The organism is Paraburkholderia sp. D15 (genome assembly GCF_029910215.1).
Classification (GTDB): Bacteria; Pseudomonadota; Gammaproteobacteria; order Burkholderiales; family Burkholderiaceae; genus Paraburkholderia.
On record NZ_CP110395.1, the window covers coordinates 860020 to 917536 of the forward strand.

Genomic DNA, 57517 nt, shown 5'->3' on the forward strand with positions numbered 1-57517 from the left:
GTGCCGCTGTTCCGCCGCCAGTTGGCCGCCGGGGGGCCGTTGACGCTCACGCACAAGGACGTCACACGTTACTTCATGACCATTCCGGAGGCGGCGCAACTCGTCCTGCAAGCCGGCGCGATGGCGCGCGGCGGCGAGGTGTTCGTTCTGGACATGGGGCAGTCGGTCCGGATCATGGATCTGGCGAAACGGATGATCCAGTTGTCAGGGCTGTCGATTCGCGACCATCACCATCCGGACGGCGACATCGAAATCAGGATCACGGGGTTACGACCCGGCGAGAAGCTCTACGAGGAGCTGCTGATCGGCGACAACCCGGAGCCCACCGCGCATGCGCGGATCATGAAAGCGCATGAGGACTTTGTCGGGTGGTCGGATCTCGTGCCTGTCTTGCTGCGTATGCGAACGGCGGCGGAGCGCAACGATCAGGTGGCGATCAAGGAACTGCTCTGTCAACAGGTGCATGGCTATGCACCGCAGACCACCGGGTAACGTTGCCACGTGGCAGAAGGGGATCCGGCCGGCGCTGGATGGCCGGATCCGCCTTGTTGCATTGCATTGCGTCTTGCCGGTTCGATTCAGCCGGACCGCCCGTGCGGCGGCCCGGGTGCTGGCGTACTTCATACCGGCTTCGCGTCCGGCTCCCGCCCGCCGCTAGCCGGCTTTTAGCCAGCCTTTATCGGTCTTGAATCAGTTGCTAGCCGCGCCGGAACATGTCGCGCGCGGCGAACGCCACCCCGGCCAACAATCCAAGCACCGCACCCGCGGCGATCATCAGCAGCATGCCTGGCGTGCTGGGCCGCTTCGGCACATACGGCGGTTCGACCACCCGCGTGGGATACGTGAGCATGGGGCTGGTGGCCTGCTGCAGCAGCGCGGTCTGCTTGCGCAGATCGAGAATCTGCGTGTTGATCAGCGTCGCCATGTTGGTGACGAGCACGTCGCGCGAATTGTTGTTCGCCGCATCGCCACGCGCCGCCGACGAACGGATCGTGTCATACGTACGACTATAGTTTCCTTCGGCATCGGTCAGCGCGCTCGACTCGCGCGCGAGCTCGCTCTTCATGTTCGCCGCGGCGGGATCGAACGTTCGCCGGTGAATCGCCGATATCGCGTTGAACGCCGCCATCAGCGCGGCCGAAGCCTGCGCCTGCGAGTAAGCGGACACTTGCAGATTGATCAGGTCGGGACTTCGCGCGGCCGAAATCAGCATCGAGTTGAACACCAGGCTGGCGCTACGGTCGCCGCTGTCGGGTGCCGGCAAGCCCAGATTGTTCAGGATACCCATGCGAAAACCGGGTAGGTTGTAACGCGTGGTGGCGACCGACTGGCTCTCGACCTGCCGGCTCGTGATGCCGCCGTTTTCCGGTGTGGATATCTGGCCGATCTGGACCGTCATGCGGCCGACCCAGCGAGGTTGAGTGAAGTGCGAAACCACCGCACCTGCTAAAGCGCCGACGATACAAGTCAGGACGACGAGCTTTCCCGATTTCGCAATTCTGCGAACAACGAAAGCACTCGAGCGGGTCGACACGTTAGAAGTTTGATGCATATAGGCGGGGACGTCGCGAGACGTTTTTAATGGACATGTCGCGTTGGATTGTAACGCGATTCACACGTCTGACCAGCCTGTCCTGGCTGTGCTGGTTTTACCGGTTGCTTGCCGAAAAACCCTTGAAATTCGGTCGATTTGACGCGGTGACGCGATACGGATCGCGCGGTTTGACAATTGCCGGCGCGCGTTCCTCACGCAATGCTTACGGTCCGGACCACTCGACTGGCATGCCGCGATATGGGCGGGCATAATGCCTGTCTAAGGGTGTCGCCGTGCGGTGCGCAATGCATGCGCCGAACGTTGCGGGCCATGCTCGCGGGCACCGCTTTCAATCCACCGGTTCCTGACAAAAGAGGTGTGACGCCGATGTTTCGACACAAAACCTCATGGCAGTCGTTCGCCGTTTTTCTGTTTGATCTGTGCGCGGTCGTGGCCACCTGGGTCGCGGCTTATCTGGTCCGCTTCAATGTAGCAATCCCTGGCAATTACATGCATGGGGCGTTGGTCTCGCTGATCTGGGTGCTGCCGTCCTATGGTCTGCTGTTTCGCGTGTTCGGGCTGTATCGCGGCATGTGGGTATTCGCGAGCCTGCCTGACTTGATGCGTATCGCGAAGGCGGTCGCCGCCGGCGCGCTCGTCACCACCGTCGCTTCGGTGATGGTGCAGCCCACGCCCTCGGTGCCGCGCTCGGTGCTGATCGTCGCGCCGCTGCTGCTGTTCCTGGCAATGGGGGGCGCCCGCGCGCTCTACCGCGCGGCCAAGGAGTTTTACATTTACGGCGCGCTCATCACGCAGGGCAAGCCCGTGATCGTGCTGGGCGCCGGTAGCGCGGGCGCGAGCCTCGCCCGCGAACTGTCGCGTTCGCCCGAATGGCGGCTCGTCGGTCTGCTCGATGACGACGTCGCGAAACACGGCCGTGAAATCTATGGTTACAAAGTTCTCGGTCCGATCAGCGATTTGCCGCGTTGGGCGGAAAAGCTGAACGTGGAACACGCGATCATCGCGGTGCCGTCGGCTTCGGTCGAAACGCGTCGCCGTATCGCGACGATCTGCGTGCGCGCGGGCGCCCGTGCGATGGCACTGCCCGCGCTGGCCGCGTTGACGCAAGGGCAGGCGTTTCTTTCTCTGGTCCGCAAGGTCGATGTCGAGGATCTGCTTGGCCGCGAAGCCGTGAAGATCGACATGCCGCACGTGGAAGCGCTGCTGCATGGCCGCGTCGTGATGGTGACGGGCGCCGGCGGCTCGATCGGCTCCGAGCTGTGCCGGCAGATTCAGCGCTTCGCCCCCGCGCAACTGGTCGCGTACGACCTGTCCGAATTCGCGATGTACCGGCTGACCGAAGAATTGCGCGACCGCTTTCCAGACCTGTCGGTGATTCCGATCGTCGGGGATGCCAAGGATTCGCTGCTGCTCGATCAGGTGATGGCGCGCTACACGCCGCATATCGTCTTCCACGCAGCCGCCTACAAGCATGTGCCGTTGATGGAAGAGCTGAACGCGTGGCAGGCGGTGCGCAACAACGTGCTCGGCACGTATCGCGTGGCGCGCGCGGCGATTCGCCATAACGTCAAACACTTCGTGCTGGTGTCCACCGACAAGGCGGTGAACCCGACCAACGTGATGGGTGCGAGCAAGCGGCTCGCCGAAATGGCCTGTCAGGCGTTGCAGCAGACCAGCCAGCACACGCAGTTCGAAACCGTCCGTTTCGGCAACGTGCTGGGCAGCGCGGGGAGCGTGATTCCGAAGTTCGAGGAGCAGATTGCCCGAGGCGGCCCGATCACGGTCACCCACCCGGAGATCACACGCTTCTTCATGACGATTCCCGAAGCGTCGCAACTCGTGCTGCAGGCCTCCAGCATGGGGCGGGGCGGCGAGATTTTCATTCTGGACATGGGCGAGCCGGTGCGCATCACCGACCTCGCGCGCGATCTGATTCGTCTGCATGGCTATACCGAGGAACAGATCCGCATCGTTTTCAGCGGTTTGCGGCCGGGCGAGAAGCTTTACGAGGAACTGCTGGCCGACGACGAGACCACCACGCGCACGCCGCACCCCAAGCTGCGTATCGCACGTGCTCGCGAGGCGCCGGACAACCTGCTCGACGAGCTGCTGCCGTGGCTGATGCAGCGCCGCGTGCTCGCCGACGACGAAGTGCGCCGCGATCTACGCCGCTGGGTACCGGAGTATCAAACCACCATGAAGCCTGTGCTGCAAAGCATGCCGACGGCACGGCCGGCCGTTGTCGCAACGGAATCGCAACGGCCGCAGGTCAAGGGTGTTCAGCCGTGAGTGGGGACGCCCCTCGGTGCTCGCGAGGGGCTTGATGCGTGTGTAACGCAGGTTGTGCGATGCGTCTCGCCTCGTGTCGGATCGAGCGCCTGAGGTGTGTCAGGCGCCCGCGTCAATCGACCCTCAACGAACGGTGAAACGGTAATTTCCCGATCCGGCTTCGTAGACCGCGAAGCCGGGCTCGTTGCGGACAAACCGTGCGCCGTCGCCCTGCACCTTGCCACCTGTATTCGCCACCCAGATTTCCGCGCTCGTATTCACGGGCACACCCACATCGAGTTCGGACTTTCCGCCCGTGTCGTTCCAGCGCACCGTAATCGGGCCGTAGCCGGATTCGTAGCGGGCGTCGACCGCATGCACGTCGCCGCCCGCAACGGGCTTGACGACGAACCTCTGGAAGCCCGGCGCGGCCGCGCGGATACCGGCGACGTTCTGATACATCCATTCGCCGACCGAACCGTACGCGTAGTGGTTGAACGAGTTCATCGTCTTGCTCTGGAAACTGCCGTCCGGCCGGATACCGTCCCAACGTTCCCACATGGTCGTCGCGCCCTTGCCGATCTGATAGCCCCAGGACGGGAAGGTCGTCTGAAGCAGAAGGCGATAGGCGACGTCCGTATGACCAGTTTCCGATAGCGCGGGCAGCAGGCGAGGCGTGCCGAGAAAGCCGGTACTCAGGTGCCAGTTCTTGTTCTTGATCAGTTCGACCAGCCGGTCCGCGGCGGGCTTGCGCAAATCCGCCGGCACGAGGTCCATGCCCAGCGCGAGCACGTAGGCGGTTTGCGTGTCGGCCTTCAACCGCCCGTTCGGCAGCACGTAGGCACGGGCGAACGCGCGGCGGATGTTCTCGAAAAGTTCGTCGTAGCGGCGAGGATCTTTCTTCAGGACGCGCGCGGCCCTGGCGAGCGTGTGTGCGCTGTCGGCGAAGAAGGCGGTCGCGATCAGGTCCTTCGGCGTTTCGTCGTCGACGTTCAGCCAGTCGCCGTAGCCGGTGTCCGGGCGAAGGTAGTCCTTGCTGTCCTTCGCGAGGTACGCAACCCAGCGCTCCATCGCCGCGAAGTTGTCCTCCAGGATGCGCGGGTCGCCGTAACGCTGATACAGGGTCCACGGCACGGAGACGCCCGCATCGCCCCAGCCGGCGTTCGCGGTACCGATGCCCTGGATCGTCGGCGCGACGTCGGCGAACGCGCCCGCCGGCGATTGCGTGTCGCGCAGATCCGTCAGCCATTTACCGAGGAAGGACAGCGTGCGCATGTTGTAGGCCGCCGTGCCCGCGAACGCGCCGATGTCGCCGGTCCAGCCGAGACGCTCGTCGCGCGCGGGGGTGTCCATCGGCACCGACAGGAAGTCGCCGCGCTGGCTCCACAGAATGTTGTGCTGCAACTGGTTGAGCATCGGCACGTTGGTCGAGAACGACATGGTCGACGGCATATCGGTCGTCAGCACCCGGCCGACGATATCCGGCTGCGACGTCGCGCCGCTCACTTCGACATAGCGGAAACCATGGAACGTGAAGGCGGGCTCGTAGTTCTCGACGCCTTTGCCGCTCATGGTGTATTGATCCGTCGCCTTCGCGGTGCGGAGGTTGTCGGTGTACAGGGTGCCGTCCGGGTTCAGGACTTCGGCGTACCGCAGCGTGAGCACCTGGCCGGCGTTTCCCTGGGTGCTCATCCTCACCACGCCCACCATGTTCTGGCCCATGTCGTAGATGTACGTGCCGGCCTTGGTCTGCGTGACCTTCACCGGCTTGATCTCGCGCTCCACGCGAATCGGCGGGTCCGCCTGCGCCACCATTGCCGCTTTCGTCGCCGGGCCGACCAGCACCGGCTTCCAGTCCTTATCGTCGTAATTGGGCAGCTTCCAGCCCGGCGTTTCCAGCCTCGCGTCGTACTCGTCGCCCATGATCAGGTCGGTGCTGATCATCGGGCCGAGCGCGCTTTTCCAGCTGCCGTCCGTGGCGATCTGTTCGCTGCTGCCGTCGGTGTAGAGCAGTTCGAGCTGCGCGCGCAGATACGGCAACTGGCCGTACTGGTTCGGGCCGAGCGAACCGATGTTGCCGGCATACCAGCCCGGACCCAGATCGACGGCGATCGCATTGCGCCCGGTGCGGACCAGGTTGGTCACGTCGTAGGTCTGGTACTGGACGCGTTTGTCGTAGTCGGTCCAGCCTGGCGCGAGATAGTCGGCACCGGCGGGCTGGCCGTTGATTTCCGCCCGATACGTGCCGAGTGCCGTGATGTAGAGGCGCGCGCTCTTCACGGTTTTTTTCGCGTCGAATTCCCGGCGCAATTGAGAGGTCAGTCCGTCGCGTTCACGTGTCCCGCTGATTTCCCATTTGGTCTTGCGGTCGCCCTGGATTTCCTTCTTGTTGACATACGCTTTGCCGTACGCGTATTTGCAATCCGGGAACGTGTACCACCCTACCTTGCCGGAGACGTCGGACTGTTCGAAGTAGTACTTGCCCGCCGGTAGCGGCTTGTCGAGTTTCAACGTTGCCCAATGATTGTCGGGATGGTTCTCGATGCGCTGTCTGGCCAGCAGTTTGCCGCCCGGCCCATTTGCGTACAGCGAGAGGGTGAAGCTGGAATTCGTGGTCGTGAAGGTCGGCACTTCCGCGCTGACGGACACGATGGCGTGATCGGTGGTGAAGCTCTGTCCTTGCGCGTCGCCCGGCTTGAGTTGTGCCGTGATCGCGGGGATCTGCCATTTGATCAGGTCCGGTGGCAAGGGTACGCTGCCGTTACGGCCAATCCATTTAGCCTGCTGCCAGTCGGTATTTTTCAACAGGCCCATTTCCCACCAGGCGGGTTTGCTCCACGCGGACGGCTGACCTTGTGCGTCCCAGATACGGACCGACCAGAAATAGCGCGCGCGCGAGCGCAGCGGTGCACCTTTGTACGGCACGAATTGCGATTGATCCTCGGTGACCTTGCCGCTGTCCCAGAGGTCTGGTTTCTCGAGTTTCTCCGGGCTCGACGCCACGCGAATCTGATAAGCGGTCTGCTTCTGATCGCGCTGATCCGCGGCGATCACCCAGCTAAAGGTCGGCGTGGCGGCGTCGATGCCGAGCGGCGTCGGCGCGTTTGCGATCGACACGCTCTTGATGCTCGCGCTCTCGGCGGCGCTGGCGGATGTTGCCGTGTAACACCACAGCGTGACTGCGGAAGCGAGGGCTGAAACGAGTCGTTGATTTTTCATGTGGCTGGATTGTGATCCCGGCTTTCCGCCGGGGCGCCGAAGCAGCTTCGAAGAGGTCCGACATGGTAGCAGGAGATGCTTTGGACGGAAGCTGACCAAGCGTCCGGCGCGGGCCGGGTCGGTCGCCGCAGCCGCAGCCGCAGCCGCTTCAAGTGTTCGAAGCGCATTGAATGCGTTGCAGGACGGGAGACGGCGTTCGTCGTCTGCCGCCCGCCAACTTGCCGGCGGCAGGTGAAATTCACGCCGCCGCGAGCCGGCTCAAGTGCCGTTGCCGGTCTTGTCGGCGTAGGTCGCGAGTGCCGCGAGGATGGCGACCATGGTTGCGTAGAAAGCGACGGTGAGCTTGAGGTCGAAGGTTTCGACCGTCAGCCCGAAGATCCAGAAGCCAACCACGAAAGTCAGCCCCATCAGCGCGGCACGGCCGGCCGGCGCCGTCGGCGTATTCAGCCGTTTCCAGAAGATCACGCCGGGCACCACATAGATGGCGAGCAGCGCCAGGCCGCCGATCAGGCCGTAATCCGTCAGATACGCCAGCATCTGGTTGTGCGTCTCGCCTTCGCCCGTTTGCGCGGCGACAGGCGTCAACACGCCTGACGCCGAAAAGGACGGCATGCTGTCACGGAAACCGTGAGCGCCGAGGCCGAAGACAGGGTGAGCCTCGATGATCTTCACGGCGGCTTCGTACAGTTGAAGGCGAATGCCGAGCGACGTATCGCGTTGCCCCTGTTCGTAGTGCAATAAGTCTGACGATATATCGGTGACGCGGTCGCGCGCCGTATGCGAAAAGGTGAAAACGCCAACGACGATCGCCAGCATGGCGATCGGCAGCACCAGCTTCCAGCGCCGCGATTTGCCGCGGCCGCGCACGTACAGGATCAGCACGGCCACCACCGGCACCGCGATCCAGCCGCCGCGCGAACCGGTCAAGACCGACGCGGCGAGCCCGGCGACCAGCCCGGCGATCTTGATGACGCGTACCGGCAGATTGTCCTTGCGCCACCAGTTCAGCGACAGGATGGACAGCGCGCCGAGCACCAGCGCGATGTCGCCGTAGTGAATCGGATTCAGAAAGCGGCTGCTGAGCCGGTCGATGCCGGAAACTTTCGGTGCAACGAGCAGCACGGCGAGCGACACCACCGCGCCCAGCGCGAACGACAGATCGGCCCACGCGAGCGTGCGCGGCGAGGTGCGGCGCAACACCAGAAAAAGCGGCGCCGCGGCGAGAAAACGCGACGGCGAATCGAGGGTATTGGATATCACGCTGAGGTGCCGCAGTTCGCTGACCAGCGTGGCCGCGAGCGGGCACGCCATGGCGATGCAGATCCGCGTATCCGCGCTGTCCCAGCGTAACGGCGCGAAGCCGGTCCACATGCGCGGGCCGAACAGCAGCGCGAGCGAAATCACCGCCGCCGCAATGGACAGCGCGCTGGCGCCGCCATGCAGCAACAGGGTGGCCGCGGGATACGTGAGCAGGAAAAACGCTGGCAACAGGCTGCGGAGGCTGACGCTCAGGCGAGAAGGAGTAGCGGGCGTCGACATCTCTTGTTTGACTTGAGGCGGCCGTCAAGACGGCGAAATACACGATGCGGGCCGTCGCGGCGGCCCAATCTGCGGTATCTGCGAGGGCGCCATTGTACCTTTTTCACAAACCGCCGAACCGCTTGTGCGGGAGCGTCGAACAACTTCGCAACGCTTTCCAGCGGGCACGCTGACGGTGCGCTTTCGATCACCTCACACTTACCGTTTAGCCCGCCTCACCACCATCCACCGCGGCGACTTGAACCGCACAATACTCACATACAGCCACACGTAAGTCGCCGCGAACACCATCACAAAACAGAACAGGTGCAGCGTGTGCCGCCAGAACAGCGTGGCCGGCACGACCGCGATCAGACACAGCAGCCACAGATAAGGCGAGGTCAGCGAATTGCGCCGCGTCAGCTCGTGCGCGGTACGTGCGCCGACCGCCCAGCGCATCAGCCGCTTGTACACCAGCATGTGCAGATGCACGCCATCGGGCATGCCGGGCGACATGCCGCGGATGAATTTCTTGCGGTAGATCGAGAAGCAGGTCTCGAAGATCGGGTACATGAACAGCAGCACGGGGTACCACGCGGACACGTCGCGGTTGCGCATGACCAGCAGGATCGAGGTTTCCGCCAGCATGAAACCGACGAAGTACGCGCCGCCGTCGCCGAGAAAGATCAGCCCCGCCGGGAAATTCCAGATGAAGAAGCCAAGTACCGCGCCCATCATCATCAACGAGGTAGAGAGCACCACCGCGTCGTGCACCTGAAACGCCACGTAGGCGAGCGACGCGAACATCATGAACGCGACCATCGACGCCAGGCCGTTGAAGCCGTCGATGATATTCACCGCGTTGGCGAGCGCGGCGACCGCGAGCACCGTCACCGCGCAGGAAATCACCGCATACGACAGCAGGAAATCGAGCGGCGGCACGCTGATGCGCGTGACGGCGATATCCAGCAGGAAATACGCGAGCGCGGCGGCGCCCATCGTGCAGACGAGGCGCGCTAGCGGCGACACCTTCTTGGTCAGATCCTCGACGAGACCCGAGCCGAAGGCCGGCATGCCGCACGCGATCAAACCGAGAATGCCGCCCGACACCACCGGATACGCGTAGTGCAACTGCGCGGCGGACACGGTCAGCCCAAGCAGAATCCCCACGCCGCCGATGCGCGGCACCGGCCGCGCGTGAAATTTCTGCACGCCGGCCAGATCGGTATCGGTGGAGAATTTTTCATGCAGATGCGCATAGCGCACGATCAACAGCGTGATCAGCAGTGAGACGAGAAAGCCGAGCGCAAAACTAAGCATGAAAGTGGGCCTGAGCGAAGACGCGGAATTATACAAACGAAATACGACCGTCCCGCCAGGCGCGACGGTCGCGCAAACCGCGAGAAATCCCGGATAGTGAGACTTCAATCGCCCGCAAAGCCCCGCCAGTCATGGATTTCACCTATGCGGGGAGGTCTCGGCGCGGTCGTTAACCTGGATGCGGCGAAGTGTAAGTCATCGAGAAATAACACGGCGAACGCGGCGAACACCGCGTACAGGCACGCCGGCCTGCTTTGCCGCCGCTCGACAAGACGCTCCGGAGATCCAATGCTTAACAACATCACAATTCGTGGCGGCCTGACGCTGTTGATCAGCGTGTTCGTCGCCTTCCTGCTGACGGTGATCGCGGTCGGCTACGGTGCGCTCAAGCTCGCCAACGGCAGCCTCGACGAAACGCAGCGCAGCGCGATCGCGTTGTCGCATCTGAAGGCGAGCTCCGAGAAGCTGCTGCAGGTGCAACTCGCGGTGGGTTCGTATCAGACGCTCTTCAGCGTCGGCAAGCAGACCGACGAACTGCTGCCGGCCGCGCATAAGGTGCTGGTCGAATCGAACAACGATTTCCGCAACTACATGGCCGGCCCGTTCGCGAGCGCGGAGGAACAGCGGCTCGCGCAGACCGTCGAGCAGGCTCGCACCGCGCTGGTCGACAAGGCGATCGAACCGGAATTCAAGGCGCTCAACGATTTCGATTTCAATACCTTCCGCAATATCCAGGGCGAGACGGCGAACGGTTTCTACGCAACGTATTCGAAGGCGATCGACGCGCTCGAACGCGCGCAGACCGATAGCCAGCACGCGCAGGCGGCCACCGCCACGCAGCGCTTCCAGATGGCGACACTGCTGTTCGCCGCGATCGGCGTGATCGCGATCGCGATCAGCGTGGTGGCGCGCATCGCGCTGTCGGCGGCATTGATCAAGCCGGTCAACGCGACGGTCAAGCATTTCGAACGCATCGCCGCCGGCGATCTGTCGGGCGCGATCAAGGTGAAATCGCGCAACGAGATGGGTCAACTGCTGGCCGCGCTGACGAAGATGCGCGACGGCCTCGTGGCCACCGTCGGCCAGGTGCGCGGTAGCACGACGGCCATCACGCAGGGCGCGAACGAAATCGCGTCGGGCAACGCGGACCTGTCCTCGCGCACCGAACAGCAGGCGGCGGCGCTCCAGCAGACCGCGGCCAGCATGGAGCAACTGTCGGCCACGGTGAAGCAGAACGCCGACAACGCGAAGCAGGCGAACCGTCTCGCGCACGGCGCACTGGATACGGTGACGCGCGGCGGCTCGGTGGTGTCGCGCGTGACGGAAACGATGGACGGCATCAGCGCGTCGTCGCGCAAGGTCACGGAGATCATCGGCATGATCGAGGGGATCGCGTTCCAGACCAACATCCTCGCTTTGAACGCGGCGGTGGAGGCGGCGCGCGCGGGCGAGCAGGGCCGCGGTTTCGCGGTGGTGGCCTCGGAAGTGCGCAGCCTCGCGCAGCGCTCGGGCGCGGCGGCGAAGGAGATCAAGGAGTTGATCGGCGAATCGGCTGCCAAGGTGGAGGAGGGCGCGTCGCTCGTGTCGGACGCGCAGAAGACGATTCACGAAGCGATGAGCGCGGTGGAACGCGTGACCGGCGTGATGAGCGAGATCGAAGCGTCGGCGCTCGAACAGAGCGACGGCATCGAGCAGGTCAACAAGGCGGTGTCGCAGATCGACGAGGTGACGCAGCACAACGCGGCGCTGGTCGAGCAGGCGGCGGCCGCGGCGAAGTCGCTGGAAGAGCACGCGGTGGCGTTGCGCGATGCGGTCGCCGTGTTCCGGCTGGATGTGATGGCCGCTTAGTGCCTGAGTGTCCTGCTGCTCCGGCAGGACAGGCGAAAAAATAGCCACCGGAGCGGCCGCGTAGACGGCGATCCGGTGGCTATTTGCTTTTGATGGCGCGCTAGCGGAAACGTTTCCGCCGCCGTCGCTCCCCTCGCTTATCGCCCAGCTCCGGCAAACCCCTGCGGATTGCTCGACTGCCAGCGCCAGTGATCCGCGCACATCCGCTCGATACCGTATTCCGCGCGCCAGCCGATCAGCTTCTCGGCGGCCGCCGGATTTGCGAAGCACGACGCGACGTCGCCCGGACGGCGCGCCACGATCTCGTACGGCACCGGCCGCCCGGACGCCTTCTCGAACGCACGCACGACGTCCAGCACGCTGTAGCCCTGGCCCGTGCCGAGATTGACGACGAAGCTCGCGTCGCGCTGCACCAGCGCATCGAGCGCGGCCAGGTGGCCGCGCGCCAGATCGACCACGTGGATGTAATCGCGCACGCCGGTGCCGTCCGGCGTGTCGTAATCGCCGCCGAACACGCGCAGCTTCTCCAGCTTGCCGACCGCCACCTGCGCGACATACGGCATCAGATTGTTCGGAATGCCCGCCGGGTCTTCGCCGATCAGGCCGCTTTCATGCGCGCCGACCGGATTGAAATAGCGCAGCGTGGCGATGCGCCACGACGGATCGGCGATTTCCAGGTCGCGCAGAATCTGCTCGGCGATCAGCTTGGACTGTCCATACGGATTGGTGGCCGACAGCGGAAACGACTCGTCGATCGGCGAGCTCTTCGGCACGCCATACACGGTGGCCGACGAGCTGAACACGAACTGCTTGACGTTGCGCTCGCGCATCACGTTGAGCAGGGTCAGCAGACTGCCGACGTTGTTGCTGTAGTACTCGATCGGCTTGGCCACCGATTCGCCCACCGCCTTCAGCGCGGCGAAATGAATCGCGCCGCTGATGGGATGCGCGTCGAAAATACGGTTGAGCGCCGCCGCGTCGTTCACGTCGGCTTCGTGGAAGGTCACGGCCTTGCCGGCGATCTTCTCCACGCGCCGCAGCGACTCGCGGTTGCTGTTCACGAGATTGTCGATCACCACGACGTCGAATCCGCCGTTCAGCAATTCGACGCAGGTGTGCGAGCCGATGAAACCGGCGCCGCCCGTTACCAGAATCGTGCCCTTCGTGGTCATGCTGTTGCTCCGTTAAAGTAAAACACCCGTCATTTTTTGCACCAGGTCTTTGTACGTTTCGACGACCACGCGTTCGTCGAATTCTTGCGCGACTTTCTGCCGGCCGCGTTCCGCCATCGCTCGGCGTTCGGGTTCGCTCATATCGAGCATCTTCATGAGACTCGCCGCGAGACTGTCCGCATGGCGTACCTCGCACAGCAGGCCGTTGACGCCATCCTGCACGACCTCGCGGCAGCCCGGCACGTCGGTGGCGACGATCGGCCGGCCCATCGCCGAGGCTTCCATCAGCGTGCGCGGCACGCCTTCGCGATACGACGGTAAAACGATGCAGTCTGCATCAGCGATAAAAGGCCGCACGTCGTGCGCCTCGCCAAGATACTCGATGATGCCTTCCCGTTCCCACGCCGTCACGTCTTCGCGCGTGATCGCGCTCGGATTGTCGACGCCGACCGGACCGAGCAGTTGGAACCGCGCGCGCGGATAACGTTCACGCACGCGTCGCGCGGCCTCGACATATTCGCCGACGCCCTTGTCCCACAGCAGCCGCCCGATCAGCAGGAAACGGAAATCGGCGCGCTCGGACAGGGGCGCGAACGCGAACTGTTCGAGGTCGACGCCTTCGCCGTGCAGCAGCCGCGCGCGCTCGGGATGCACGAGCAGGTTCTGCTCGACGAACGCGGCTTGATCGTCGCGATTCAGAAACCAGACTTCGCGCGGGAAACGGAACGCGAAGCGGTAGAGCTTCTTGGCGACATCGGCGGCGCGGCTTTGCTGGATGAACACGTAGCCCAGACCGGTGGTCACCGCGACCGATTGCACGCCGGCCAGCTTCGCGGCGATCGAGCCGTAGATGTTCGGCTTGATCGTGTAGTGGAACACGACATGCGGACGAATCGTCCGGTATTGACGGAACAGCGCCCACAGCGTGCGCAGATCGTCGCGCGGGCTGGTGCCCTTGGCCGCCATCGGCAGCTCGATGCAGCGGCACCCCATCGCGGTCAGCAGCTCGAACGTGCGGTCGCGTGGCGCGAGCACCGTGACGTCGACGCCGCGTCCGACCAGCATGCGGATCAGCCCCTGCCGGTAGGTATAGATGGCCCAGGCGGTATTACAGACGAGCGTGATGCGCAACGCGGGCGTCGACTTCAGGGCAGGCTTCATGCGGAACAGGCTCGGCGGTGAATGGGAAGGGGATCGTGGGGAGGCGGATCAGCGGCCCGTGCGCGGGGCGAGCAGCAGACGCTTGATCCGTTGCAATGCACGGTAAGGCGTGACGAGGTGCAGCAGGTCTTTGGCGAGACCCAGCCAGTCGTACGGGTTGAGCGGATTGAAGTAGCGCAGCAGCAGGCGCAACGTCGAGATCACCTGCCGACGCCGTTTCGTCGCGCTGATACCGCCTTCGTTGACTTCGTAATAAAGACCCAGCTCCGGCAGGTTCGCGCAGTCGTAGCGCTGCATCAGCCGCACGAACAGATCGAGGTCTTCGGCCGAGCGATATTGCGCGCGATAGTTGCCGACCGCGCGCACGGCGTCGATACGCAGCATCATCGACGGATGCGACAGGCACAAACGGAAAAAACGCAGACGCCGGATCGCATTGGGTTCGGCTGGCGGCGTGAGCATATAAAGCGGCTCGCCGCTGCGCGACACCACCTGAGTCCACATGCCGAGACCGGCCACGCGCGGATGCAGTTCCATGAACACGCGCTGCTTCGCGAGCCGCTGCGGCACGCTGCGGTCGCCCGCGTCGATCCGGGCCGCGTAGCGAAAGCCGCGCTGCGCGAGCGTGTCGATGCCAGTCTGCAACGCGCGTTCGATACCGCCGTTTCGAGGCATGCGCAACACGTCGATCTGCATGTTGGCGATGGACGGCGCGACGATCGGCGGCGTACTGCCGTCGTCGACGATCAGCACGTGGACCGGCGCGTTCTCGCTGAACGAAGCGAGCGTCAGTTCGACGTCGGCCTGGCCGTTGAACGCGGGCATCAGCACCGCGACATCGTCGAGGGCCATCTGCGCGGCGGCGGATGAATTCGTCATGAGCGCAATTTGAAACGGATGTAATAAAGATTAACCGACGCGGCGGCCAGATAGCCGGTGGCGAGACCCACGAGCGCGCCATAGGCGCCGAGCCGCGGAATCGCCAGCAGGTTCACGACGAACGCGACCGCCAGCGCCAGCAGCCACTTGGCGAGCAACACGAATTTCGCCTGATACTTGAGCACGATCAGATTGCCGATCGCCTCGATGCCGGCGGGCACGGACAGCCACACGGCCCAGCGGAAAATCCCGATCGCGCCTTCGAAGTCCGGCCCGAACACGCGGCGGATGATGAACCCGGCCAGCAGGTCCAGCACGAGCGCGCCGCTCACCATCAGCACCGCGGTCATCGCGGTGAGCCGCCACATATTGCGACGCAGTTGCGCGGCGTCCTGCACGCGATAGACGAAAGCCGGCGCGATAGTCTGCGCGAGCATCAGCGCAAGCGTGATCCAGTTTTCGTTGAGCTGCTGCGCGGCGGAATAGCGGCCGAGGTCGGCGAACGAAATGGCCCGTTCGAGCATCAGCCGGTCCAGTTTCAGGAACAGGTACATACCGATCAGGCCGATCCAGAACACCGTGCCGGCGCTCGCGAAATGCCGGAACAGCGTGCGGTCCACCTGCCAGCCGAGCGTGCCGCCATGCCGGCGCATGAAATAAATCAGCAGTACCGCGCCGATCGCCGCCGATTCCAGCGCCCACAGCCAGCCGAAGCGCGCCGGGCCGGCCGCCGCGCGTACCAGCAGATAGACGAGCCCCGCCTTGATGATGGCCGTGCTCATGCTGGTCAGCAACTGCGGCTTGCTGTACGTCATGCTCTGCAGCCACGCGTTGATCACGCCGACGAACGGTTCGCGAAACAGCATGGTCACCGCGAGGCCCGCGAGCATCGCGCCGACCAGTGGGTCGAACGCGTGCAGCGCGATGCCGAGCCAGGTCAACAGCAAGGCCACGAGCGACACGGAAAAACGCAGCACGAACGCACTGCCGAGCACGGTGCCTAACTGCGCGGGCGGCCGGTTGACGATGGTCGGCACGAGGATCTCCGCGCCGCACACCCAGGTGATCGGCGAGAGCACCAGCAGCAGCGTGTTCGCGTATTGCCATTTGCCGAACGTGTCCGGCCCGAAGTAGCGCGCCAGCATGCCGCTGATCGCGATCGCCACGCCGATCTGCGTGAGCCGTTCGAGGCCTAGCCAGACGATATTCGTGAAGGCGCGCGTGACGTCGGGATTGGCGAAGCGCTTGAGCGTCAGCATGCGGGCGCCGCGCCACGAGCGGCACGCGCGCCGCTTATCCGCACATCTGCCCACCGGGCCGACTGTCTCGGCAACTTTACAAAAGGAGGGCGTCTAAGCATTAGAATGGCGTGATAAGGCAGGGCTGAAAAACGCAATTATAAGTTGGAACCGGACCGCTTCCGGCAAGGGTGCGGCGCGAGGATTTCACGCTATCGTTTTATCGATTTTTTACCGATAGCCGCGCGCTGTGCCAGTCAAAAATTCCATTGCACGCAAGTGAGCCAACATGATCTCCAAATCCATTTTCAAGGCGTATGACATTCGCGGTGTAATCGGCAAGACGCTCGACGCCGAAGCCGCGCGTTCCATCGGCCGCGCATTCGGCAGCGAAGTGCGGGCGCAAGGCGGCGATGCCGTGGTGGTCGCGCGTGACGGCCGCCTGTCCGGGCCCGAACTGATCGGCGCGTTGTCCGACGGTTTGCGCGAAGCGGGCGTCGACGTGGTGAACGTCGGCATGGTGCCCACGCCGGTCGGCTACTTCGCGGCGAGCGTACCGTTGCAACTCGACGGCGGCGAACGGCGCGTCGATTCGTGCATCGTCGTGACGGGCAGTCACAATCCGCCGGACTACAACGGCTTCAAGATGGTGCTGCGCGGCGCCGCCATCTACGGCGAGCAGATCCTCGCGCTGCATCAGCGCATCGTCGACGATAACTTCAGCCAGGGCAGCGGCACGTACACCGAGTACGACATCGCCGACGCGTACCTCGATCGCATCGCGAGCGACATCAAGCTCGCGCGTCCCATCAAGATCGTGGTCGACACCGGCAACGGCGTGGCCGGTGGCCTCGCGCCGAAGCTTTTCAGGAAGCTCGGCTGCGAACTGGTCGAACTGTTCACCGAGATCGACGGCAATTTCCCGAACCATCACCCGGACCCGGCGCACCCGGAAAACCTGCAGGACGTGATCCGCGCGCTGAAGGAAACGGACGCTGAAATCGGTTTCGCGTTCGACGGCGACGGCGATCGTCTCGGCGTCGTCACGAAAGACGGCCAGATCATCTATCCGGACCGTCAACTGATGCTGTTCGCCGAAGAGGTGCTGTCGCGCAACAAGGGCGCGCAGATCATCTACGACGTGAAGTGCACGCGCAACCTGGCGAAATGGGTGAAGGACAAGGGCGGCGAGCCGCTGATGTGGAAGACCGGCCACTCGCTGGTCAAGGCGAAGCTGCGTGAAACCGGCGCGCCGCTGGCGGGCGAAATGAGCGGCCACGTGTTCTTCAAGGACCGCTGGTACGGTTTCGACGACGGCCTGTACACCGGCGCGCGTCTGCTCGAAATCCTCACGCGCGTGGCCGATCCGAGCGCGCTGCTCAATTCGCTGCCGAATTCGCATTCCACGCCGGAGCTGCAACTGAAGCTGGAGGAAGGCGAGAACTTCGAACTGATCGCGCGTCTGCAGCAGAACGCGCAGTTCACCGGCGCGGACGACGTCGTGAAGATCGACGGTCTGCGGGTCGAGTATCCGGACGGCTTCGGTCTCGCGCGTTCGTCGAACACCACGCCGGTCGTGGTGATGCGTTTCGAAGCCGATAACGACGCGGCCCTCAAGCGCATCCAGGAAGACTTCCGCCGCGTGATTCTCGCGGAGAAAGCGGACGCGAAACTGCCGTTCTGACCGTCGTCGCGGCGGCCGCGAGCCGTCGCACGAAACGCGGCGCGGTTTAACCAACCGCGCCGCGTTTTTTCATGAAATCGATAAACGACGCGCTAGAATTGCCGTCCTTGCGAGAAAAGCGCGGCTTACCGCGTTTTTCTCTCCCTTCGGGGCCTATTCAACGCATCTTCGGGCCGGATAGCCGGTTTTCCCACTCTTGAGCGTGCAAAAGATATTGATCGTGAGGGTGTCGTCGCTGGGCGACGTCGTTCACAACATGCCGGTGATCGCCGATATCCGGCGCCGTCACCCCGACGCGCAGATCGACTGGCTCGTCGAGGAGAGCTTCGTCGGGCTCGTGCAACTCGTCACCGGCGTGCGGCGCGCGATTCCCGTATCGCTGCGGCGCTGGCGCAAGCGTCTGCTGTCGGCGGAAAACTGGCGCGAGATCGGCGCGTTCCGCCGCACGCTCGCCGCCGAGCACTACGACCTCGTGATCGACTGCCAGGGGCTCATCAAGACCGCGTGGGTCGCGAGCCTGGCGCGCGGGCCGCTGGTCGGCCTCGCGAATCGCACCGACGGCGCGGGCTTCGAATGGCCGGTGCGGTTCTTCTACGGCAAGCGCGTGCCGATCGAGCCGCGCACGCACGTGGTGGAACGCACGCGGCAACTGGTGGCCGCGGCGCTGAACGACCCGGCGCCGCAACCCACCGACGACATCGACTTCGGTCTCGACACGCAGCGCGCGGCGCTGGCGTTGTCGCAAGCCGATCTGAATCTGCCGGTGCCCTACGTGGTGTTCGTGCACGCAACCTCGCGCGCCGACAAGCAGTGGCCCGACGCCGCGTGGATCGAACTCGGCCAGTCGCTGGTGCGGCGCGGTGCGTCGATCGTCCTGCCGTGGGGCAGCGACGCGGAGCGCGCCACCAGCGAGCGCCTCGCCAAGGAATTCGGCGCGGCGGCGATCGTGCCGCCCAGGCTTTCGTTGCCGGCCGTGGTCGGCTTGATCGAAGGCGCGGCCGCGACCGTGGGGGTTGACACAGGTCTGGTTCACATCGCGGCCGCGCTGAAACGGCCAACGGTCGAGTTGTACAATTTCGCCACCGCGTGGCGCACCGGCGGCTACTGGTCGCCGAACGTCGTCAATCTCGGCACGGCCGGGCAGCCGCCCACGCTGCAACAGGTGAAGTCGGCGCTGGCCGGATTCGGTCTGCTCTAGTGCGTGCGGCACGCTTCGCCTTAAGCTCCATCCGTTTTCAAGGGCGACCATGAACGAAACCCAGATCATCGAAGTAGCGAACGCCGACTGGCACGGACGCAATCTGTCCGTGCCGCGCGAGACGCTGCTCGCCGGCGTCGAACGCGGCAAAGTCCTGTATTTCCCGAACCTGCGTTTCGCGATCGAAGGCGGCGAGCAGGCGCTGCTCGATCCCGCGTTCGCCGATCCGAGCCGCAAGAACATCAGTCTCGAACCGAACGGCGGCGCGCTGCACGGCGTGGCCGGCGACGCCGTCACGCAATCGGCGGTGCGTGCGCTGATCGCGCGTTATCAGGCCAATGCGCGCACGCTGGTCGACGGTCTGTTCCCCGAGTACACCGGCAAGCTGCGCGTGGCGCCCACCAGCCTGCGGCTGCATCAGGTGGAAACGCGCGAGACGTCGTGGCGCAAGGACGATAGCCGCCTGCACGTGGATGCTTTTCCGTCGCGGCCGAATTACGGCGAGCGCATTCTGCGCGTGTTCACCAACGTGAATCCGCACGGCACGCCGCGCGTGTGGCGCGTCGGCGAACCGTTCGAGGACATGGCCAAACGCTTTCTGCCGCGCATCAAGCCGCAGATGCCCGGTGCCGCGTGGTTGCTGAACCTGCTGCACGTGACGAAATCGCCGCGCAGCGAGTACGACCATCTGATGCTGAATCTGCACGACGGCATGAAGGCCGATCTCGACTATCAGAAGTCGAGCCCGCAGCAGACCATGCCGTTTCCGCCGGGCAGCGTGTGGGTGTGTTTCTCGGATCAGACCTCGCATGCGGTGATGTCCGGCCAGTTCATGCTGGAGCAGACTTTCTTCCTGCCGGTCAAGGCGATGGCGCAGCCCGAATGCGCACCGCTTGGCATTCTCGAACGCCTGAAGGGCAGGGCGCTGGTTTGAGCGCCGCGGTCCTGGGGGCGGTCGATTCCGTGATGTGTCTGGCGGTCCGTCTGGCTGTCCGTGTGGTTGTCCGTGTGGTTGTCCGTGTGGTTGTCCATCTGGTTGTCCATCTGCCGCGCGATCCGGCGGCAAGGTCCGGCGTGTCGGCGTGGGCGAGCGATAGCGCGGAGCGCCGATGCTGAGAGTCATCTACAACGCGCTGTGGTGGTTGATCGCGCCGATAGCCGTGCTGCGGCTGTTGATCCGTTCGCGCAGGGAGCGCGGCTACCGTGAGCATATCGGCGAGCGTTTCGGTTACGCGCGCGGGCGGTTGCCCGAGGACGACGCGCCGCTGATCTGGGTGCATGCGGTGTCGGTGGGCGAAACGCGCGCCGCGCAACCGCTGATCGACGCGCTGATGAAGGCGCGTCCCGACGCACGCATTCTGTTGACGCACATGACGCCGAGCGGCCGCGCGACCGGCGAGCAGATTTTCGGCGATCGCGTATTGCGTGCCTATCTGCCGTACGACATGCCGCATGCGGTGCGGCGCTTTCTGCGCGCGTGGCGTCCGTCGCTCGGTCTGGTGATGGAAACCGAGGTGTGGCCGACGCTGATCGACGAATGCCGTCGCGCGGATGTGCCGCTGGTGCTGACCAATGCGCGGATGTCGGCGCGCTCGTTCAGGCGCGCGGCCAAATTCGGCGGCGCGACCAAAGACGTGTTCGGCGGTTTTTCGCGGGTGTTGGCGCAGAGTCCGTCGGATGCCGAACGCCTGACCGCGCTCGGTGCGCGCAACGTCGCGGTGCTCGGCAATCTGAAGTTCGACATGAGCACGCCGCCGGCGCTCGCGGCGCGCGGCCACGCGTGGCGCGCGGCGATCGGCACGCGGCCGGTATGGGTCGCGGCGAGCACGCGCGAGGGCGAGGAAGAACTCGTGTTGCAGGCTTTCGCGTCGCTAGGTATCGACGATGCGCTGCTGATTCTGGTGCCGCGTCATCCGCAACGGTTCAACGAGGTGGCGGCGCTGGTCGAGCGGCAGGGGTTGCGGCTCGAACGGCGCTCGACCTGGGCGCCGGATGCGAAGGTGGCTTCCGCGGCGCTCGCTTCGGGCACCCGGATCGCCGCGTTGCCGTCGAACGTGAACGTGTTGCTCGGCGACTCGATGGGCGAACTCGGTGCCTACTATGCGGCGTCGGATCTGGCGTTCATCGGCGGGAGTCTGTTGCCGCTGGGTGGGCAGAATCTGATCGAAGCTTGCGCGGTCGGCGTGCCGGTGCTGATCGGGCCGCACGTGTTCAACTTCACGCAGGCCACCGCCGATGCGGTCGCGGCGGGCGCGGCGGTTCAGGTGCCGGACCCGGCCGGTCTGGCGACGGCGCTGCGCGAGCTGTTCGGCGACAAAGCGAGGCGTCTCGCGATGGGCGGCGCGGCATCGGCGTTCGCCGCACGCCATCGCGGCGCGACGGCGCGCACGGTGGATGTGCTGATGGCGCTGCTGCCGGAGTGAGGCGGCGGCCGCGTCGAAGTTTCACGGCGCGCCTGCGCTATCCCTTCATCACACCTTCAGCAAGCCCTTCTTCTCGATAAACGCCACCACCTCGCTCAGGCCATCGAGCGCTTTCAGGTTGCACATCACGAAGGGCCGCTCGCCGCGCATCTTCTTCGCATCCGACGCCATCACGTCGAGATTCGCGCCGACCATCGGCGCGAGGTCCGTCTTGTTGATCACCAGCAGGTCCGACTTCGTGATGCCGGGGCCGCCCTTGCGCGGAATCTTCTCGCCGCCCGCCACGTCGATCACGTAGATCGTCAGGTCCGAGAGTTCGGGGCTGAAGGTCGCGGCCAGGTTGTCGCCGCCCGATTCGATGAACACGATGTCCGCATCGGGAAAACGCGTGAGCATGCGGTCGACCGCTTCCAGATTGATCGACGCGTCCTCGCGAATCGCCGTATGCGGGCAGCCGCCGGTTTCGACGCCCATGATCCGTTCGGCCGGCAGCGCGCCCGCCACCGTCAGCAGACGCTGGTCTTCCTTCGTGTAGATGTCGTTGGTGATCGCGACGAGATCGTATTGATCGCGCATCGCCTTGCAGAGCATTTCGAGCAGCGTGGTCTTGCCCGAACCGACCGGGCCGCCGACGCCCACGCGCAGCGGCGGCAGTTTCTTCGTGCGTTGGGCGGGATGATGAGGTGCGTTCATGATGGATCGTCTTATGAGCGGAAGAGCCGCGAGTATTGCGATTCGTGGCGCGCCGACAGAATGCCGAGTTGCGGCGCGAAGGTATTGATCTGGTCCGGCGGCGTGGCGCGCGCGCGGGCGACGGCGGCATCGATCGGCTCGCGCAACGCGACGATGATGCGCTGGCCCGCGAGCTGTCCCAGCGGCACGGCCTTCAAGGCGGCGGCCGCCTGGTTTTCCACCCAGCTGAACGCATAGGCGGCGAGGGCGGCGTCGACGGCGGCGTCGTTGGCCCAGGCGGCGAACGCGAAGGCGGTGGGTTGCGCGAGCGGAGTGAGCGCGGCGAGCGTCGCGCGCCGCTGCGCGTCGCCCCATTCCAGCGACACGCACAATTGCCGCAGCGACCAGCCCATCTGTTCGGTTTCGCGGCGCAGTTCCGCCGACTCGCGGCTCGCGAGGAATTCGCGGTTGGCGTCGGCGAGACCGGTGGTGTCGTGAGTGCGCCAGCGTTCCATCTGATGCGCGAGGAACGGCAGTTCGCCGTGCGCGAGGACGTCCGTCAGACCGCTTGCGATCCAGTTGCGGGCGGAGTCGGCGTCGGTGATCAACTGCGCTTCGATCGCCGCTTCAAGGCCTTGCGAGTAGCTGAACGCGCCGATCGGCAAGGCCGGCGACGCGAGATGCAGCAGCGCGGTGAGTTCAGCGGTGCGCATGATGGTGGTGGTGGCCGTGGCCGCACGATTCGTCGTGGACGTGATCGTGGCCATGGCCGCCGTCATGCCCGTGATCGTGCCCATGATGCTCGCCGAACACCTGCTGCGCGAGCGCATAGTCTTCCGCGAACGTCTCGTCGTGCCCATGCTTATGACCGCCGCCGTACGCGCCGGACTCCGGCTGAAACGGCATCGACACCTCGTCGACCTTGGCGCCGATGCGCTTGAGCATGTCGGCCAGCACCGGATCGTATTCGAGCTTCAGATAATCCGCGCCGACTTCCACCGGCGTGTGCCGGTTGCCGAGGTGATAGGCGGCGCGCGTGAGCGTCAACGTATCGTTGGCCCGCACGACCAGCACCGCTTGCGGTGCGGCGATCACGCGGACGAGACCGCCGTCGTCGGCGACCAGCACGTCGCCGTCGCGCAGCACGGTGCCGCGCGGCAGCAGCAGCGCGACGTCCTCGCCGTTGTCGAGCGTGGCCGCGAGGCGGCTCTTGCGGCGCTCGTCGAACGCCAGGGTGAGCGTGGGCGCCCGCTTCACCAGCACGGGCGCGAGCTTCACATGCGGCGCGATCAGCTTGTCGAGAGTACGCATGGTCAGAAGAGGAAGTAGCGTTGCGCCATCGGCAGTACGGTGGCGGGCTCGCAGGTCAGCAACTGGCCGTCGGCGATCACCTGATAGGTTTCCGGATCGACGCTGATCGACGGACGCCACGCGTTATGGATCATGTCCGCCTTGGTCACGCTGCGACAGTGCTTCACCGCGACGATGCGTTTGGACAGGCCGTAGCGTTCGCCGACGTTCGCGTCGGCGGCGAGTTGCGACACGAAGGTCAGCGACGTGCGGCCCAGCGCACCGCCGCGCGTGCCGAACATCTCGCGATAGTGGACCGGCTGCGGCGTCGGGATCGACGCGTTCGGGTCGCCCATCTGCGCCATCGCGATCATGCCGCCCTTGAGAATCAGCGAAGGCTTGATGCCGAAGAACGCCGGTTCCCAGAACACCAGGTCGGCCCACTTGCCCGGCTCGATCGAACCGACTTCATGCGCGATGCCGTGCGTGATGGCCGGATTGATCGTGTACTTGGCGACGTAGCGCTTGGCGCGGAAGTTGTCGTGCCGCGCATTGTCCTCGGGCAGCGCGCCGCGCTGCACCTTCATCTTGTGCGCGGTCTGCCATGTGCGGATGATCACCTCGCCGACCCGGCCCATCGCCTGCGAATCCGACGACAGCATCGACAGCGCGCCGAGGTCGTGCAGGATGTCTTCGGCCGCGATGGTCTCGCGGCGAATCCGCGACTCGGCAAACGCGATGTCTTCCGCGATCGACGGGTCCAGGTGATGGCACACCATCAGCATGTCGAGATGCTCCTCGAGCGTGTTGACCGTGTACGGGCGCGTCGGATTGGTCGACGAGGGCAGCACATTCGCTTCGCCGCAGACCTTGATGATGTCCGGCGCGTGACCGCCGCCCGCGCCTTCCGTGTGATACGTGTGGATCGTGCGGCCCTTGAAGGCGGCCACCGTCGCTTCGACGAAACCCGCTTCGTTCAGCGTGTCCGTGTGGATCGCGACCTGGGTGTCGGTGTCGTCGGCGACAGAGAGGCAGTTGTCGATCGCGGCGGGCGTCGTGCCCCAGTCCTCGTGCAGCTTCAGGCCGATCGCGCCGGCGGCGATCTGTTCGAGCGCCGGTTGCGGCAGGCTCACGTTGCCCTTGCCGAGAAAGCCGAGATTCATCGGATAGCCGTCGGCCGCCTGCAGCATGCGTTCGAGGTGCCACGGACCCGGCGTGCAGGTGGTCGCGTTGGTGCCCGTCGCCGGACCCGTGCCGCCGCCGAGCATGGTGGTCACGCCGCTCGCGAGCGCTTCTTCGATCTGCTGCGGGCTGATGAAGTGGATGTGCGTGTCGATGCCGCCCGCCGTCACGATCAGGCCTTCGCCCGCGATCACTTCGGTCGATGCGCCGATCGCGATCGTCACGTTCGGCTGGATGTCGGGATTGCCCGCCTTGCCGATCGCCGCGATGCGGCCGTTCTTGATGCCGATGTCCGCCTTGACGATGCCCCAATGATCGAGAATCAGCGCGTTGGTGACGACGGTGTCGACCACCTCGGCGTGCACGCGCTGCGACTGGCCCATGCCGTCGCGAATCACCTTGCCGCCGCCGAATTTCACTTCCTCGCCATAGGTGGTGAAGTCGCGTTCGACTTCGATCAGCAACTCGGTGTCGGCGAGGCGCACGCGGTCGCCGGTGGTGGGGCCGAACATTTCAGCGTAGGCGCGGCGGCCAATGCGTAAGGTCATGGTGTGAGTCCGGAAAGGATCGAGGCCGTGAGGACGATGAAGACAGGCGCGCGCACGGGCGTCACAGCTTGCCCATCACCTTGCCGTTGAAGCCGTAGACGACGCGATCGCCGGCCAGCGCGACCAGTTCGACGGTGCGCTCCTGGCCGGGCTCGAAGCGCACGGCGGTGCCGGCCGCGATGTTCAGCCGGAAGCCGCGTGCCGCTTCGCGGTCGAAGGCGAGCGCTTCGTTGACTTCGTAAAAGTGGTAATGCGAGCCGATCTGCACCGGCCGGTCGCCGGTGTTCGATACGACGACCGTGACGGTCGCGCGGCCCGCGTTGAGCTCGTGTTCGCCGTCGTCGATGATGAGTTCGCCGGGGATCATGGGCAGCCTTGAAGAGTGGATGCTCGGCCGATCAGGGGATCGGATGATGGACGGTGACGAGCTTGGTGCCGTCGGGGAAGGTCGCTTCGACCTGGATGTCGGGGATCATTTCCGACACGCCTTCCATCACGTCGTCGCGGGTGAGCAGGGTGGTGCCGTAGTGCATGACCTCGGCGACGGTCTTGCCGTCGCGGGCCGCTTCCATCAGCGCCGCGGTGATGAACGCGACCGCTTCCGGGTAGTTCAGTTTGAGGCCGCGTGCGCGGCGCCGTTCGGCGAGCAGCGCGGCGGTGAAGATCAGCAGCTTGTCCTTCTCGCGAGGTGTCAGCTTCATCGAATGTGTGCGTAGGGTTGCGCGGGCGCGGCGGCGGCCCGGGGACTGCCGGCGACGCTGTTAGGCGCTGCGCGTCATGACCGCGATCGTGTGCGATGCACGGGATGAGGTCATGACGAGTGCAATGCCGGATAAGCCAGTCACGGTATCAAGCTGGGCTAACGATGCGCTTACAGGTCGGCGGGCAGCGGCGCGCCGAACCACTTCTTCGACATCGCGTTGAGGGTGCCGTCCTGGCGCGCCTGGCCGATGGCGGCATTGACCTTCTGAAGCAGACGCGGCTCGTTCTTGTTCATGCCGACGAAGCACGGCGAATTCTTGATGACGAATTTCGGTTCCGGGCGGCGCGGCGGATTTTTCGCGAGGATGGCGGCGGCGACGATGTTGCCGGCGGCGATCAACTGCACCTGGCCTGACAGGAACGCGGCGATGGTCGCGTTGTTGTCTTCGAAGCGTTTGATGGTGGCGTTCGGCGCCATTTGCGTGAGACCGATTTCCTCGAGTGCGCCACGCGTCGCGCCGACGGTTTTGCCGGTGAGGTCGGCGGGACTGGTGACCTTGATGTCGGCGGGGCCGAATACGCCCTGGTAGTACGGCGCGTAGGCGTTGGAGAAGTCGATGACTTTTTCGCGCTCGGGCGTTTTACCGAGCGACGAGATCACGAGATCGACCTTGCCGGTTTGCAGATAGGGGATACGGTTCGCGCTGTTGACCGGCACGAGTTCGAGTTTGACGTTCATCGATCTGGCGAGCAGCGCGGCGGTATCGATGTCGTAGCCTTGCGGCTTCATATCGGGGCCGACCGAGCCGAACGGCGGATAGTCTTCCGGCACCGCGACCTTGAGCACGCCGGCCTTGGCGATGTTATCGAGCGTATCGGCGTGAGCGACGGGCGCGTGAATGGCGAGAGCGGGCGCGAGCAGCAGCGCGGCGAGCCACGCGCGACGCGCGGGGCGGAGAGGCGAACGGTTCATGTCGATGAGCGTGGTGGCGATGGCTGGGCGGCTGCCGTCAGGGTGCGGCAGCATCGTGGGAGCGTGTTATGCAAGGTGCGTGCCATCGCGGCAGGGCGGGCGAAGCCCGGACGGCGCGGGATAAGTGCACCAAAATAAAGCGAATCAATGCTCAATGTTGGTGCTTTGTCTCGTTGCCGTTTTTCGACTATTGCGGCTGTGCCGGCTGCGGTTTCCGCTTCAGTATTTTGTTGGCGGCGAAAACTGATGCCGTGGCCAGGACGAGCGAGAAGATCAACATGAGAAGGCCGCCGAATGCCTCGATTGTGTCTGGCGCATCAATGCCGAAGTACGACGCAACGCGCACGAGTCCAATGGTTGCCCAAGGCGCGAACTGCATATCGAGCAACGCGTGAAGTATGACCCAACTCAAGAGCAGCACTGCGCCGACGTTTGCCAGGATTCGAATCACTTTCACGGTTGGCTTACCTCGATGCGTCCGTACGCCTTGATGCCGGCGCCGACAAAGAATGGTTGCTGATTATGGAGGATAGTCCGAAGTTTCTCGAAGTCTTCCTTGCGTGCCAACGTGATGCACCCTTTGCTGATTCCCATCGATCCTCTCGGGTGAAGCCTGAAGTTTCCACGTCGAACGCCGCTGACGAACGTTTCGTCATCGATGATGCCGTCGTCACGATAGAGCGCAAACCATTCCTTGGGATTGTGGCCAGGCATGTTGTCCCAGAACCAGCCAAGGCGGCCGCCAGACTGGCGGTCGATAATGAAATATGTTCCTGGCGGAAGAGGACCTATGTCGGCCCTTGCCACTTCGCCGGGGTCATTCACGGCTCTACCCAAGCCCGAGAATGCGGGCATGCCACCAATACCGGGGCAAACCAGCATGCTCATCGATCGATTGTTCAGAGTGAATGTGCATGTAATGGGCATAAAGCATCGATGTTTGAAAGACCGAATTGTTGCCCAAAAATACGAGCGGTTTTACTACCAAATCAAGCAGTTGAAAACTCACCGCCGACGCGATCCGCGTTGAAAGACCGGGAACTGTCATCACCTGCCGACGGAGAGCGGAATATCGGATTGACACGGGGGCGCGCGCAGCGCCGCCGGAAGAATGACTGCTGTGTCACGAACGCGGAGTGTGCGAGAACACGGATTCCAGATGCACCACTACCGCGTGGCGGACCACGGAGCCCGCTTATGAGCTAGCGGTGTGAGCCGCTTTCTTTTGCTTACTTTTCTTTGCGGCAGGCAAAGAAAAGTGAGTGCCGCCCCGCACAGGGGCAACGCTAATAAACCACCAGCACTACAAGAAAACCCACCCTCAAGTAGCCCAAATCCGCAACGGCGCAGCCCCCACCCCATGCACAACCGGCCGCAACTGCATCCAGCATTGAACGAACGCCTGCTGGAGCATCTCCATGGATCTAGCCACGGCCCGCACGATCAACACCCCATCGACAACACAGGAAGCCCCGCCTCTTAAAGCACCATCAAACCCGATACTCGCGGTCAGCGCCTCAGCCAGCCCTTGATCACAAGCCGCCCCCACCGCCCAAAGCGTCCCGAACACAGCAAATCCATCCAGCCCTTGCCCCGCCTCGCGCAGCGAATCCTCCGCCGCGAGATTCGCGCGCTCGAACCACAGCAATCCGCCGTCGGCGCCGACAATCCGCGACTCCGCCCGCAAATGCCCCGCCGACCATCGCTCACCCGCCGCCTGCCGTCCGAGCTGCATCGCATCCCACCCAATCGCGGAAGCGCCCTCGGCCATGGTCAACGAAAACGTCAGCGAAGCATTCGCATGATCGAAAACGATATTGTTCTGCGGCAACCAGTCGAGCTTCGCGCCGGCGCCGAGCCGCACATCGATTCGCTGTTGCGCCTCGCGCCCGTTGGACTTGTACCACTTGGTCGCCCCCGGCGTCGTCACAACCGCGTGCGCGCCGGCGCCCACATCGACATCGATATCGAGCCGATCCCCACCCGCAATACCACCCGGCGGATGCACGATCACCGCATGACAGATCGCCTGACCTTCGGGATACAACGGTCGTTGAATCCGCAACGGCCCAACGTGCCGACGATGCGCAAGCGTGGTCCGCTCGCCTTGCTTGACGAAGCCGAGTTCGAGCCGGGCTTGCCATTGCGAATGCGCGCTGTTTTGCGCGGCGGCGAGCGTAGTGTGATTTTCGTGAAGCGACATGCGAAATGGACGTGCGAGCGACAGGTTAGGGCGGAGCGTGCCCGCTAATATGACGCGTGACGGTGTATGGCCAAACGCCTGGTTCAACGCGCTTGACCCAACGCGAGTGCACCGCCCGGTCATGGAATCCGGCGAGAATAGCACGCCGCTTTCAGGCATCAATCAGGCATCGATCAGTCGCCAGATACCCAGCACGCCCGACATTAAACGGCGATCAACGCCCGCACCCCGTCCCGATCCATGTTCACCCCTTCACCGCCCGCGACGATCTCGCCGCGGCTCATCACCCAGTAACGATCGGCGATGTCTTTCGCGAAATCGTAGTACTGCTCGACCAGCAGCACCGTCATGCCCATCTCCTCGACCAGTTGCCGCAACGTCCGGCCGATGTCCTGAATGATCGACGGTTGAATCCCCTCGGTGGGTTCATCGAGAATCAGCAACTGCGGATCGCTCATCAGCGCACGGCCGATCGCGAGCTGCTGCTGCTGACCGCCCGACAGATCGCCGCCGCGTCGCGCGCGCATGTCCTTGAGCACCGGAAAGAGTTCATAGATGCGATCGGGGATTTTCTTCGGCGCTTTTTTACTCGCCGCGCCGACCAGCAGATTTTCCTCGACGGTCAAACGCGGAAAGATATCGCGCCCCTGCGGCACATAAGCGAGCCCCTTCTCGACGCGCGAGTAGGTCGGCAGTTTGGTGATCGGCGCGCCGCGCCACGCAATGGAGCCGCTCTTCGTATTCACGACGCCCATCAGGCAGCGCAGCAGCGTGGTCTTGCCCACGCCGTTGCGTCCTAGCAGCACGGTGAGTTTGCCGTCGGGCACGGTGAGCTTCACATCGCGCAGGATATGGCTACCGCCGTAATACTGATTGAGGTTTTCTACTTCGAGCATATCCGTTCGACCCTTTGTTATATCGACCGCCGCGTCCTGCCGTGCCGTGCCGCTCCGGTCAGCGGCCCAGGTAAGACTCGATCACCGTCTCGTCGCGCTTGACCTCGTCGAGCGTGCCGTGCGCGAGCACATGTCCCTCGGCCATCACGGTCACCTTGCCGGTCGCGCCCGACAATGCCGCGACGAATTCCATATCGTGCTCGACGACCATCATCGAGCAGGTGCCGCGTAGCCGGTTCAGCAGCTCCGCCAGTTGCATGGTTTCGTCGTCGGTCATGCCGGCGGCTGGTTCGTCGAGCAGCAGCAACGCGGGTTGCTGCATCAGCAGCATGCCGATTTCGAGCCGCTGCTTCTGTCCATGCGACAGCTCGCCCGCCAGGCGGCGCGCCTCGCTTTCGAGTCCGATCAACGCAAGCGTCTCTTCGATGCGCGCCTGTGCCTCGCGATCGAGCCGTGCGCGCAGCGACGCCCACCAGCCCTTGTCGGTCTTCATCGCCAGTTCGAGGTTTTCCCATACGGGATGCTGTTCGAACACCGTCGGCTTCTGGAACTTGCGGCCGATTCCCGCGCGCGCGATCGACGGTTCGTTCATCCGCGTCAGATCGATCGACTGGCCGAGAAAGACCTTGCCGGAATCGGGCCCGGTCTTGCCGGTGATCACGTCCATCATCGTCGTCTTGCCCGCGCCGTTCGGGCCGATGATGCAGCGCAGTTCGCCGGCATCGATCGACAGCGTCAGCGCATTCAGCGCGCGGAAACCGTCGAAACTCACGGTGACGTCTTCGAGATACAGGATCGTGCCGTGCGAGATGTCGATCTCGCCTGGCACGACCGCGTGCCCCATGTTCGCCACGCCGCTCAGCGAAGTTTCGGCGGGGGCTTCGGGAATCGCCAGATCGGGAACCATCGGGTTTTCATTCATGAGCGGTTCCTCCTGCGCGTCACCAGCTCGACCAGTCCCATGATGCCGTTGGGCAGCAGCAGCGGAACCAGCACGAAGATCAAGCCCAGAAAGAACAGCCAGTACTCGGGGAAATTCGCCGTGAAAAAACTCTTCGCGCCGTTCACCGCGAACGCGCCGACGATCGGTCCAATGAGCGTGCCGCGTCCGCCCACCGCGACCCAGATCGCCATTTCGATCGAGTTGCCCGGCGACATTTCGCCCGGGTTGATGATGCCCACCTGCGGCACGTACAGCGCGCCGGCAATGCCGCACAACACGGCCGACACGGTCCACACGAACAGCTTGTACGCGAGCGGGCTGTAGCCGAGGAACATCAGCCGGGTCTCGCCGTCGCGCACGGCGGTCACCACACGGCCGAGTTTCGAGGTGACGATCGCGCGCGCGCCGAGGAACGCGAGGATCAGCACCGCGAAGGTGATCATCAGCAGCGCGGTGCGCGTGCCCGGATGGGTGATCGGAAAACCGCCGATACGCTTGAAGTCGGTAAAGCCGTTGTTGCCGCCGAAGCCGGTTTCGTTGCGATAGAACAGCAGCATCGCGGCGAAGGTCATGGCCTGCGTGATGATCGACAGATACACGCCCTTCACGCGCGAGCGGAACGTGAAGAAGCCGAACACCCACGCGACGACCGCCGGCACCAGCACCACCAGCAGCAGCGCGTAGCCGAGATGCTGGGTGCCCTGCCAGTACCACGGCAGTTGATGCCAGTCGAGAAACACCATGAAGTCCGGCAGATCGCTGCCGTACTTGCCGTCGTGGCCGATCGCGCGCATCAGGTACATGCCGATCGCGTAGCCGCCGAGCGCGAAGAACAGCGCATGCCCGAGGCTCAGAATGCCGCAGTAGCCCCAGACGAGATCCAGCGCGAGCGCGGCGATCGCGTAGCACATGAACTTGCCGGTGATCGTCATCGCGTAGGCGGACAGATGGAACGCGCTCGTCTCCGGCACGACCAGCGTGGCGAACGGCACGCCGAGTCCGAACACGACGATCAGGGCGATGAGTGCGAGCCATGCGCGCCGCGACAGCAGCGCGGGACGCGGCGGCAAGCCGAGCGCGAAGCCGGACTGCGGGTCGCGTTCGCTGGTCGCGTGATTGCCGCTCGCACGCACGTGGGCGGTGGAAGTCGCTGTCGTCATCATGCCTCCGCGCTGCGGCCCTTGAGGGCGAACATGCCCTGCGGACGCTTCTGGATGAACAGCACGATCAGCACGAGCACCGCGATTTTCGCGAGCACCGCGCCCCAGAACGGCTCGATCGCCTTGCTGACGAGACCGAGGCCGAAGCCGCCGATCACCGTGCCGGCCAGTTGACCGACGCCGCCGAGCACCACCGCCATGAACGAATCGATGATGTAGCTCTGGCCGAGGTCCGGTCCGACATTGCCGATCTGCGACAGCGCACAGCCGCCCAGCCCCGCGATGCCCGCGCCGAACGCGAACGCGTACGAATCGACCCGCGCGGTCTTCACGCCGACGCACGCCGCCATGCGGCGGTTTTGCGTGACGGCGCGCACGAAAAGGCCGAGCCGCGTTTTGGTCAGCACGGCCCACGCGATGCCGACGACGATCAGCGAGAACGCCAGGATCGCCAGCCGGTTGTACGGCAGGATCAGATCGGGCAGCACGGTGACGCCGCCGCTCATCCACGACGGGTTGACGACCTGCACGTTCTGCGCGCCGAACAGCATGCGGGTCGCCTGAATCAGGATCAGGCTCACGCCGAAGGTGGTCAGCAGCGTCTCCAGCGGACGCCCGTATAGATGCTTCAGCACCAGCCGTTCGAGCACGATGCCGACCAGTCCCGCCGCCGCGAACGAGGCCGGCACCGCGAGCAGCGGATACCAGTCGAACGCGCCGGGCGCGAAGCGCTGAAACAGGTTCTGCACGACGTACGTGGCGTACGCGCCGATCATCAGGAATTCGCCGTGCGCCATGTTGATCACGCCGATCAGCCCGTACGTGATGGCGAGGCCCAGGGCGGCGAGCAGCAGCACGCTGCCGAGCGACAGGCCCGCGAACAGCGTGCCGGCAATCTGGCTGCGGCGCTGGATCGCGTCGAGCTGGTCGATGCCGCTTTGCGCGGCGGCGCGCACGCGGTCGTCGGGCTCGGCGAAGGTGCCGTCCGGCTTCTTCGCGACGAGCGGGCGCAGCAGTTCGTTCATGTCGAGTTCGTGCCGTGCCGCGACCAGTTGCACGGCCTGGAGGCGCCTCGCCGGATCGGCGTCGTGCAGGGCGGTCATCGCCCACAGCGTGTCGAGGCGTTTCTTCAGCGCCGGATCGGTTTCCTTCGCGCGGGCCGCGTCGACGAGCGGTTTGATCGACGGATCAGGATTCTGCAGCAAGGCCGCGATGGCGGCCTCGCGCGTCGCCCTGTCCGGCGAGTCGAGCTGCAGTCCCGAGAGCGCGCCCGCGACTTTCGAGCGCAGCAGATTGTTCAGCGTGACCGGTTGCGCGTCGCTGGTGGCGGCGACGGTTTTGCCGGTGACGGCATCGCGCGTGGTGTCGCCGTCCTGCAGCAGCACGACGCCCGCGTCGGTGGCGAGCGCGCTGTCGTCGGACAGCGCCTTGAGCACGGCCATCGAGGCGGGATCGTGATTGGCGATCAGCTTGTCGATGGCGGCGGATTTCGCGTCGAAGTCGTCGCCGGCGAGCGGCGCGACGTCGGCCTGGGTCAGTGCGAACGCGGCGGGACTCAGCAGCGCGAGCGCCAGCGAGAGCAGGAGCGTTCTGCGATAGAGGCGGGAGATCATAGGCAGGTTCAAACAGACTGCGAGGTGGGCCCGTCCGGGAGGCGTGACGGCGGCTTCGCCGTCACGCCCTGCCTGGCCGGCAACCTGGCTGCCGGCTCAGTCAGCGGATGAGTGGGTAACCCGGTCGGCGACGCGGTTGACAACTCAGTGCGCAACGCGATCAGCGCCCGGACCGGCGACCGGGTCCGCAACTCACGCCACGCGGCGGCGGCGCAGGAAGTCGGGAATCGAGCTGACCACATCCGGCTTGCTCGAATTGCCCGCGATGAACGGACTCCACGGCTGCGCGCGGATCGCGGTCTTGGTGCGCCACACGACGTTGAACTGACCGTCGGCGCGCACTTCGCCGATCATCACCGGCTTGTGCAGATGGTGATTGCCGTCCATCGTCAGCACGAAGCCCGACGGCGCGTTGAAGCTCTGGCCGATCATCGCCACGCGGACCTTGTCGACATCGGCGCTCTTCGCTTTCTCGACCGCCTGCTTCCACATGTGAATGCCGACGAAGGTCGCTTCCATCGGGTCGTTCGTCACGCGCTTGTCGCCGCCGGGCAGGTTGTTGTCCTTCACCCATTTCGCGAACATCGCCTTGAACTTCGTGTTCTCCGGATTGCGCACCGACATGAAGTAGTTCCATGCCGCGAGGTTGCCGACCAGCGGCTTGGTGTCGATGCCGCGAAGCTCTTCTTCGCCGACCGAGAACGCGACCACGGGCACGTCGGTCGCCTTCAGTCCCTGGTTGCCGAGTTCCTTGTAGAACGGCACGTTCGAGTCGCCGTTCACCGTCGAGATCACCGCGGTCTTGCCGCCTTGCGAGAAGGTCTTGATGTTCGCGACGATGGTCTGGTAGTCGCTATGGCCGAACGGTGTGTAGACCTCCTGGATGTCGGCATCCTGCACGCCTTTCGACTTGAGGAACGCGCGCAGAATCTTGTTGGTCGTGCGGGGGTACACATAGTCGGTGCCCAGAAGGAAGAAACGTTTGGCGCCGCCGCCTTCCGCGCTCATCAGATATTCGGTGGCGGGGATCGCCTGCTGGTTCGGCGCGGCGCCCGTGTAGAACACGTTGCGCGACATTTCCTCGCCTTCGTATTGCACCGGGTAGAACAGCAGACCGTTCAGTTCCTCGAACACCGGCAGCACCGATTTGCGCGACACCGAAGTCCAGCAGCCGAACACGGCCGAGCACTTTTCCTGGGTGATGAGCTGACGCGCCTTTTCGGCGAACAGCGGCCAGTTCGACGCCGGATCGACCACCACCGGCTGGATCTGGCGACCCATCACCCCGCCGTTCTTGTTGATGTCCGAAATGGTCATCAACGCGGTGTCCTTCAGCGACGTCTCCGAGATGGCCATGGTGCCCGACAGCGAATGCAGAATCCCCACCTTGATCGGACCGCTGTCGGACTGCGCTTGCGCGAACGGGACCCGACCCGCCAGCGCGAGCGCGCCTGACATGGAACCGAACTTCAACAGACTGCGACGTTTCATGTGCTTCCCCTTGCCATGGATGGTGACTGTGATGGTGACTTTTATGGGCGTCGATTTCGGCCAGCGAGGCTTATCCCGCATGACTTGCCGCTTGTGTACTGCAAGGCACATGCCATGTGGTCGTTTCGACCGATGCATCGCGGATGGCGCGCCGTGACGCGGCCGGACGGCAGTCAGTTATGCGTAATGAAGTCGGCGAGCGGCGCGAAACTGGTGCACGATCCGGAGCGCCGCCTCGTTCCTGTGCGTGCCGCGCCGCAACGAAGCGTGCGTATCCGCCAGCGGGCATCGACGGTGCATGGCCGCTGCCCCTTTGTGCATGCGCGGCGCTGTGGCTACACTGGAAGTCCCACTACGTGAGGAGACACACATGAATGAGCGCGCCAGCGTCACGCCGCCCGATATGTCGGCGTTCTGGATGCCGTTTACCGCCAACCGCCAGTTCAAGAGCGCGCCCCGCCTGCTGGCGAGCGCGAAAGGGATGTACTACACGACGCACGACGGCCGCCGCATTCTCGACGGCACCGCCGGCCTGTGGTGCGTCAACGCGGGCCACTGCCGCGACGAGATCGTCGCCGCCGTGCAGGCGCAGGCCGCCGAGATGGATTTCGCGCCGACCTTCCAGATGGGACACCCGGTCGCCTTCGAGGCGGCCACTAAAATCGCACGGCACACGCCGGGCGATCTGAAGCACATCTTCTTCGTGAACTCGGGTTCGGAAGCGGTCGATACCGCGCTGAAGATCGCGCTTGCATATCACCGCTCGCGCGGCGAGGGGCAGCGCACGCGCTTTATCGGACGCGAACGCGGCTATCACGGCGTCGGCTTCGGCGGGATTTCGGTCGGCGGCATCGCGCCGAACCGCAAGGCGTTTTCCGGCGGCCTGCTGCCAGCGGTCGATCACCTGCCGCATACGCTGAATATCAAGGAGGCCGGGTTTTCAAAAGGGCAGCCTGCATGGGGCGCGCATCTCGCCGACGAACTGGAACGGCTCGTCACGCTGCACGATGCATCGACGATCGCGGCCGTGATCGTCGAGCCGGTGGCGGGGTCCACCGGCGTGCTGATTCCGCCGCAAGGCTATCTGCAGCGCTTGCGCGAGATCTGCGACAAGCATGGCCTGCTGCTGATCTTCGACGAGGTCATCACCGGCTGGGGACGGCTCGGCACGCCGTTCGCCGCGCAGTACTTCAACGTGACGCCCGATCTGCTGACCATGGCCAAGGGCACCAACAACGCGGCCGCGCCACTCGGCGCGGTGGCGGCGAGCGCGAAGGTGCACGATTCGATCGTCAACGGCGCGCCGGCCGGTATCGAGCTGTTTCACGGCTATACGTACTCGGGACATCCGATCGCGACCGCGGCCGCTTGCGCGACCATCGATCTGTACGAGCGCGAGCAGCTTTTCGAGCGGGCCGCACGGATGGCGCCTGTGTTCGAGAACGCGATCCACAAGCTGCGCGGCGAACCGCATGTGATCGATGTGCGCAACCTCGGCCTGATCGGCGGCGTGGAACTGGCGCCGCGCGCGGGCGCGCCGGGCGCACGTGCGTACGACGTGTTCGTGCGCTGCTTCCAGAAGGGGGTGTTGACACGGTATACGGGGGACATCCTGGCGTTTTCGCCGCCGTTGATTATCGACGAGGCACAGATCGACGAGATTTTCACCACCGTCGCGCAGGTGTTGCGGGAGACGGATTGAGTCGATCGATGCCCGCGGCAGGTCCGTGGCGCGTGATGGATGATGCGCGGTTCGCCGGCTGATGCCGCGCACGCCAACTCGACCGCGCACACGGATCGTCGGGAAAGCAGAAAGGCCGGCGTCCTGGCGACGCCGGCCTTTTTTCATGATCCGATGGATGGCATCGGACCGCTTCAGAACGCGATGAACGCACCCTGCTGTTTGCCGGCCGGCACATTGCCGATCGCCGTGTAGACGCTGCGGCCGAAGAAGAACGGCAAGCCCCACACGAACATTCCCGCGGACGGCGAGCCGAGGCTGTCATACGCGACGTTGCCGTTCGACCGGAGCGTCCAGCCGTTGGCCAGCGTGAAGGGCACGGTGACGGGCGTGGCGGTCCTGTCGACGCCGCTCAGGATCGCGGACAGGCTGAGCGTCGTGACCGGCATGTACCACCAGCCCGAATACGGCACGGTGGCATCGTAGAAGAGGTTCGCGTTCGATCCGCTGTCGATCGCGCTGGTGTAGCGCGTGCCTTTGTACGTTGTCGGGAAATAGCCGTATGGGTCGAGCGCGAGGATGTTCAGGTTTGGCGGCAGCGTGTTGTTCTGCTGCGTGCCGATGCCGAACACCAGCGTGCCTGTCACGCTCAACGAACCTTCTGGCGGCACGGACGGCAAGCGGATGATCGTGCCGTTGTTGTCCGACGTGAAGTTGGCGACCGGGTTCGCGACCTGCGTGTCGAGCGGTACGCGCGTGTTGCTGCAGGAGCCTGCCGACCCGCAGTAGTAATAGCCCGCGGCCAGCACGGCTTGCGCCGCCGCTGGATAGTCGCGCGTGGCCGGGCCGATGCCGAGCACGCCGTTCGCACCCATGTCGGCGGCCGTGCCGAGATCGGTCACGCCGCGGGATCTGCAGTCCGATGGCGCCGGATAGCGGCCGTCCGCGATCACCTGCAGCGGCAGGTTACCGGCCGACTTGCCGCCGATCGTCACATCCGCGCGACGGATCGTCCCCCACGTGTAGCCGGAGCCGAACACCGCGCATTCGGCGAGCGGGGCGCTGCCGGTGGGGTCGTCGGTCGCGCCGGTCTGCGACGGCAGGCGGGCGGCGAGCGCCGGGCCCAAGGCGCTCGCGAGAACGCGAATGCCGACCGAGCCGGTGTCGAGCTGCATGTGGTCGACCGTCGTGCATTGGTCGCTGCGCTGCGCGTCAGGCAGGCAGATCGTGACGGTGACGTACGGCATGTTCGCGAAGTTGCCGGTCCAGCGCTCGACGGTGATGGGGGTGGTGTTGGCGTTGGGGCTTGGAGTGGGTGTTGGAGTTGGAGTTGGCGTTGGGGTTGGCGTTGGGGTTGGCGTTGGGGTTGGCGTTGGTGTTGGTGTTGGTGTTGGTGTTGGTGTTGGTGTTGGTGTTGGTGTTGGTGTTGGTGTTGGTGTTGGTGTTGGTGTTGGTGTTGGTGTTGGTGTTGGTGTTGGTGTTGGTGTTGGTGTTGGAGTTGGAGTTGGTGTTGGAGTTGGTGTTGGAGTTGGCGTTGGCGTTGGCGTTGGCGTTGGGGTTGGAGTCGGAGTTGGTGTCGGAGCCGGAGTTGGAGTTGGCGCTGGTGCCGGTGTCGGTGCCGGACTTGGTGCCGGAGCAGGGCTAGGCGTCGCCGTCGCCGCCGTCTCCGACGCAGGCTTCACCGGCACCGCCGCGCCGTTATTCCTCGCCGCGCTATCGCCGTTATCGGCGTTGCCACTCCCGCCGCCGCAACCGCCGAGCGTCATGCTCGCCGTCAGCAGCGCGCCGCACAGCGCCTTGCCCAGTGCCGTCATCCTGATGCTATCGATCGGGTCCGCGTGTTGTGTCATGGCAGTCGATCCATGCGAACGTCGGCGGGAACGAGACGTGGCAGATAGGCCTTGCCGAAGAAGTGGCCATTGCGTCCCGCCGATTCGATGTGAAAATCGCCGTTGTGCTCGACCATCGGACCGATGCCGTGCGCACGCTTCGCGCCGGCATCGACGAAGTTCGGAAAATAACTGCCGAGCAGCGCGCTCATATCCGGCCGCACCGGACCTTGCCAGGTGACGGCGAACACCACGTTGCCGGGCAGCACGTATTCATGGATGGTCACGCCGTCCGCGCCGGACGTCTCGCGCAACGTGTAGGAGGCGGTGGCAGCGGCAGGCGCGGCGGCGTTGCGGGCGGAAGCGGATTGCAGCATCGAGCGCGCTGTCGCGCCGCTGGCGTTGTCTGGCGTGCCGGCGCCGGGCGCGCCGCCTAACACCGCATAGGCCGCGCAGGGCGAGATGGCTACGATCGCGAGCGCGATCTTCACGAATTTCATCAACAGGCTCCGAAAAAAGGTCGGAGCATGGTGCCTGCGTATCCGTCAGGAAACCGTACGAAGTTTCCGAATTGGCTGTGCGAAGTAGTGCAAGCGTCTGCTAGGGATGGCCGGGTGCGCCTGCCGGCGCATTCGGCATCGCCCGTCGTCCGAGCTTGCCCGCCGCGCCTTTCGCCGCCACCCCGGGGTGCGGCACCGTCGGCACCTGCGGCAGCGCGGTCAACGCCCCGTCATCCACCGGCGACAGCAACGCGCTCAACTGCAGCACGTCCTGATCGGTCAGCGCGGCGGTCGACGCCTTCAGCTTGAGACTGTTCACCAGCGTGTCATACCGCGCCTTCGCCAGATCGCGTCGCGCGGAAAACAGCTGGTCCTGCGCGTTGAGCACGTCGATGTTGATCCGCACGCCGACCTGGTAGCCGAGCAGATTCGATTCGAGCGACGTGTTCGCCGACCGCTCGGCGGTCTGCAACGCCCGCACCTGCGCAAGCCCGCTCACCACGCCGAGAAACGCCTGCCGCGCGGAGAGCGCCGCGTTGCGCCGGGCGGTGTCGAGATCGGCGGCGGCCTGGTCTTCCAGCGCGAGCGTCTGGCGCACGCGGCTTTGCGTCGCGCCGCCGGCGAACAGCGGAATCGTGATCTGCACGCCGATCGTGCTGTTCGTGTACGACGAGCCGAGATTGCCGAGTTCCGCGGCCAGCGCGGGCGTGGCCGCCGACGGCGTTTCCGCGCCGCTGCCGAAGCCGCCGCCGAAATTCCCGCCGAAGTTGCCCGCGCCCGCCGCGCCGAGGCTGCTGCGCGAACGGCTCGCGACCAGATCGACGGTCGGCAGATGGCCGGCTTTCGCTTTAGAGGTTTCGCGCTGCGCGGTGGACAGCGCGATCTGCTTGATGACGACCTGGTAGTTGGCGTCGCTGGCGGTATCGGTCCACTGGTTGATGTCGGCGGGCACGGGCGGCGGCAACGGCGCACCGGCGGCGAGGCCGTCGACCTTCTCGACCGGATGGCCGACGATCTGCTGCAACGCCGCCAGCTTCACCGCGAGGTCGTTCCGCGCGGCGATTTCCTGCGAGACGGCCTGATCGTATTTGGCCTGAGCCTCGTTGGTGTCGGTGATGGTGGTGTTGCCGACTTCGAACGAGCGCTTCGCCGATTCGAGCTGCTGCGCGATCGACGCCTTCTGCGACTGCGCGATGGCGAGACTATCCTGCGCGGACAGCGCATCGAAGTAAGCCTGCCCGAGGCGCACGATCAGATCCTGGCGGGCCTGCGCGAACGACGCCTGGGCCGACTCCACCGCCAGCTTGCCCTGCGCATAGCCGTACCAGCTATCCACATGGATCAGCGGCTGGGTGAGCGAAATGGTGTAACCGCTGCTGTTGCCGTACGACGACGGAAAGCCGCCGCCGAAGTCCGTGCTCTGCCGGCTGCCGTTCAGCGAAGCCGACACCTGCGGCAGCAGCTTGGCGCGCGCGAGCGGCAATTCCTCGCTGTTCGCGGCCAGCGCGGCGCGCGCGCTTTGCAGTTGCGCGTCGCTGGAGAGCGCTTCGTCGTAGAGCTGGGAGAGGCCGACGGCGTGGGCTGGCGGCGCATGCAATGCGCCGCCCGATGCCAGCGCCAGCGCGGCCGCGAAGACCGGCACCCGGAGGCGCATCATCGCGGCGGTGGGCTCAGTAGGTCGGAACGGACGGATCGACCTGACGCGACCACGCGTCGATACCGCCTTGCAGGTTGAACACGTTCGTGTGGCCGCGCGATTCGAGGAACATCGCGACCTGGGCGCTGCGCGCGCCGTGATGGCATACGCAGACGATCTGCGCGTCGTCGTCGAGTTCCTCGCTGCGCGCGGGAATCTCGCGCATCGGAATCGATACGGCGCCGGCGATCGACGCCGTCTGGATTTCCCACGGCTCGCGCACGTCGAGCAACACGGGCGCGGGGCGCGTCGAATCGGCCAGCCATTCGGCGAGCGCGGGAGCAGTCAGGTTTTGCATCGGCGGGGAATCCGGATCAGAACTTGAAACGCGACGGCTGCACCGCGTTGACGAGCGGTTCGACATAGGTTTCGAACACGTCGGCAATGCGGAACTGCTTTTCGTCGATACGCGTGATGATCTGCGCCTTCATGACCGGCGCGGTGCCGACGAAGGCCGCCAGACGGCCACCGACCTTCAGGTGTTCGAGGATTTCCTGCGGCAGCACCGGCAGGCCGCCCGACACGCAGATCACGTCGTACGGCGCGGCGCCGGCCCAGCCGCGCGACGCGTCGCCGGTCGCGACTTCGGCGTTCAGCACGCCGTTCGCGGTCAGGTTGCTCTTGGCCAGTTCGGCCAGTTCCGGTTCGATATCCACCGTCAGCACATGTTGCGCGCGGTGCGCGAGCAGCGCCGCCATGTAACCCGAACCCGCGCCGATTTCGAGCACGCTTTCGTGTTTCTTCACCGCCAGCTCCTGCAGCACGCGCGCTTCGATGCGCGGCGCCAGCATGTGCTGGCCGGCCGGCAGCGGCACTTCGAAATCGACGAAGGCCAGTTCGCGGTAGGCGGCGGGGACGAAATTCTCACGCTTGACGATCGAGAGCAGATTCAGCACGTCCTGGTCGAGCACTTCCCAGGGGCGGATCTGCTGTTCGATCATGTTGAAACGCGCTTGCTCGATGTTCATGGTGGATTCGGCAGTGTGGTTGGGCGATTCTGGCCCGCGGTTGCGGCCCGTGCGGTTGCGACCCGGCTGCGCGGGGCTGCGCCGCCCGCGAGGTGAACCCTCGTTGGGCCCGGCAGGGTAACTGCGGGATTGTACCAAATGAGGATGACGCGTCGCGCCCTCGCGGGCAGGGCGGCGGCCGCCGCGCGCCCATCGCGCCAACGTGCCGCCCCCGTGTTTATCCCTAGCGATCCGTCCTTGCGGTTCGGGCTTTTATCGCCCAAAAATGTAATCGATTACATTTTGCTGGCGAATCGACATTGTCCAAACCGTCGTCCAAGGTGATCCCCGCCGTGCCGGCCGAAGCGCGAACGCTCGCCGGCGTCGAGCCGCCGCGCCCCTCGGCCGATGACCGGTCCATCGCCGGCGTGGCGCGTCAGGCCGGGGTCTCGGTGGCGACGGTGTCGCGCGTGCTGAACGGTCACGAGAACGTGCGGCCGGCCACCCGCGACAAGGTGCTCGCCGCGATCGACGCCAGCGGCTATCGCGTCAACGAACTCGCGCGCAATCTGCGCACCGCCGAGAGCCGCCTGCTGCTGACCATGGTGCCGGACGTCGGCAATCCGTTTTACGCGGAGATCGTGCGCGGCATCGACAGCGTCGCGCGTCAGCACGGCTACTTCATGCTGTTGTGCGACACCGGCGCCGATGCCGGGCGCGAGCGCAGCTACTTCGATCTGCTGCGGCGCCGCCGCGCGGACGGCGCGATCTGCCTCGACCCCGCGACGATCCAGCAGGCGCTCGGCGACGCATCCGGCGCGTTGCCGTGGGTCGCGTGCTGCGAATTCGATCCGGCGATGGGCGTGCCCTACGTCGGCATCGACAACTACCGGGCGGCGGGCGATGCGGTGCGGCATCTGCTCGCGCGCGGCCACCGGCGCATCGGCCTGATCAATTCCGACATCGACTATCTGTACGCGCAGCAGCGGCAGCAGGGCTATCTGGATGCGCTGACCGGCGCGGGCATCGTGCCCGACCCGGGCTGGCGCATGAACCTGAATACACTCGATTACGGCGCGGGCGCCTCGGCGGCCGCCACGCTGATGTTGCCGCCGCACGCGCCGAGCGCGATCTTCGCGGTATCCGACACGCTCGCGATCGGCGCGATCCACGGCGTGCGCAGCGTCGGCAAGCGGGTGCCGGACGACGTCGCCGTGATCGGCTTCGACGACATCTCGCTCGCCGCGCAGATCGACCCGCCGCTCACGACCATCGCGCAACCCATGCGCGAGCTCGGCGAGACCGCCGCGCGCCTGCTGCTGCAGCGGCTCGCCAATCCGCTGGCGCACGTGCCGGGCGTGCTGCTGCCGCATCGGCTCGTGATTCGCGGGAGTGCGTGAAGCATGAGCCTCGCGATCCGTTTCGACGACATCCGCAAAGACTTCGGGCCGGTGCGCGTGCTGCACGGCGTGAGTTTCGAACTCGCGCCGGGGCGCATCTACGGCTTGCTCGGCGAGAACGGCGCGGGCAAATCCACGCTGATGAAAATCCTCGCGGGCTATGAAAGCGCGACCTCGGGCGCGGTGCTGGTCGACGGTCACGCGCGCCAGTTCGCGGGTTCGCGCGATGCCGAAGCGCAGGGCATCGTGCTGATCCACCAGGAGTTCAATCTCGCCGAACATCTGAGCATCGCGCAGAACATGTACCTCGGTCACGAGAAGCGGCGCGGCTGGTTCGTCGACGATGCGGCGATGCGTGGCGAAGCCGCGCGCTATCTCGCCGAAGTCGGACTCTCGAAGACGCCGGACACGAAGGTGCGCGAGCTGATCGTCGCGGAAAAGCAGATGGTCGAGATCGCCAAGGCGCTGTCGCGCCAGGCGCGTCTGTTGATCATGGACGAGCCCACCGCCACGCTCACGCCGTCCGAGACCGAGCGCCTGTTCGCGCTGATGGCCAAGCTCAAGGCCGACGGCGTGACCATCGTCTATATCTCGCACAAGCTCGACGAGGTCGAGCGCATCACCGACGAAGTGATCGTGATGCGCGACGGCCGCTTCGTCGCACGCGGCGAAACGGCGGGCCTCGCGCGTCAGCAGATGGCGAATCTGATGGTCGGGCGCGACGTCTCCGACATGTTCCCCGACAAGCTCACAGTACCCGCCGACGCGCCGCTCGCGCTGAAGGTGGCGGGTCTCAGCGTGCCCGGCTGGGTGGACGACCTGAGTTTCGACGTACGCGCCGGCGAAGTGCTCGGCTTCGCCGGGCTCGTCGGCGCGGGCCGCACCGAGGCGTTCGAGGCGCTGATCGGCCTGCGCAAACGCACGGCGGGCCGCATCGACATAGCGGGCCGTCCCGTCGATCTGAAAAGCCCGCGCGATGCGATGCGCCACGGTCTCACGTATCTGAGCGAGGACCGCAAGGGCAAGGGCTTGCACGTGAACCTGAGCCTGCAGGACAACGTCACGCTGATGACGCTCGAACGCTACGCGCATCCGCTGCTCGACATGAAGGCGGGCCGCGCGGCGTTGACGAAAGCGGTGAGCGAATTCGGCATCCGCACCGGCGACCTGTCGAGCCGCGCGCGCATGCTGTCCGGCGGCAATCAGCAGAAGCTCGCGCTCGCCAAGTTCCTGCAACCCGATCCGCAGGTGATCGTGCTCGACGAGCCGACGCGCGGCGTCGATGTCGGCGCGAAACGCGACATCTACTTTCTGATTCACCGGCTTGCCGCGCAGGGCCGCGCGGTGATCGTCATTTCATCCGAACTGATCGAGCTGATCGGCTTGTGCCACCGCGTCGCCGTGATGCGCGCGGGGCGTCTGCAAGCGACGCTGACGCTCGATCATCTGACCGAAGAGGAGTTGATCGCCCATGCGACCGGCACCCACTGAAGCCGTGCAATCCGGCCGCGCGCTGCGCTTCGCGCATCGACTGTATGCGCTCGGGCCGCTGGTCGGGCTGATCGCGCTGTGCGTGATCGGCACGCTGCTCAACCGCGATTTCGCGACGCTCGACAACCTGATGAACGTGCTGACGCGCACATCGTTCATCGGCATCATCGCGGTCGGCATGACCTTCGTGATTATCTCCGGCGGCATCGATCTGTCGGTCGGGTCGATGGCGGCGTTGATCGCGGGCAGCATGATCTGGTTGATGAATGCGCTCGCGGCGGGCGTCGGCGGGCACACGCTCGCACCGCTGCTGATTCTCACGCTCGGGATCGTCTTCGCGCTCGTGCTCGGCGGCCTGTTCGGCTGCGCGCACGGCCTGCTGATCACCAAAGGACGGATCGAGCCGTTTATCGTCACGCTCGGCACGCTGGGCATCTTTCGCGCGGTGCTCACCTGGCTCGCCGACGGCGGCGCGTTGACGCTCGATAACTCGCTGTCGGATTTATATGGACCGGTCTACTACGCGAGCCTCTTCGGCGTGCCTGTGCCGATCTGGGTGTTTCTCGTGGTGGCGGCGGGCGGCGCGCTGATCCTCAATCGCACCGCGTTCGGCCGTCACGTGCAGGCGATCGGCTCCAACGAACAGGTCGCGCGCTACGCGGCGATTCGCGTCGATACCGTGAAGATCGTCACGTATGTGCTGCTCGGCATCTGCGTGGGCGTCGCCACCGTGCTCTATGTGCCGCGTCTGGGCTCGGCCACGCCGACCACGGGATTGCTGTGGGAGCTGGAGGCGATCGCGTCGGTGGTGGTCGGCGGCACGGCGCTCAAGGGGGGCGAAGGGCGCGTGATCGGCACGGTGATCGGCGCGATTCTGTTGTCGGTGATCGCCAATATTCTGAATCTCACCAGCATCATCAGCGTGTATCTGAACGCGGCGGTGCAGGGCGTGGTGATTATCTTCGTCGCGTTCGTACAGCGCGGACGGCGATAGTTTTTTTGCGGCGTGGAGGGTGCGCGGCGAGGCGGGAGAGTAGGGGCAGGTTTTGAATGTAATGGATGGCGTGGTTCGAAAAGCTGTAGCTCGATAAGCAGGCTCGATAAGCAGGCTCGATAAGCAGGTTCGAAAAGCGAGGCGCACGAACGCCTCATCATGCAACCAGATTGGACGAGATCGGAGACACGAGATGAAACAGATCATTCGAGCGGTCGGCGCCGGCATGCTGGCGTTGGGAATGCTAGGCACGGCGGGCGTGGCGCGCGCCGACGACAAGGTTACGCTGGGCGTCGCGATTCCGACGGCCGATCACGGCTTTACCGGCGGCATCGTCTGGTGGGCGAACAAGGCGAAGGCCGATCTGGAGAAAGCCCATCCCGACCTGAAGGTGATCGTGAAGACCGCGGCCAACTCGCCCGAGCAGGCCAACCAGTTGCAGGATCTGGTGACGGTGAACAAGATCAACGCGCTGGTGATCTTCCCGTTCGAGTCGGCGTCGCTGACGCAACCCGTCGCGCAGGTGAAGAAGAAGGGCGTGTACGTGACCGTGGTGGATCGCGGCCTGACCGACACCAGCGCGCAGGATGCGTATGTGGCGGGCGACAACACCGCGTTCGGCAAGATCCCCGCCGAGTATCTGGCGAAGGCGCTCGACGGCAAGGGCGACATCGTCGCGCTGCGCGGCATTCCGACCACGCTCGACAACGAACGCTGGACCGCGTTTACCGGCGTGATCAAGAACTATCCGAACATGAAGATTCTCGACGCCAAGTACGCGAACTGGAATCGCGACGACGCGTTCAAGGTGATGCAGGACTACCTGACGCGCTTCAAGCACATCGACGCGGTGTGGGCCGCCGACGACGACATGGCGGTCGGCGTGCTGAAAGCGATCGAACAGGCCAAACGCACCGACATCAAGATCGTGTTCGGCGGCGCGGGGTCGAAGGGCATGGTGAAGAACGTGATGGACGGCGCGCCGATGATCCAGGCCGACGTCTCGTACTCGCCGAAATTCATCTACGACGCGATCAAGCTCACCGCCGAAGCGCGTCTGAAAGGCGACAAGCTGCCGGCCACGACGATCATTCCGTCGGTGCTGATCACGAAGGAAAACGCGCAGCAGTTCTATTTCCCGGACTCGCCGTTCTGAGCGCGGCTGTTCAAGGAAACCGTACGATGAAAACCATCAAGGGCCCGGCGATCTTTCTGGCTCAGTTCATGGGCGACGAAGCCCCGTTCGACGATCTCGCGCATCTCGCGCAGTGGGCGGCGGGTCTCGGCTTCAAGGGCATCCAGGTGCCGTGCGATGCCCGTCTGATCGATCTCGAACAGGCGGCCGCGAGCCAGACGTATTGCGACGAATTGCGCGAGACCGCGGAAAACGCGGGCGTGACGATCACCGAACTGTCGACGCATCTGCAAGGGCAACTGGTCGCGGTGCATCCCGCTTACGACGCGCTGTTCGACGGCTTCGCCGCGCCGCACGTGCGTGGCGATCCGGCGGCGCGCACGCAGTGGGCAATCGGACAGTTGAAGCTGGCCGCGAAGGCGTCGCGGCGGCTGGGGTTGAACACGCATGTGTCGTTTTCCGGCGCGCTGGCGTGGCCTTATGTGTATCCGTGGCCGCAGCGTCCCGCGGGTCTCGTCGAAGCCGCGTTCGACGAACTCGCGCGCCGCTGGACGCCGATTCTCGATGCGTTCGACGATGCCGGCGTCGACGTGTGCTACGAGTTGCATCCGGGCGAGGATCTACATGACGGCGTGACTTTCGAGCGTTTTCTCGACGCGGTGAAGCAGCACCGGCGCGCGAATATTCTGTACGACCCGAGTCACTTCGTTCTGCAACAGCTCGACTATCTCGCGTTCATCGACCTCTATCACGAACGGATCAAGGCGTTCCATGTGAAGGACGCGGAGTTCCGGCCGAACGGGCGACAGGGCGTGTACGGCGGATACAGCGGCTGGGTCGAACGCGCGGGACGCTTCCGGTCGCTCGGCGACGGGCAGGTCGATTTCGGTGCGATCTTCTCGAAGATGGCGCAATACGATTTTCCCGGCTGGGCGGTGCTGGAGTGGGAGTGCGCGCTGAAGCATCCGCATGACGGCGCGCGCGAGGGCGCGGAATTCATACGGCGGCACATCATCCGCGTGGCCGAGCATGCGTTCGACGATTTCGCGGGGAGCGGGGTGGATGCCGGGGAGCTTAGGCGGCTGCTGGGGATTTGAGGGTGTACGTATGGCTCGACGGCGGGATACGGAGTCAGGGAGCGTAGGCAATGCAACAACGCAAGCTCAGGCTGGGCATGGTCGGCGGCGGACAAGGCGCGTTCATCGGCGCGGTGCACCGGATCGCGGCGCGGCTCGACGATCGATTCGAATTGGTGGCGGGCGCGTTGTCGTCCGATCCGCGGCGCGCGCAGGCGAGTGCCGCTGAAGCCGGCATCGCGCGCAGCTACACCGACTGGCACGAGATGGCGCGAACCGAAAGCGCGCGCGACGACGGTATCGATGCCGTCGCGATCGTCACGCCGAATCATCTGCATGCACCGGTCGCGACCGCGTTTCTCGAAGCCGGGATTCACGTGATCTGCGACAAGCCGCTGGCGATCTCGCTCGCGGAAGGCGAAGCGCTGGCGAAACTTGCGCGCGAGAAAAACAGACTGTTCGCGCTGACGCATACGTACTCCGGCTATCCGATGGTGCGTCACGCGCGTGAGCTGATCGAAGCGGGCAAGCTTGGCGAGGTCCGCGTGGTGCAGGTGGAATACGCGCAGGACTGGCTGGCCGAGCCGATCGAAACGAGCGGCACGAACAAGCAGGCGGGGTGGCGCACGGACCCGGCGTTAGCGGGACCGGCCGGTTGTCTCGGCGACATCGGCACGCACGCGTATCACCTCGCGGCATTCGTCACGGGGATTACGCCGTCGTCGCTCGCGGCGGAGGTGCATACCTTCGTGCCGGGACGTCGCATCGACGATCACGTGCAGGCGATGCTGCGTTACGCGAACGGCGCGCGTGGGATGCTGTGGGCAAGCCAGGTGGCGAGCGGCGCGGAGAATGCGTTGAGGTTGCGCGTGTATGGCACGAAGGGGAGTCTCGCGTTCGATCAGGAGCAGCCGAACGAGTTGTGGTTCACGCCGCTGGGTGGCGCGAGCGAGCGCCTGACGCGCGGGCGCTTGAACAGCGCGGTGGCCGCGCACGCGACGCGCGTGCCGGCGGGGCATCCAGAGGGTTATCTGGAAGCGTTCGCGCAGTTGTATAAGGATGCGGCGCTACAGATCGAAGCGCTGGATGCGGGACGTGCGCCGCCCGCTGAAAGTGGGCTGCTGACGACCGTGGACGATGGTGTCGCCGGGCTGCGCTTTATCGATGCGATGCTGGCGAGCAGCGCAGCGAACGGGCAGTGGCGGGAGATAGGTGGCGCTTGAACGCGGTGCTGACCGTGGCTAACGCTAGGCAAATGTAATTCAGGCGCCGTGAACGATCTCAACCGCCCTTGCTTTTCTTGATCTGCTCTTCGAACGCGAGATCGAGCTTGCTGGCCTTGCGCGGTTTCTGCGGACCGAATGCATCGACGAATTTCACGAAGTCGTCGAGCGTGAGTGGGTCGGAGACTTTCCTGTCGGTGCCGCTCGATTTGTCGACCAGATAGAACAAGCCGCCGGACAGACTGATTGCGGCAAACTGCGGATTGCCGCTGCGGGTTTTCAGCCGCTCGACGGCATGGATGGCTCGGGTGGTGCGCATGGTGGGGGACTGCGGGTGGGGAAAGACTGCTACTTTAGCAAGTTCGCCGACGCCGCGTGCCTGATACCACGGTCGAGCCGGTCGTCGGCACATGGGCGCCCGCGCCGACTCACGCCTCCTCGCCCGGTTTCCGCGACAACTTCCGCCGCACCCATGCCCCCCAATCCTCCAGCACCGTATAAACCACCGGCACCACCACCAGCGTCAGAATCGACGACGTAATCACGCCGCCGATCACCGTCTGTCCCAACGGCCCGCGCTGCTCGCCGCCTTCGCCGAGCGCGGCGGCGAGCGGCAGCATGCCGAAGATCATCGCCAGCGTGGTCATCAGGATCGGCCGCAGCCGCACGCGCGCCGCTTCGAGCAACGCCTCGCGCCGCTCCATTCTGCGACCCTTGCCCGACGCATCCAGCAGCGTGCCGCGCCGTGCCTGATTCGCGAAGTCGATCAGCAGAATCGCGTTCTTGGTCACCAGCCCCATCAGCATCACGAAACCGATGATCGAGAACATGTTCAACGTGCTGCCGAACAGCAGCAACGCCACCAGCACCCCGATCAGCGTCAGCGGCAGCGACGCCATGATCGCGAGCGGCTGCGCGAAGCTCGCGAACTGCGACGCAAGAATCATGTAGATGAAAATCACCGCCAGCGCCAATGCCTCCACCGCATAGACGAAGGACTCGTTCATGCTCTTGGTCGAGCCTTCGAAGCGGTAGTGATAGCCGGCCGGCAGGTTCATCGCGTCGAGCGTCTTCGCGACGTCGGCGGCTACCTCGCCCGGCGAGCGGCCGTTCACGTTCGCCGACAGCTCGACTTCGCGTTGCAGGTCGCGCCGGTTCAGCACGTCCGGTCCCGTCGTCTTCACGATGTCGGCGATCTGCCGCAATGGCACCAGCACCGGCGCGCCGTTCGAATCGGTGCGGTTGGTGGCGATCATCAGCCGCGCGAGGTCGTCGACATCCTGACGCTGGTCGCGCGGCAAGCGCACGCTGACGTCGTAGTCCTGGTCGTCGGGCGCGCGCCACGTACTGATCGCGTCGCCGGAGAGCAGCGGCCGCAGCGCCGTGCCGATGTCCGCGACGCCCACACCGAGGTCCGATGCCAGCTCGCGCTTCACGTTGATCGCGACGATCGGCTTGTCCGCCTTCAGGCTCGAATCGAGATCCACCAGGCCCGGAATCTTCGCCATGCACGCCTGCGCCGTGTCGGACAGGCGCCGCAATTCGTCGATGTTGTCGCCCTGCAGGCTCAACTGGATCGCCTTGGTGCTGCCCGCGCCGTCCGCCATGCCGATCTCGGTGACCGTCACGCCCGCCACCGACGCGAGCCGCGCACGAAACGCCTCGTTCAGTTCGAGCACGCCGCGCGAGCGGTCGCGCCGGTCCTTCAGCCGTACGGTGATGAGCGCCGTGTTCTTGCCCTGCGTATTGCCGGAGTTGACCGTCGCGTAGCTGAAACGCACTTCCGGATAGGTCGCGAGAATCGCCTGCACCTGTTTGACCTTCTCCGAGGTCGCGTCGAGCGACGTGCCCACCGGTGTGTTCAAGCCGATCTGCGTTTCGGAGAAGTCCGCATTCGGCACGAACTCGGTACCGACGAACGGCACCAGAAACAGACTGCCGAAGAAGGTCACCGCCGCCACCACCAGCGTGATCGCGCGATGCCGCAGCGACCAGCCGAGCAGCCGCTGATAGAACGCGGTGAGGTGATCGATCTGCCGGTCGAACAGATGCAGCGAACGCTCGATCAGACGGCCGTAGCGGTAGCCCTTGCGGCCGGTATCGGCATCGTGCAGATCGGGGTCGGGCCAGATCGACGACAGCATCGGGTCGAGCGTGAACGACACGAACATCGAGATCAGCACGGCGGCCGCCACGGTGATGCCGAACTGATGGAAGAACCGTCCGATGATGCCGCCCATGAAACCCACCGGCAGAAACACCGCGACGATCGAGAAGGTGGTGGCGAGCACGGCCAGCGCGATTTCCTTCGTGCCGTCGAGCGCGGCCGTGCGATGGTCCGCGCCGAGCTGCACGTGCCGCACGATGTTCTCGCGCACCACGATCGCGTCGTCGATCAACAAACCGACGCACAGCGACAGGGCCATCAGCGTAATCACGTTGATCGTGAAGCCGCACGCGTACATCACCGCGAAGGTGCCGATCAGCGCGATCGGCAGCGTCAGGCCGGTGATCACCGTGCTGCGCCACGAACCGAGGAACAGGAACACGATCAGCACGGTGAGCAGCGCGCCTTCGAGCAGCGTGCGCTTCACTTCGTTGACGCTGTCCTCGATCCCGGTCGACGAATCGTCGGTGATGTCGAGCTTCACGCCGGGCGGCAGCAGCGGCTGCAAGCGCGCAACCTCGTCGCGCACGCCATGCGCGACGTCGACGGTGTTCTCGCCCTGCGCCTTGATGATCGACACGAACAGCGCGCGCTGGCCGTTCAGCAGCGCGGTGCTGTCCGGTTCCTGCTGGCCGTCCACCACGTCGGCGACCTGATCGAGCGTGACCGGCTGCGTCGCCGAACTCGCGGTCGGAATCGCCGATTGCGCGCCGCGCCGCGCGACGATGATGCGTTTGAAGTCGTCCGGCTTGTCGAAGCGGCCCTTCACCTGCACCGTCTGTTCGATGTTGCTCGACGTGAGCGGGCCGGCTGGAATCTCCTGGTTCTCGTTCTGCACCGCGCGGATCACCTGATCGACGCCGATCGACAGCGCCTGCAGTTTTTCAGGCTTCACGTCGATCTGCACCTGGCGCTTCACACCGCCCACCAATGAAACCGAGCCGACTCCGCGCACGGTTTCGAGCCGCTTGCGCACGATCTGATCGGCGACGGTGGTGAGGTCGCGCGTGGACAACGTGGCGCCCGGCGCGTTCGATACCGCCACCGTCACGATCGGCGTATCCGCCGGGTCGTAGCGCAGCACGCGCGGGTCCTTCACGCCGTCGCGCAGATCGGGGCGGATCAGCGCGATCTTGTCGCGCACGTCCTGCGCGGCCTGCACCGCATCCACCGACAGATCGAACTGCACGATCACCACGCTTTGCGCGTCGTAGGAACGCGAGGTGATCTGGTCGATGCCGCTGATCGTGTTGACCGCTTCCTCGATCTTGCGCGTGACGTCGGATTCGACCGATTCCGGCGACGCGCCCGGATACGCGGTCTGCACGACCACGATCGGGAAGGTGATGTCGGGAAACTGGTCGACCTTCAACCGCTGATAGGAAAACAGACCGATGACGAGCAGCGCCATCATCATCATCGTGGCGAGCACCGGGTTGCCGATGCTGATGCGGGTGAACCACATAGGCGAGTGGCTCCGCTCAGTGCTGGCCGGCGGCCGGGGAGGCGGGCGCCGCCGCGGCCGCTGCCGTCGATGCCGATGCCGATGCCGGCTGCACCACATGCACGGTGCTGCCGATCCGCAACGAACCCAGATTGTTCTTCACGATCTGCTCGCCGGCGTTCAGCGCGCCGCCGGTGATTTCGGTCCACGTGGCGTTGTCGGCATCGCCGGTCGCGCCGGTCTGGACGAGCTGCTCGACGAGCTTGCCGCCGACCAGCGCATACACGCTGTGACGTGCGCCGTCGGTGCGCACCGCGTCGGCGGGCACCACCAGCACGTTCGGGCGGCTGCCCACCGAGATGGTGCCCGTGCCGAACATGCCGACGCGCAACGTGCCCGCCGGATTGGCGACCTGCACGTACACCATGATCGAGCGCGAACCCGGCTGCGCGGCCGGATTGATGCGCGTGATCGCGCCTTGCACCGGCGTGTCGATACCGTCGAACGCGATGCTCACGGGCTGGCCGATCCGCACGCGGCCGATTTCGCCGACCGGCACCGGCGCTTCCAGTTCGAGCGCGCGCAGATCGACCACGTCGAACAGCCTGGTGTCGACGGTGACTTTCTCGCCGGGCTCGACCGAGCGCGTCGCGATCTGGCCGTCGAGCGGCGAGCGGACCACGGTGTCGTCGAGGGAGAGATTGGAGGACGCGAGCGCCGCGCGCGCCGCGTCGAGATTCGCGCGCGCGATCTCGTACTGGCTTTGCGCGGTGTCGAACGCGTTCTTCGAGATGAAGCCTTTCTGGACCAGCACGCGGTTGTTGTCGAGCGTCTGTCTGGCGATGTCGAGCTGGCCGGCCATCGCTGCCATCTGGCCACGGCTTTGCTCGGCACGGGCAACATAATCGCGGGCGTCGATCTTCGCAAGGATCTGGCCGGTCTTGACCGCGTCGCCTTCGCGCACGAGCACGTCGAGCGCCGAGCCGTTAACCTTCGACTTGACCGCGGCCTGCGTGATCGCGCGCAGCGAGCCGGTCAGCGGCAGCGTTTCCGAGAGCGTGCGGCGGCTGACCGTGGTGAGGTCGTCGGGTGCGAATTCGACGATCGACGCAGCGGGCTGCGCGGCAGCGGCGGCGGGCGCGCTGCGTTTGCGGATAGCCTGCGCGATCGCGATGGCGAGCATCACGATGACGACGACGGCGGCGATGAGAATGCGTTTTCTGGTTTTGAGCATGCGCGGTCTGACGGACTTCACGGCACTGGCGCACGTTGGGTCGCATCTCGTGGAGGCGGGACGCCGCGCGTGCGCATGGAATCGGAATCGGTTCGGTCAATCGGTTCGATACAGGGGCCTCGGCTCGCGCTCACCGCAAGCTGGCCGTCAGCATGGTACACGCAGCTTGCGTGCGATGCGCCTCCCGAATGGGTTGCGCGAATAGCGGGCGCGTTCAAGACCCCGGAAACGAAAAACGCCGGGCATGTACCCGGCGCTGCATCACGTCGCTTCGGTTATCGCTATCGGCGCTTTACTGGCTGAGGTAAACGAACTGGCCGTTCTTGATGATCCCCATCACGCTCGCGCGCTGATCCAGCCCGACGTGATCCTTCGGGCTCGTATTCACCACGCCGTTCGGCACGACCAGCTCATGCGCGTGCTCCAGTTCGTCGCGCAACGCGACGCGGAACGCCGGCGTGCCCGGCTGCGCCGTCTTCAGCGCGCGCGCCACCGCATCCTGCAAACGCGGATAGACGCCAGCTGCATCGCCCGCGAACTGCGTGACGCTGCCCGCGCCGTACTTCGCTTCGTACCCGGTGGTGAAGGCCAGCGCCGCCTTCTTCGCCGGATGATCGGCCGGCAACGTGCGCGCGACGACCACCGGCTGGGTCGGGAACAGCGTGCCTTCCACGTCCTTGCCGCCGAGCTTGATGAACTCCGGCGTGGCGATGCCGTGCGTCTGGTAGATCGGCCCTTTATAGCCGCGTTCGATCAGCGTGCGCTGCGGCAACACCGTCGGCGTACCCGCGCCGGCGATCAGGATCGCGTCCGGCTTCGCGGCCATCAGCTTCAGGATCTGCCCGGTGACGCTTGCATCCGTGCGGTTGTAGCGCTCCGTCGCGACCAGTTGAATGTGGCGCAACGCCGCGAACTTGCTGAACTCGTTGAGCCAGCTTTCGCCGTAGCCGTCCGCGAAACCGATGAAGCCCACCGTCTTCACGTTGTGGTTCGACATGTAGCGCGTCATCACGTCGGCCATCGCGCTGTCGGTCTGCGCCATCTTGTAGGCCCACACCTTCTTGCCTTCCTGCGGCTCGACCACGCTGGCCGAGCCGATCAGCGTGATCATCGGCGTCTGGCTTTCGGCGACCGGATCGAGCGCCGCCATGGCTGCGGGCGTGATGTTCGGGCCGACGATCACGTCCACGTGATCCTCGTTGATCAGCTTGCGGATGTTGCGCACCGCGATGCCGGGGTCGGACGCATCGTCGAGAAAGATGTAGTCGGCTTTCTGGCCGGCGATGGTGGCCGGCCAGTTCAGCATCGCGTTCTTGCTGGTGATGCCGATCACGGCGGCTGGGCCGGTGCTCGACAGATCGATGCCGACCTTGATGTCGGCGTGCGCGGCGGTGGCGAGCAAAAGCGCGCCGAGAGCGGCCAGGCCGCGGATGCTGTTGTTATGCGACGTCATCGGGAGGTCTCCGTAGCGGGAAGCGTGCTGCTGTCAAAGTTCGTAGGTTTCGTGTTCGCCCTTCAGCGCCTGTTCGATCAGCTTGCGGTTCATGCTCGGCGACAGCAGTTCGACGAGCGTATACACATAGCTGCGCAGATATGCGCCCTGTTTCAGCGCGACCCGCGTCACATTGCTGCCGAACAGATGGCCGACCGGCATCGCGCGCAAATGCCGGTCGCGCTCGGCGTTGAACGCGATATCCGCCATGATGCCGACGCCCAGTCCGAGCTCCACGTAGGTCTTGATGACGTCGGCGTCGATCGCCTCCAGCACGATGTCCGGATGCAGCCCGCGCAGGCGGAACGCCTCGTTGATCTTGGTGCGGCCGGCGAACGCGTTGTCGTAGGTGATCAGCGGATACTGGGTCAGATCATCCAGCGACAAAAGTTTGCGGTCGAGCAGCGGGTGATCCGGCTGCATCACGGCCACGTGATGCCACTGGAAGCAGGGCAGCGACACCAGTTCCTTATAGTTGGAGACGGCCTCGGTCGCGATCGCGAGATCGGCCTGATCGTGGATCACCATCTCGGCGACCTGGGTCGGGCTACCTTGCAGAATCGAAAGGTGCACCTTGGGGAAGCGCTTCTTGAACTCCGCGATCGCGGCCGGCAGCGAGTAGCGCGCCTGGGTGTGGGTGGCGGCGATCACCAGATTGCCCTGATCCTGCGCCGCGTAGTCCTTGCCGACCCGTTTCAGGCTCTCCACCTCCTGCAGGATCTTCTCGACCGACTGCAGGATAATGCGCCCCGGCTCGGTCAGCGAGCGCACCCGCTTGCCGTGCCGCGTGAAGATCTCCACGCCCAACTCGTCTTCCAGCTCGATGATCGCCTTGGAAACGCCCGGCTGGCTTGTATACAGCGCCTTGGCGGCTTCCGTCAGGTTGAAATTCTGCCGCACGGCCTCGCGCACGAAGCGGAATTGGTGCAGGTTCATATATAACCTCTCCGCATATCAAAAGAATTTTTTAGTCGTTTGAAATATAAAGCGAGTTTATTACGATCTGTCCATCTTTTTCAATATGGATATCTGTATTTGTCATAAGCAAATGAGAGATGGGTCTAAACCCTGACTCGGCTCGACTGACAAACGAGGTATTCAAAGGCGCGGCGGAACCGGACCGCTGTGTGTGTCACGCAAAAATATTGGGGTCCCCGAATGTACCAATACGATCAGTACGACCAGACCATCGTCGATGAACGGGTCGCGCAGTACGCCGATCAGGTTCGCCGCCGCTTGTCGGGCGAATTGAGCGAAGAGGAGTTTCGTCCGCTGCGTCTGCAGAACGGCCTGTACATGCAGCGTCACGCGTACATGCACCGCATCGCGATTCCTTACGGCAACCTGCGCAGCGACCAGATGCGCGTGCTCGCGCAGATCGCGCGCGAACACGACCGCGGCTACGGCCATTTCTCGACGCGCTCGAACATCCAGTACAACTGGATCCAGCTCGAAGAGACGCCGGAGATTCTGCGCAAGCTCGCCGCGGTGCAGATGCACGGCATTCAGACCTCGGGCAACTGCATCCGCAACATCACCGCGGACCAGTTCGCCGGCGTGGCGCCGGACGAAGTGGTCGATCCGCGTCCGTGGGCGGAAATCCTGCGCCAATGGTCGACGTTCCACCCGGAATTCGCGTGGCTGCCGCGCAAGTTCAAGATCGCCGTGTCGGGTTCGAAGGAAGACCGTGCCGCCGTGCAGATTCACGACCTCGGCGTGTACCTGAAGAAGAACGAGCAGGGCGAACTGGTGGTCGACATTCTGGCCGGCGGCGGCATGGGCCGCACGCCGATCATCGGTGCGATCATCCGCAAGGATCTGCCGTGGCAGCATCTGCTGAGCTACACCGAGGCCGTGCTGCGCGTGTACAACCGCTACGGCCGCCGCGACAACATCTACAAGGCGCGGATCAAGATTCTCGTGAAGGCGCTGAGCCCGGAAAAATTCTCGGCGCAGGTCGAGGAAGAATGGCAGCACCTGAAGGATGGTCCGGCGACGCTCACGCAAGCCGAAGTGGACCGCGTGTCGCAATACTTCCAGCCGCCGGTGTAC

General features: G+C 64.9%; 49 protein-coding genes (2 of these 49 running past the window's edge). 16 read left to right on the plus strand and 33 right to left on the minus strand.

The window, feature by feature from the left end:
* Positions 1-492 carry the 3' end of a nucleoside-diphosphate sugar epimerase/dehydratase gene (locus tag LFL96_RS03700; RefSeq protein WP_280998165.1) on the plus strand. It extends 1437 nt beyond the left edge of the window, so the window shows 492 of its 1929 coding nt (coding positions 1438-1929); the start codon falls outside the window, past its left edge; its stop codon occupies positions 490-492.
* Between the two features lie 205 nt (positions 493-697).
* On the opposite strand, the gene LFL96_RS03705 is transcribed toward LFL96_RS03700, so the two are convergent.
* Positions 698-1399 carry a hypothetical protein gene (locus tag LFL96_RS03705; protein WP_280998167.1) on the minus strand — a complete coding sequence of 234 codons (702 nt, stop codon included), beginning with the start codon at positions 1397-1399 and terminating at the stop codon, positions 698-700.
* A 522-nt stretch (positions 1400-1921) separates the two neighbouring features.
* Between LFL96_RS03705 and LFL96_RS03710 the strand changes: the two genes are divergently transcribed.
* Positions 1922-3844 (plus strand): nucleoside-diphosphate sugar epimerase/dehydratase, encoded by a 1923-nt coding sequence (locus LFL96_RS03710; protein WP_280998169.1) that lies wholly within the window; start codon positions 1922-1924, stop codon positions 3842-3844.
* A 123-nt stretch (positions 3845-3967) separates the two neighbouring features.
* Here LFL96_RS03710 and LFL96_RS03715 read toward each other — a convergent pair whose 3' ends face one another.
* From LFL96_RS03715 to LFL96_RS03725, 3 genes are all read right to left on the minus strand, one after another.
* Positions 3968-7042, minus strand: a complete 3075-nt coding sequence (locus tag LFL96_RS03715; protein ID WP_280998171.1) for an alpha-L-rhamnosidase — start codon at positions 7040-7042, stop codon at positions 3968-3970.
* A 258-nt stretch (positions 7043-7300) separates the two neighbouring features.
* Positions 7301-8530, minus strand: coding sequence for an O-antigen ligase (locus tag LFL96_RS03720; RefSeq protein ID WP_280998173.1), 1230 nt, complete (start codon positions 8528-8530; stop codon positions 7301-7303).
* Positions 8531-8779: 249 nt separating this feature from the next.
* Complete coding sequence (locus tag LFL96_RS03725) at positions 8780-9880, minus strand: glycosyltransferase (RefSeq protein WP_280998175.1); 1101 nt, start codon at positions 9878-9880, stop codon at positions 8780-8782.
* 288 nt (positions 9881-10168) lie between these two features.
* On the opposite strand from LFL96_RS03725, the gene LFL96_RS03730 reads away from it, so the two are divergent.
* Positions 10169-11728 (plus strand): methyl-accepting chemotaxis protein, encoded by a 1560-nt coding sequence (locus LFL96_RS03730; protein ID WP_280998177.1) that lies wholly within the window; start codon positions 10169-10171, stop codon positions 11726-11728.
* A 137-nt stretch (positions 11729-11865) separates the two neighbouring features.
* Here the strand turns inward: LFL96_RS03730 and galE are convergent, their stop codons facing one another.
* Genes galE through LFL96_RS03750 form a run of 4 tightly spaced genes read right to left on the minus strand, consistent with a single transcriptional unit; the run spans position 11866 to position 16199 of the window.
* Entirely contained in the window at positions 11866-12900 is a 1035-nt protein-coding gene (gene galE, locus LFL96_RS03735) for a UDP-glucose 4-epimerase GalE (RefSeq protein WP_280998179.1), read from the minus strand.
* Between the two features lie 12 nt (positions 12901-12912).
* Complete coding sequence (locus tag LFL96_RS03740) at positions 12913-14061, minus strand: glycosyltransferase family 4 protein (RefSeq protein WP_280998181.1); 1149 nt, start codon at positions 14059-14061, stop codon at positions 12913-12915.
* A 48-nt stretch (positions 14062-14109) separates the two neighbouring features.
* Positions 14110-14940: a glycosyltransferase gene (locus tag LFL96_RS03745; protein ID WP_280998183.1), complete on the minus strand. Its 831-nt coding sequence runs from the start codon at positions 14938-14940 to the stop codon at positions 14110-14112.
* Positions 14937-16199 (minus strand): oligosaccharide flippase family protein, encoded by a 1263-nt coding sequence (locus LFL96_RS03750; protein ID WP_280998185.1) that lies wholly within the window; start codon positions 16197-16199, stop codon positions 14937-14939. Before LFL96_RS03750 ends, LFL96_RS03745 begins: the two co-directional genes overlap by 4 nt.
* 268 nt (positions 16200-16467) lie before the next feature.
* Between LFL96_RS03750 and LFL96_RS03755 the strand changes: the two genes are divergently transcribed.
* From LFL96_RS03755 to waaA, 4 genes are all read left to right on the plus strand, one after another.
* Complete coding sequence (locus LFL96_RS03755) at positions 16468-17862, plus strand: phosphomannomutase/phosphoglucomutase (RefSeq protein ID WP_280998187.1); 1395 nt, start codon at positions 16468-16470, stop codon at positions 17860-17862.
* 196 nt (positions 17863-18058) lie between these two features.
* On the plus strand, positions 18059-19060 hold the full coding sequence (gene waaC, locus LFL96_RS03760) for a lipopolysaccharide heptosyltransferase I (RefSeq protein WP_348638412.1): 1002 nt from the start codon (positions 18059-18061) through the stop codon (positions 19058-19060).
* 49 nt (positions 19061-19109) lie between these two features.
* Complete coding sequence (locus tag LFL96_RS03765; protein ID WP_280998191.1) at positions 19110-19994, plus strand: Kdo hydroxylase family protein; 885 nt, start codon at positions 19110-19112, stop codon at positions 19992-19994.
* A gap of 175 nt (positions 19995-20169) precedes the next feature.
* The gene (gene waaA / locus LFL96_RS03770) at positions 20170-21483 is read left to right on the plus strand and encodes a lipid IV(A) 3-deoxy-D-manno-octulosonic acid transferase (RefSeq protein ID WP_280998193.1); all 1314 of its coding nucleotides are present in this window, start codon (positions 20170-20172) and stop codon (positions 21481-21483) included.
* A gap of 48 nt (positions 21484-21531) precedes the next feature.
* Here waaA and ureG read toward each other — a convergent pair whose 3' ends face one another.
* From ureG to urtA, 15 genes are all read right to left on the minus strand, one after another.
* Complete coding sequence (gene ureG, locus LFL96_RS03775; RefSeq protein WP_280998195.1) at positions 21532-22176, minus strand: urease accessory protein UreG; 645 nt, start codon at positions 22174-22176, stop codon at positions 21532-21534.
* 11 nt (positions 22177-22187) lie between these two features.
* Positions 22188-22868 (minus strand): urease accessory UreF family protein, encoded by a 681-nt coding sequence (locus tag LFL96_RS03780; protein ID WP_281000539.1) that lies wholly within the window; start codon positions 22866-22868, stop codon positions 22188-22190.
* A complete protein-coding gene (gene ureE, locus LFL96_RS03785; RefSeq protein ID WP_280998197.1) occupies positions 22855-23466 on the minus strand; it encodes an urease accessory protein UreE in 612 nt (203 codons plus the stop codon). The genes LFL96_RS03780 and ureE overlap by 14 nt, the downstream gene beginning before the upstream one ends.
* Positions 23467-23468: 2 nt before the next feature.
* Complete coding sequence (ureC, locus tag LFL96_RS03790; RefSeq protein WP_280998199.1) at positions 23469-25175, minus strand: urease subunit alpha; 1707 nt, start codon at positions 25173-25175, stop codon at positions 23469-23471.
* Between the two features lie 61 nt (positions 25176-25236).
* Complete coding sequence (locus tag LFL96_RS03795) at positions 25237-25542, minus strand: urease subunit beta (RefSeq protein WP_280998201.1); 306 nt, start codon at positions 25540-25542, stop codon at positions 25237-25239.
* 31 nt (positions 25543-25573) lie between these two features.
* Positions 25574-25876, minus strand: a complete 303-nt coding sequence (ureA, locus tag LFL96_RS03800; protein WP_280998203.1) for an urease subunit gamma — start codon at positions 25874-25876, stop codon at positions 25574-25576.
* Positions 25877-26046: 170 nt separating this feature from the next.
* Positions 26047-26850, minus strand: a complete 804-nt coding sequence (locus LFL96_RS03805; protein WP_281000541.1) for a transporter substrate-binding domain-containing protein — start codon at positions 26848-26850, stop codon at positions 26047-26049.
* 187 nt (positions 26851-27037) lie between these two features.
* Positions 27038-27307 (minus strand): hypothetical protein, encoded by a 270-nt coding sequence (locus tag LFL96_RS03810; RefSeq protein WP_280998205.1) that lies wholly within the window; start codon positions 27305-27307, stop codon positions 27038-27040.
* Positions 27304-27777, minus strand: coding sequence for a DUF2778 domain-containing protein (locus LFL96_RS03815; RefSeq protein WP_280998206.1), 474 nt, complete (start codon positions 27775-27777; stop codon positions 27304-27306). The genes LFL96_RS03810 and LFL96_RS03815 overlap by 4 nt, the downstream gene beginning before the upstream one ends.
* Before the next feature lie 394 nt (positions 27778-28171).
* Positions 28172-29053: an urease accessory protein UreD gene (locus tag LFL96_RS03820; protein WP_280998207.1), complete on the minus strand. Its 882-nt coding sequence runs from the start codon at positions 29051-29053 to the stop codon at positions 28172-28174.
* A gap of 203 nt (positions 29054-29256) precedes the next feature.
* Positions 29257-29949 (minus strand): urea ABC transporter ATP-binding subunit UrtE, encoded by a 693-nt coding sequence (gene urtE, locus LFL96_RS03825; RefSeq protein WP_280998208.1) that lies wholly within the window; start codon positions 29947-29949, stop codon positions 29257-29259.
* A gap of 58 nt (positions 29950-30007) precedes the next feature.
* Entirely contained in the window at positions 30008-30871 is an 864-nt protein-coding gene (gene urtD, locus LFL96_RS03830) for an urea ABC transporter ATP-binding protein UrtD (protein WP_280998209.1), read from the minus strand.
* Positions 30868-32052 (minus strand): urea ABC transporter permease subunit UrtC, encoded by a 1185-nt coding sequence (gene urtC / locus LFL96_RS03835; RefSeq protein ID WP_280998211.1) that lies wholly within the window; start codon positions 32050-32052, stop codon positions 30868-30870. The genes urtD and urtC overlap by 4 nt, the downstream gene beginning before the upstream one ends.
* Complete coding sequence (gene urtB, locus LFL96_RS03840) at positions 32052-33665, minus strand: urea ABC transporter permease subunit UrtB (protein WP_280998213.1); 1614 nt, start codon at positions 33663-33665, stop codon at positions 32052-32054. Before urtB ends, urtC begins: the two co-directional genes overlap by 1 nt.
* 192 nt (positions 33666-33857) lie before the next feature.
* On the minus strand, positions 33858-35156 hold the full coding sequence (urtA, locus tag LFL96_RS03845) for an urea ABC transporter substrate-binding protein (RefSeq protein ID WP_280998215.1): 1299 nt from the start codon (positions 35154-35156) through the stop codon (positions 33858-33860).
* 370 nt (positions 35157-35526) lie between these two features.
* Between urtA and LFL96_RS03850 the strand changes: the two genes are divergently transcribed.
* Positions 35527-36858: an aspartate aminotransferase family protein gene (locus tag LFL96_RS03850; protein WP_280998217.1), complete on the plus strand. Its 1332-nt coding sequence runs from the start codon at positions 35527-35529 to the stop codon at positions 36856-36858.
* A gap of 173 nt (positions 36859-37031) precedes the next feature.
* On the opposite strand, the gene LFL96_RS03855 is transcribed toward LFL96_RS03850, so the two are convergent.
* Entirely contained in the window at positions 37032-38084 is a 1053-nt protein-coding gene (locus LFL96_RS03855; RefSeq protein WP_280998219.1) for a DUF3443 family protein, read from the minus strand.
* 71 nt (positions 38085-38155) lie between these two features.
* On the opposite strand from LFL96_RS03855, the gene LFL96_RS03860 reads away from it, so the two are divergent.
* Positions 38156-38482, plus strand: coding sequence for a hypothetical protein (locus LFL96_RS03860; protein WP_280998221.1), 327 nt, complete (start codon positions 38156-38158; stop codon positions 38480-38482).
* Positions 38483-38683: 201 nt separating this feature from the next.
* On the opposite strand, the gene LFL96_RS03865 is transcribed toward LFL96_RS03860, so the two are convergent.
* The 4 genes from LFL96_RS03865 to LFL96_RS03880 form a co-directional block, all read right to left on the minus strand.
* On the minus strand, positions 38684-39166 hold the full coding sequence (locus LFL96_RS03865) for a DUF2844 domain-containing protein (protein ID WP_280998223.1): 483 nt from the start codon (positions 39164-39166) through the stop codon (positions 38684-38686).
* 100 nt (positions 39167-39266) lie between these two features.
* Positions 39267-40823 (minus strand): TolC family outer membrane protein, encoded by a 1557-nt coding sequence (locus LFL96_RS03870; protein ID WP_280998225.1) that lies wholly within the window; start codon positions 40821-40823, stop codon positions 39267-39269.
* Positions 40824-40836: 13 nt separating this feature from the next.
* Entirely contained in the window at positions 40837-41160 is a 324-nt protein-coding gene (locus LFL96_RS03875; RefSeq protein ID WP_280998227.1) for a rhodanese-like domain-containing protein, read from the minus strand.
* A gap of 16 nt (positions 41161-41176) precedes the next feature.
* Complete coding sequence (locus LFL96_RS03880; RefSeq protein WP_280998229.1) at positions 41177-41830, minus strand: protein-L-isoaspartate O-methyltransferase; 654 nt, start codon at positions 41828-41830, stop codon at positions 41177-41179.
* A 332-nt stretch (positions 41831-42162) separates the two neighbouring features.
* Between LFL96_RS03880 and LFL96_RS03885 the strand changes: the two genes are divergently transcribed.
* The 6 genes from LFL96_RS03885 to LFL96_RS03910 all read left to right on the plus strand — a co-directional run bounded on the left by LFL96_RS03885 (position 42163) and on the right by LFL96_RS03910 (position 49128).
* On the plus strand, positions 42163-43209 hold the full coding sequence (locus LFL96_RS03885; RefSeq protein WP_281000543.1) for a LacI family DNA-binding transcriptional regulator: 1047 nt from the start codon (positions 42163-42165) through the stop codon (positions 43207-43209).
* 3 nt (positions 43210-43212) lie between these two features.
* Positions 43213-44700 (plus strand): sugar ABC transporter ATP-binding protein, encoded by a 1488-nt coding sequence (locus tag LFL96_RS03890; protein ID WP_280998230.1) that lies wholly within the window; start codon positions 43213-43215, stop codon positions 44698-44700.
* Entirely contained in the window at positions 44681-45694 is a 1014-nt protein-coding gene (locus LFL96_RS03895) for an ABC transporter permease (protein WP_280998232.1), read from the plus strand. Before LFL96_RS03890 ends, LFL96_RS03895 begins: the two co-directional genes overlap by 20 nt.
* A gap of 193 nt (positions 45695-45887) precedes the next feature.
* Positions 45888-46850 carry a substrate-binding domain-containing protein gene (locus tag LFL96_RS03900; RefSeq protein WP_280998234.1) on the plus strand — a complete coding sequence of 321 codons (963 nt, stop codon included), beginning with the start codon at positions 45888-45890 and terminating at the stop codon, positions 46848-46850.
* 26 nt (positions 46851-46876) lie between these two features.
* A complete protein-coding gene (locus LFL96_RS03905; protein ID WP_280998236.1) occupies positions 46877-47926 on the plus strand; it encodes a sugar phosphate isomerase/epimerase in 1050 nt (349 codons plus the stop codon).
* Between the two features lie 50 nt (positions 47927-47976).
* Positions 47977-49128: a Gfo/Idh/MocA family oxidoreductase gene (locus LFL96_RS03910; protein WP_280998238.1), complete on the plus strand. Its 1152-nt coding sequence runs from the start codon at positions 47977-47979 to the stop codon at positions 49126-49128.
* 58 nt (positions 49129-49186) lie between these two features.
* Here LFL96_RS03910 and LFL96_RS03915 read toward each other — a convergent pair whose 3' ends face one another.
* The 5 genes from LFL96_RS03915 to LFL96_RS03935 form a co-directional block, all read right to left on the minus strand.
* Positions 49187-49447, minus strand: coding sequence for a hypothetical protein (locus tag LFL96_RS03915; protein WP_280998240.1), 261 nt, complete (start codon positions 49445-49447; stop codon positions 49187-49189).
* 109 nt (positions 49448-49556) lie between these two features.
* A complete protein-coding gene (locus tag LFL96_RS03920) occupies positions 49557-52760 on the minus strand; it encodes an efflux RND transporter permease subunit (RefSeq protein WP_280998241.1) in 3204 nt (1067 codons plus the stop codon).
* Positions 52761-52776: 16 nt separating this feature from the next.
* The gene (locus LFL96_RS03925) at positions 52777-53973 is read right to left on the minus strand and encodes an efflux RND transporter periplasmic adaptor subunit (protein ID WP_280998242.1); all 1197 of its coding nucleotides are present in this window, start codon (positions 53971-53973) and stop codon (positions 52777-52779) included.
* 292 nt (positions 53974-54265) lie between these two features.
* Complete coding sequence (locus LFL96_RS03930; RefSeq protein ID WP_280998244.1) at positions 54266-55426, minus strand: ABC transporter substrate-binding protein; 1161 nt, start codon at positions 55424-55426, stop codon at positions 54266-54268.
* 33 nt (positions 55427-55459) lie between these two features.
* Positions 55460-56401, minus strand: coding sequence for a CysB family HTH-type transcriptional regulator (locus tag LFL96_RS03935; protein WP_280998250.1), 942 nt, complete (start codon positions 56399-56401; stop codon positions 55460-55462).
* A 222-nt stretch (positions 56402-56623) separates the two neighbouring features.
* Between LFL96_RS03935 and LFL96_RS03940 the strand changes: the two genes are divergently transcribed.
* Positions 56624-57517, plus strand: the 5' portion of a protein-coding gene (locus LFL96_RS03940; RefSeq protein WP_280998252.1) for a nitrite/sulfite reductase. It continues 786 nt past the right edge of the window; only the first 894 of its 1680 coding nucleotides appear in the window; it begins with the start codon at positions 56624-56626; the stop codon falls past the right edge of the window.

What these genes read in the sequence shown, in the direction of transcription:
- LFL96_RS03925 (WP_280998242.1), bottom strand. Translation starts at nt 53,973, where the DNA reads ATGCTCAAAACCAGAAAACGCATTCTCATCGCCGCCGTCGTCGTCATC.
- galE (WP_280998179.1), bottom strand. Translation starts at nt 12,900, where the DNA reads ATGACCACGAAGGGCACGATTCTGGTAACGGGCGGCGCCGGTTTCATC.
- LFL96_RS03915 (WP_280998240.1), bottom strand. Translation starts at nt 49,447, where the DNA reads ATGCGCACCACCCGAGCCATCCATGCCGTCGAGCGGCTGAAAACCCGC.
- waaA (WP_280998193.1), top strand. Translation starts at nt 20,170, where the DNA reads ATGCTGAGAGTCATCTACAACGCGCTGTGGTGGTTGATCGCGCCGATA.
- LFL96_RS03870 (WP_280998225.1), bottom strand. Translation starts at nt 40,823, where the DNA reads ATGATGCGCCTCCGGGTGCCGGTCTTCGCGGCCGCGCTGGCGCTGGCA.
- urtB (WP_280998213.1), bottom strand. Translation starts at nt 33,665, where the DNA reads ATGATCTCCCGCCTCTATCGCAGAACGCTCCTGCTCTCGCTGGCGCTC.
- LFL96_RS03725 (WP_280998175.1), bottom strand. Translation starts at nt 9,880, where the DNA reads ATGCTTAGTTTTGCGCTCGGCTTTCTCGTCTCACTGCTGATCACGCTG.
- LFL96_RS03935 (WP_280998250.1), bottom strand. Translation starts at nt 56,401, where the DNA reads ATGAACCTGCACCAATTCCGCTTCGTGCGCGAGGCCGTGCGGCAGAAT.
- LFL96_RS03745 (WP_280998183.1), bottom strand. Translation starts at nt 14,940, where the DNA reads ATGACGAATTCATCCGCCGCCGCGCAGATGGCCCTCGACGATGTCGCG.
- LFL96_RS03920 (WP_280998241.1), bottom strand. Translation starts at nt 52,760, where the DNA reads ATGTGGTTCACCCGCATCAGCATCGGCAACCCGGTGCTCGCCACGATG.
- LFL96_RS03820 (WP_280998207.1), bottom strand. Translation starts at nt 29,053, where the DNA reads ATGTCGCTTCACGAAAATCACACTACGCTCGCCGCCGCGCAAAACAGC.
- LFL96_RS03705 (WP_280998167.1), bottom strand. Translation starts at nt 1,399, where the DNA reads ATGACGGTCCAGATCGGCCAGATATCCACACCGGAAAACGGCGGCATC.
- LFL96_RS03710 (WP_280998169.1), top strand. Translation starts at nt 1,922, where the DNA reads ATGTTTCGACACAAAACCTCATGGCAGTCGTTCGCCGTTTTTCTGTTT.
- LFL96_RS03750 (WP_280998185.1), bottom strand. Translation starts at nt 16,199, where the DNA reads ATGCTGACGCTCAAGCGCTTCGCCAATCCCGACGTCACGCGCGCCTTC.
- LFL96_RS03805 (WP_281000541.1), bottom strand. Translation starts at nt 26,850, where the DNA reads ATGAACCGTTCGCCTCTCCGCCCCGCGCGTCGCGCGTGGCTCGCCGCG.
- ureG (WP_280998195.1), bottom strand. Translation starts at nt 22,176, where the DNA reads ATGAACGCACCTCATCATCCCGCCCAACGCACGAAGAAACTGCCGCCG.
- LFL96_RS03880 (WP_280998229.1), bottom strand. Translation starts at nt 41,830, where the DNA reads ATGAACATCGAGCAAGCGCGTTTCAACATGATCGAACAGCAGATCCGC.
- urtE (WP_280998208.1), bottom strand. Translation starts at nt 29,949, where the DNA reads ATGCTCGAAGTAGAAAACCTCAATCAGTATTACGGCGGTAGCCATATC.
- LFL96_RS03865 (WP_280998223.1), bottom strand. Translation starts at nt 39,166, where the DNA reads ATGAAATTCGTGAAGATCGCGCTCGCGATCGTAGCCATCTCGCCCTGC.
- LFL96_RS03890 (WP_280998230.1), top strand. Translation starts at nt 43,213, where the DNA reads ATGAGCCTCGCGATCCGTTTCGACGACATCCGCAAAGACTTCGGGCCG.
- urtC (WP_280998211.1), bottom strand. Translation starts at nt 32,052, where the DNA reads ATGACGACAGCGACTTCCACCGCCCACGTGCGTGCGAGCGGCAATCAC.
- LFL96_RS03875 (WP_280998227.1), bottom strand. Translation starts at nt 41,160, where the DNA reads ATGCAAAACCTGACTGCTCCCGCGCTCGCCGAATGGCTGGCCGATTCG.
- LFL96_RS03740 (WP_280998181.1), bottom strand. Translation starts at nt 14,061, where the DNA reads ATGAAGCCTGCCCTGAAGTCGACGCCCGCGTTGCGCATCACGCTCGTC.
- LFL96_RS03895 (WP_280998232.1), top strand. Translation starts at nt 44,681, where the DNA reads ATGCGACCGGCACCCACTGAAGCCGTGCAATCCGGCCGCGCGCTGCGC.
- LFL96_RS03850 (WP_280998217.1), top strand. Translation starts at nt 35,527, where the DNA reads ATGAATGAGCGCGCCAGCGTCACGCCGCCCGATATGTCGGCGTTCTGG.
- urtA (WP_280998215.1), bottom strand. Translation starts at nt 35,156, where the DNA reads ATGAAACGTCGCAGTCTGTTGAAGTTCGGTTCCATGTCAGGCGCGCTC.
- LFL96_RS03815 (WP_280998206.1), bottom strand. Translation starts at nt 27,777, where the DNA reads ATGCCCATTACATGCACATTCACTCTGAACAATCGATCGATGAGCATG.
- LFL96_RS03755 (WP_280998187.1), top strand. Translation starts at nt 16,468, where the DNA reads ATGATCTCCAAATCCATTTTCAAGGCGTATGACATTCGCGGTGTAATC.
- ureA (WP_280998203.1), bottom strand. Translation starts at nt 25,876, where the DNA reads ATGAAGCTGACACCTCGCGAGAAGGACAAGCTGCTGATCTTCACCGCC.
- ureC (WP_280998199.1), bottom strand. Translation starts at nt 25,175, where the DNA reads ATGACCTTACGCATTGGCCGCCGCGCCTACGCTGAAATGTTCGGCCCC.
- ureE (WP_280998197.1), bottom strand. Translation starts at nt 23,466, where the DNA reads ATGCGTACTCTCGACAAGCTGATCGCGCCGCATGTGAAGCTCGCGCCC.
- LFL96_RS03765 (WP_280998191.1), top strand. Translation starts at nt 19,110, where the DNA reads ATGAACGAAACCCAGATCATCGAAGTAGCGAACGCCGACTGGCACGGA.
- LFL96_RS03715 (WP_280998171.1), bottom strand. Translation starts at nt 7,042, where the DNA reads ATGAAAAATCAACGACTCGTTTCAGCCCTCGCTTCCGCAGTCACGCTG.
- LFL96_RS03905 (WP_280998236.1), top strand. Translation starts at nt 46,877, where the DNA reads ATGAAAACCATCAAGGGCCCGGCGATCTTTCTGGCTCAGTTCATGGGC.
- LFL96_RS03900 (WP_280998234.1), top strand. Translation starts at nt 45,888, where the DNA reads ATGAAACAGATCATTCGAGCGGTCGGCGCCGGCATGCTGGCGTTGGGA.
- LFL96_RS03795 (WP_280998201.1), bottom strand. Translation starts at nt 25,542, where the DNA reads ATGATCCCCGGCGAACTCATCATCGACGACGGCGAACACGAGCTCAAC.
- LFL96_RS03910 (WP_280998238.1), top strand. Translation starts at nt 47,977, where the DNA reads ATGCAACAACGCAAGCTCAGGCTGGGCATGGTCGGCGGCGGACAAGGC.
- LFL96_RS03930 (WP_280998244.1), bottom strand. Translation starts at nt 55,426, where the DNA reads ATGACGTCGCATAACAACAGCATCCGCGGCCTGGCCGCTCTCGGCGCG.
- LFL96_RS03730 (WP_280998177.1), top strand. Translation starts at nt 10,169, where the DNA reads ATGCTTAACAACATCACAATTCGTGGCGGCCTGACGCTGTTGATCAGC.
- urtD (WP_280998209.1), bottom strand. Translation starts at nt 30,871, where the DNA reads ATGAATGAAAACCCGATGGTTCCCGATCTGGCGATTCCCGAAGCCCCC.
- LFL96_RS03855 (WP_280998219.1), bottom strand. Translation starts at nt 38,084, where the DNA reads ATGCCGTACGTCACCGTCACGATCTGCCTGCCTGACGCGCAGCGCAGC.
- LFL96_RS03780 (WP_281000539.1), bottom strand. Translation starts at nt 22,868, where the DNA reads ATGCGCACCGCTGAACTCACCGCGCTGCTGCATCTCGCGTCGCCGGCC.